The sequence below is a fragment of the Flavobacterium solisilvae genome (assembly GCF_012911605.1).
GTDB classification, from domain to species: Bacteria; Bacteroidota; Bacteroidia; order Flavobacteriales; family Flavobacteriaceae; genus Flavobacterium; species Flavobacterium solisilvae.
This window is the reverse complement of record NZ_JAAMPT010000197.1, coordinates 1-52910: the sequence shown is the minus strand read 5'-3', so window position 1 is coordinate 52910 and position 52910 is coordinate 1. Positions and strand designations below refer to the sequence as shown.

The window sequence follows — 52910 nt, the reverse complement described above, 5'->3', positions numbered from 1 at the left end:
GCGGAGAAAGAGGGATTTGACTACCTATTTCAACGTATTATATAACAGCTCGTTACAATTGAATTTTTATTTGGGTAACCGATTTTACCCCCTTTTTAATCGTAAAAATTACATTTCATTTGTGAGTTATAAATATACTCATTTGCAATGATATAGCAAATTAAAATTCAATAAACATTACTAAAAATTGAACAAGTTGTTCAAGTATTTGGCTATGCTTTTTTTGATTAAAATTCTTCTATAGTTTTTTAATTTAACCAAAAATCAAGTGAGTTACTTGTTCATATTTTATGCCACTATATGTACAGAACTCTTCAATCGTTAGAAACTCATTTTCGAGTTTATTGAGGCCATTTTTAATCTTTTGCATCAATCTAGTACTTTGACGATAACTCTTGCCTGTTATGCGTTGTATGTCCTTTGGATAGATGCAAACCCTCTGTATTTCATTTTTCATACTTCATTCATACCTTTGATTAGGCTTTGACTAACTTCTGACGTGCAGAAATTCTTTCCGCAATTTAGTTATTATTTTTCATACTTCTTTACTGGTTTTTTATGTTGATTTAGGACACTTATGTCGTTTTAGGACATATGGTACAATATTGATTTTTACTTTACTAAACGCTTTATAAACTTTGTCCTTATCATTCAGGATTTAGTTGCAACGATTAACGAAATGAAAGTGAGTTGTGAAAATGAGTATTAATCAAAAAATGTAAAGATTATGGCTAGACAGAAAGGCATAATTAAATTAAAAGGTACTATCGAGGATATTACTTTTTATAAAACTCAAGATGGCCATTTGGCAAGAGAAAAAGGCGGAATTGACGCTAGTAGAATTGCAAATGATCCTGCGTTTCAAAGAACTCGTGAGAATGGTTCTGAGTTTGGTAGAGCAGGAAAAGCTGGGAAGCTTTTGCGCACTGCTTTGAGACCACTGCTATTGAATTCTGCGGATAGTAGAATGGTAAGTCGTTTAACCCAAGCGATGGTTAAAGTTATCCAAGCTGACTTAGTGAGTGATAGAGGTTTGCGCAACGTTATTGATGGAGAAGCCGAATTGTTATTTGGTTTTGAATTCAATATTCGTGGTAAACTAGGCACTAGCTTGTATGCACCATTTGTGGCAACAATCGATCGAGTTGCAGGAGAAATCACAGTTGATATTGCTTCGTTTATTCCTTCGAATATGATTGCTGCACCAAGTGGAACTACTCACTTTAAGATTATCTCTGGCGGAGCCGAGGTAGATTTTGAAGCTGAAACGTATGTAGTTGCTACTTCTGAAACGGCAATTTTGCCATGGGATGCAACCCCAACAGCGGTTATTAACCAAGTGAATGCGGTTACAGCTGCTAGTACAAAACCTTTGTTTTTGGCTTTGGGAGTTGAATTTTATCAACAAATTAATGGAACAATGTACCCGTTGAAAAATGGTGCTTTTAATCCATTATCTGTTGCTAAGGTTGACAGTGGTGTGTAATGGTCTTATTGCTCACTAGAACTTATTTCCCTGATGGAACAAATGGTAAACTCGAATGCGATGGCAAATTAATTTGTAACACAATTGAGTTGCCTTGGAAGATGAACGAAACGAAGGTTTCCTGCATTCCGGAAGGGAAGTATTTTATTAGAAAGCGATACAGTCGGAAGTTTAAATGGCATTTGGAAGTGATTGATGTGAAAGATAGAAATTTTATTCTATTTCATCCTGCCAATAATGCACTAAAAGAACTAAATGGTTGTATTGCTCCAGTTACAAAACTTTCTGGACCAGGTTTAGGTCTGATGTCAAGAAAGGCATTTATCAAGTTGAAAAACTCGGTATATCGTGCTTTAGATAGCGCAGAAAAAGTTTTATTAATTATTAAATCTTAAAAGATGAAAAATTTATTAGGAGCTACTGCTTCAACAAATCGTATTTTTAGAAGTATTAAAATGTTAATGCTTGTTTTATTAATGACTATTGGTTTCACAAGTTGTGATGATCAATCTAATTCAGATACTTTGCCAAAAAGTGAGTTTAATTTAAAGTCAGATTTTGATGAAAGCTTTTCAAGATGTACTTGCGGATTAAGTACTGATGGAGAAATTGGAGGTTGCAAAGGAATTAAAGGTGAATGCGCAACTCAATCCCGCGATAGTATTGGTGGTGGGAAAAGTTCGAGCGGAACACTTCAAAGAAGCTCTAGTGAAACCAATGGAATTGGTGGAAGAAAAGACACCTCTACTGGAAATTATTCTTCCAAAGAGATTGGTGGCTCTAAAGACATTATAATCATAAAAAGGGAAAGCCATCGAGATAGTTCTGATATTGGTGGTGGAGGAAAAGGTTCTACTACGACATTGTTTAATCGTTACCCTAAAAAAATGAGCCATGAGTTTAATTAAAAGAGCAAAAGCACCAATACCGAAATTTTTTAAAGTGCTTCGAAATGTTGGTTTGGCATTGGCTGCTGTTGGCGGAACTATTTTAGCAGCTCCAATAGCGTTACCAGTTGTAGTCACTACAATTGGTGGTTATTTGGCAGTTGCTGGAGGAGTTTTGTCGGCTGCAAGTCAGCTAACTACAACTGATGACAGCAAATAATCCCACATTGATGGGAACTGCTGGAGGTACGTTTTTAAGTATTGTTCCTAATCTTTCTTCTGATGATATAGCAAAAACGGTTGTCTTGGCTACTGTTGGAGCAATTGTCAGTTTTACGATTTCATTACTGCTTAAAAGCATAAATAAGAAGCACAAAAAATAAAGTTTAACTCTAGTTGTGGTGACCTTTGGGTTAAACAAATGAAAGCCCAAACCTGATGGAATGGGCTTTTTCATTTAAAAAATAACTTGTATGATACAAAATAAAATAGATTATATAAAAAGAGGTGCTTTTGATGAATTATATACGCCTAAAGAAGCTGTAGAATGTATTCTTCCTTATATTCCAGATGGGGTTAAAATAATTTGGGAATGTACCGCAATTGAGAATAGCGAAATTGTCAATGTTTTAAAAGCTAATGGTTTTGAAGTCATAAGATCACACTTAAACGATGGTTTAGATTTTTTTGAATACGAACCTCAACAGTATGATTTGATTATTACAAATCCGCCTTATTCTTTGAAAGATCAATTCTTGAAACGTGCTTTTGAATTGGATAAACCTTTTATGATGCTGTTGCCTATAACAACATTAGAAGGTAGAAAGCGAAGCGAAATGTTCCAAAAAAACAGAGTTCAAGTTTTGATACCAAGTAAGCGATTTAATTTTATCAAAGAAAAAAAAGGAAGTTGGTTTCAAACATCCTGGTTTACATGGAAACTTCATCTGAAGAATGACTTAAACTTTATTAATGTGTAGCAAAATGCCCAGTCAATATTGACTAGGCATTTATTTTTTAAACCTCTTCAAATAAATTGAGTGTTACTTCTAATACCACAACTTCTGAATTAAAGTTGTAGAGTTCTTGCCATTTGGCACAATCAATTGCTTTGGCTCTGGTGTCGAATATCCCAAAACATACTCTTGATGCTTTGGATTTCCATTTGTCTGTTTGGTACAAAATAAATAGTTTCATGATTATCGATTTAAAATAAGACTTCATTTTTTATGATAGCGATGCAGAATTACTCGCTTCAAATCGTTGATAAGATTGATATTTTGATGAAATTGTTTCTCCTTTAGCTCTAAAAGACGAAGTGTTTCAACATCTTTTTTATGTTGCTCAAAATCTTGGAGCATTTCCTCAGCTTTCGCGGAAAATTCTCTGATGAAATCACCCATTCTTAGAAATGGAATAACTGAACCACAAAGGTTTCTGTGCCAAAACTTGGACTGCCAAAGACTGTAGGTTATCCAGAAAATATTTTCGCAATCTTCTTCGTTTTGAAAAATCACGACAAAGCTGTTTGTAAATGGCGTTTTTTGTGGTTTTCCGCTGTTCAACCCTTTGTTAAGTATGAATAAGCATGGTTTGGCGTAAAGAGTGTCTTTTCGGTGCGTTTTAATGATGAAATTTGGCATACTTTCGGATTTAAAAATTAGTCTTTCTTCTAATTCTCATTGGTGTTTCTGATGAATGCAGGTGTGCCTCACTACGCTCCGCCCATTAAAATTTTTCAAAAGAAAAAAAGAAAAAAAAGAAAGTCGTCCATCAAGTGGAGGTTTCAAGAAAAACAAGTTTTTTAGAAAAAATACTACCCGATATATCATCGGAAGAGTGGGCGTGAAGTTGGAAGTGAATGTTGTTGCGAAACGGTTTGGGTGGAGATTTTTTCTAAAACCCGTAGGGCTTGAACTTGTTTTTCTTGAAACCGGAACTTAACTTTACTTTCTTTTATTTATTTTTTTATTTTTCCTCGAAAACGGAAATGTTCCATTGAAAACTGATTTTGGAAAGTTCTTTAGAAAGATAACTGTTCTTGGAAAGGGTATAAATTTTCAAAACAGAAAACAGAAATAAAATTCCATACCAATTATTTTTTTGTTTTGAAAATTTATACTCTTTCGTTTGAAGTTTTTATTGTTTTTAATGGTCAAACGTAATGGTCTTTTTTCTTGGAATTGTACTTTGTGACCATTTCATACTATTTGATTTTTTTGGGTATAGAAAATGGTTTTTACCATAGGCAAATCGATATAATATCTAAACCATTTTCTATACTTAAAAAAAACAATGCAACTGCTTACCTAGTGCGATGAGGCAGTAGCGCAAGTAAGGGTATCATTTTTTATTTGCTTATTGGGATGTTTCTGATTGCTTTAGTGGAAAAGCTGATGCCAAAGACTTAAAAGAAAGATAATACTTCAAACTTTAAATAAACATTTTAGTAACGGTATGGCATCAGTTTTTTCGCTGAAGCAATTACTGCTGGTTTTCTGGCAAATAAAAAATGATACTCTTACTGGGAATTTTGGTTTTGTGGGTAATAAAATGGCTTTTACACTAGGCAAATTTACTTAAATCAAAAGCCATTTTATTACTTACAAAAGCAATGAAAACACTACCTATTTAACCACAAAGTTGATAAAGACAGTAATGGCAAACGTTCATAGAATAAACTTTAACTGTAAACTTTCCTATGAAATAATGAATGTTGTTTAAGACAGTGGTGAAGGACGGTGTTTTTTGTAGCTCATCTTATTGTTGAATATATCAAACCAATGTTCTAGCTACAAAAAATGTTGTCCTGGAGCCACTGGCAAGCGCGTTGGCTGTGCGGCTGTTTTACATAGTTGATATTATAGCTTCATTGCAAAAACCAAAAAAACAATAACAACGCTTTGTGATGAACTATAATACTCAATTATGTAACACAGCTTGGGAAAAAAAATTACTGGCGCAAGTCACGAAGTGTACGTGTTTTTTCTAAAAACTGTGCCAGTAATTTTTTTTGGAGCGTTGGCTAAGGAGTGGCAACTGAAAACCTAAAACGTCAATTTACCACTAAACGAAAAAGTACGTTCTCGTTATTTATAAATGAAATTAGTGAAATGAAGCAAACAAAGAATTGATGCTAGGAATACTTGGACTAGGAGCAATTTTTGTGCAGCTGAATGAGATAATGGTAAAAAATGATTGCTGATTTATAAAACATTTTCTCTAAGTAATACTTATTTTATATTTTTTTAAAACCACAAAACTGAAAATTTTGTATTGTATCAAATGGTGTAGTATGATTTTCTGTAAAACATTTTACAGCTTCAAAATTTTCACTAAAAGTATGTTTCATAGTATTTTCAGAATATTGTTTTATTTCTAAACCACTGCATTTGAGTGGACCTTTTTCTGAAAAAGTTCCCAATAGAAAATTTCCATTTTCAGTTATAGAATTATTAACTAAAGTAACATATTTATCAATATTTTCTTGTTCTGTCAAAAAATGAAAAACAGCTCTATCGTGCCAAAAATCAAATTTAATATCTGTACTGAATTGCGTAATGTCGGAAACAATCCAATGCACTTTATTTGCTTTTTCTCCTAATCGTTTTTTTGCTCTTTCTAAAGCAAATTCAGAGATATCTAAAACCCAAATATTTTTATATCCATTTTCTAATAAAGCATCCACTAAATTGCTGTCGCCACCACCAACATCAATTATATTGGCGTCTATAGATAGGTTCAGATTTTCTAAATAATCTATTGATGTTTTTGGATATTTTTGTGTCCAACTTACTTCGCTAGGATTTTTAGTTGCAAAAACATTTTCCCAATGTGATTTATTATTTCCCATTATTACTATTTTTCACAAAGATAATGATTAATGAAAGTTTTTCTATTTTTAGTAATTCAAATTCAATCCAAATCCAAATCCCATATCACTATCGTAATGCGTTCTTAGACTTACATTTCTTTTTAAAATATAACGAGCATCGAGCATGAATTCTGTATCTGTATTAACCATAAAACCCATTCTTAATCGTTTAGAAATTGGAATGTCTTCACGCATTAATTGTAATCTTACGTTTCCATCTTGAAAAACTTCGGCTTGTGCAATTACTAACATTGGTAGTGTGTAATTAACTCCTGCACTTAAAACGGCTCTTTTATCTTTGGTGTTTTCTTGTCCAAAAATATTTTTTTCGATTTCTCCGTTCATTTTTCTGTAACGCCAATCGAAACCAATGAAAGGCATTAACCACTGCATTTTTCCTATGTATCTTCCTAAGTGGAATTCTGCTTCATAGCCGTGCATATCATTATACCCTAATCGCCATTCTGCTCCTAAACTCCAACGTGTATTTTGGATCATCGCCATTCCATCATTTCCATTGGTAGCAAAATCATTTTCAGCCATAATGTGAAAAGCTCTATCATCGGCAAATAATTTTCTTTGTGCTAATTTGGGATTTGGAATAAGTGGATTTGGAGCTTGGTTTTCGTAGGTAAAAACTCTTCCCATACCTGCCATCATGTGGTATAAAATATGACAATGAAAAAACCAATCGCCTTCAACATTTGCATTGAATTCAATAATATTTGTTTCCATTGGCATTAGATCCATTACATTTTTTAAAGGCGCAAACTCTTCTTGACCATTAATAATTCTGAAATCATGACCATGCAAGTGCATTGGATGACGCATCATGGAACCATTGTAAAGCGTAATTCTAATATTTTCTCCTTTTTTTATAAGTATTTTATCGGTTTCAGAAACTACTTTATTGTCTAAACTCCAAACGTATCGGTTCATATTTCCTGTAAGCTCAAAACGAAGTTCTTTTACTGGTGCATCTTTGGGTAATGTCGTTTTATCAGTTGCTTTTAGCATTGCATAGTTGAGTGTTGTAATACTAGATAGCTTATTGGCATTGTATTGATTTTGATTATGGTTGGAATGGTCATTTTTCATTTCCATACTACTCTCATTTTCTTTGTTTTTTGCATTTGTAGCACCAGTTATTTCTGGATACATTACTACATTCATATCCATTTGGTTTAAGGACATACTCATTCCCATATCGTCCAAGTCGCCGTTCATTTTCATCATGCCATTCATCATTTTCATACCTTCAAAATATTTTAATTTAGGTAAAGGAGCAATTAATTGTTTGATGCCATTGCCAATGTATAATGAAGTTGATTTAGTTCTATCTTCTGGAGTTGCTAAAAATTCGTAGGAAGTATTATCGGCAGGAATTGTAACAATAACATCATAGGTTTCTGATACCGCAATTAATAATCGATCTACTTCAACTGGTTCAACATCGTTACCATCACTGGCAACTACAGTAATCTTTCCTCCAGCATAAGTTAGCCAAAAATAAGATGAAGCACCGCCATTAGCTATTCGCAATCGAACTTTATCACCGCCTTTGAATTGTGATAATTGATTTTCATTTTTACCATTAATAAGAAACTTTTCATAATACACATCGCTCACATCCATTGCGTTCATGCGCTTCCACTCGTTGGCAATTTTTGTTTTGAAATGACCTTGCTTTATAGCTTCTGCATAACTTTGGGTAGTACCTTTTTTGATGGCGAACCAATCGGTTGCATTGTGTAACATTCTATGAACGTTTTCTGGTTTTAAATCAGTCCATTCACTTAAAATAACTGGAACAGTTGGTAAATCATCAATTCCTTTTCGGAATGTTTTATCATTTTGTTTTTTATTCATGATGAACATTCCATACATTCCGATTTGTTCTTGTAAGCCAGAATGACTATGATACCAATGTGTTCCGTTTTGTATGATTGGAAAAGTGTATTTATGAGTAGTACCAGGTTTGATTGGCATTTGTGTTAAATTAGGTACACCATCTTCTTTATTAGGCAAAAATAGTCCGTGCCAATGTAACGATGTGCTTTCTTTTAATTCGTTGTGTACATAAATTTCGGCAATATCACCTTCGGTAAACGTTAGTGTTGGCATTGGAATTTGACCATTAACTGCTATGGCTCTTTTTTCTTTACCAGAATAATTGACAATAGTATCGCGAACATACAAATCGTAACGCACTATGTTTTGCGCAACAAGTAAATGAGTAATAAAAAACAGAAAAACGATAATTAATACTTTAGTTTTCATAATTTTAATTTTTTAATATTATTTCCCAATCCGCTATTCTTTTATTTAGTGTCTCGATTGTAGTTTTCATTTTTTCCTTATCAGCCAAAGTAATTGCTCTTTTTGCTGCTGCTATTGCATTAGTGTAATCTTTTAATTCGGATGCTATTTTTTGTCTCAAATTTGGGTAATAGAAGTTTTCAGGGTTTAATTTTTCTGCTTCTAAAAGCCAAATTATTGCCTGTTTATAATCTCTATTTGTGCTGTAATAATAATTAGCTGCCTGAAACAATAAATTGGCATCCTGGGTTTTTCCTTTTATGATATGTTGTTCTATCAATGCTACTATTGTATCATCTTCTTGGCTTTTTATTGGTATTTTAACCATCGTATTTTCCCAAAGTATTTTCAGAAATGCTTCACCCTTACTGTTGATGTCATTTAAATCGATTGTAAATGTTTCATAGAAGTTAGAGCTTTTTTCGACAGGAACTTTGAAACGCATCACATCCTTTTTTTCATCATAGCCGGTTTCGCCATGTAAAGTAGTATCTGTGTTGATAATTATAGTCCACTCATTGATTGAAGGAATTGTGAATATTGAGTAACTACCTGTTTTTAATACATTGTTGCCAAATGAAATATCTTCGGAAGTAGTTATTACAGTACAATCACTTGCCCCTGTTCGCCAAAGTTTATCAAATGGTACTAACTCCCCAAATATTTTTCGTCCTCTGACTAAAGGTCTGCTATATGAAATTTTTATTTTTGCGCTACCCACTTCTTGCTCATACGATGCTGCAGGGCTAGCTGCAGTTACTCTAATTTGAACTTTGTCTTGTGCTGACAGTATTACAGATTGCAAAAGCATAAAGCTTAATAGGATGTTTTTTTTCATTTATTTTAATTTTTAAATATGTTGGAATATTAATCTAATTCTTTAAGCTTAGCTTTCATTTTGTTAGCTTCCGCATGCTGCCCTGTACTATTTTTAGCAGCACTTTTCACCTGATTGAATAGGTGGACATTTTACAGTGCCATAGCTGCAATAAACACAACAATCACCTTGTTTAGGTTTCACTATTTTTTTACAGTTTTCGCATTCATAGAAGAATTGACAAGCATCAGTAGGCATCATTTCTTCTTTTTTGTGACCGCAATGTGGACATGTTATTTTTGATTTCAGTTCTACTGATTTACCGTTGTACATCGTGCAAGTATTACAGCCATAGTGAAGTTTGTTTCTATGATAATTGACTATTGTAGCGATAAGAAGCCCGAACATACCAGTATATAAAAAATAGGACTGATAATCATTATTACAAAAGTAATAGCTGTAAAAAATGATTATTGTACTTGGAATAGCTATCAACAAAGGATATAGGCATCTATGCAGGCGATAGGAAAGAAAAAAGCCAACTAAAGATAATAGGACCATCCCTTGAAAAATCCACATTGTCCAACCTCCAAAAAGTTCAAAACTACCTAAACCTAAAGCAGATGCTACAAATGCAAAAAGAGGGAAACAGCAAGGCGAAAGCAATGCTGTAAAGAACATCCCGATTGTTCCTAATTTATCTATGTTATTTTTTAGTTTCATTCGTGTTATCGTTAATTATTATAGTTTTAAACCTCTTAGTCTCAAGGCATTGATAATAACAGATACGGAGCTGAAAGACATTGCCAAAGCTGCAATCATAGGAGATAGTAAAATTCCGAAAACCGGATATAACACACCAGCTGCAATTGGGACACCAAGTACATTATAGAAAAAGGCAAAAAATAGATTTTGTTTAATATTTCTCATAACAGCATGGCTTAAATTCTTGGCTTTTACGATACCCTGTAAATCGCCTTTGACCAGAGTTATTTTGGCACTTTCAATAGCGACATCTGTTCCTGTTCCCATTGCTATTCCAATGTTGGCTTGTGCCAATGCCGGCGCATCATTTATACCATCGCCAGCCATGGCTACAATTTTGCCTTCTGCCTGCAATTTTTTAATTTCTTTGAGTTTGTCTTCGGGTAAGCATCCAGCTTTATAGGTTTTTAATCCCAATTCATCAGCAACTGCTTTAGCTGTATTGACATTGTCACCAGTCATCATGATTACTTCGACACCCTGGCTCATTAATTCTTTTATGGCTTCTTTGCTAGAAGTTTTAATAGCATCTGTTATAGATACAAAACCAACAGCTATGTTATCAACGGCAATGTAAGAGACTGTTTTTCCTAATTTTTGTTCAATAATGATTTTGTTCTCTAAATCGTCAGAAACTGTTGCTTTAACTTGTTCCATTAGTTTTTTATTACCTAATGCTACTTTTTTACCAGCAACTGTTCCTGTAACTCCTTTTCCGGCAACGGCTTCAAAATCTTTTACTTCGATTAAAGAAATGGATTTTGTTTTGGCATAAATTACCACAGCTTGTGCCAATGGATGTTCACTATATTGGTTTAAGGAAGCAATGCTTTGCAATAAGTCACTATCGTTGTTATTGGATGCATAAATTTTTTCGACAGATGGTTTTCCTTCGGTGATGGTTCCTGTTTTATCGGTAATTAAAACATTAACCTTATTCATGTTCTCTAAAGCCTCAGCATTCTTTATCAAAACGCCTGATTGTGCTCCTTTGCCAACACCAACCATTACTGACATGGGAGTTGCCAGACCCAGAGCACAAGGACAGGCTATAATTAATACAGCAATAGCATTTATAAAGCCATACACCAATGCTGGTTCGGGACCAAATTTTGCCCAAACAAAAAAGGTTATTGCCGATATAATGACCACAATTGGCACAAAGTACTTGGAGATACTATCTGCTAATTTCTGAATTGGAGCTCGTGAACGACTGGCATCATTTACCATTTGCACGATTTGAGATAGCAAGGTTTCGGAACCTACTTTTTCGGCTATCATCACAAATGATTTGTTTCCGTTTATTGTTCCGGAAATTACGTTATCGCCTTTCTTTTTATCAACCGGTATTGGCTCACCAGTAATCATGGCTTCATCTATACTGCTTTCCCCATCGGTTATTTTACCGTCAACAGGAATTTTATCTCCGGGTTTTACTCTCAATAAATCGCCTTTTTTGATGTCGTGGATTGATATTACTTTATCACCGCCATCAATAACCAAAGTAGCTTCAGTTGGCGCAAGTTTTAATAATTCTTTGATAGCTCCGCTGGTTTGGCTGTGTGCCCTTGCTTCGAGTAATTGTCCTAACAAAACTAAAGTCAGAATAACTGTTGTTGCTTCAAAGTATAATAATACAGTTCCGTGTTCTGTTTTGAATTCACTTGGAAAAATATCAGGAAAAAACATTCCGACTAAACTAAATAGAAAAGCCACTCCTGTACCGATTCCGATAAGGGTAAACATATTCAAATTCCAAGTGATTATTGATTTCCAGGCGCGAACAAAAAATACCCAACAGGCATAAAAAACAACAGGAAGAGATAAAATAAGCTGTACCCAGTTCCATTTGTCCGCATCCATTAGTTGCAATAAAGGATTATTGTGTGCCATTTCAATCATGGCAATGGCGAAAATGGGAACTGTAAACACAACTGCTATTTTCATTTTCTTAACCAAATCTTTATAAGTCCTTTGGTCTTCGCTTTCGCTTGGTTCCATTGGTACTAAATCCATACCGCATATAGGACAGGAACCCGGAGTTTCACTAATTACTTCGGGATGCATTGGACAAGTATATAGTGTCTTGTTTACGGTTAGTTCAGGTGCTTTGACTAGATCCATTCCACACACAGGACAATCGCCCGCTTTGTCATAGACTTTTTCGCCTTCGCAATGCATTGGGCAATAATATTTACCAGCGGCGTTGGTTGGTATAACAGCCTCTTTTTTATAATTATGCTCATGAGTAGAACAACATGACTTTGCAGCGGATTCATTAGTTGTAGTATCTTCTGTAGTTTTATCATTGCTCATTTCTATGGTGTATTTTCCAACAGTCGTCAGTGCTTCCTGCAACTTTGATGTTGGAATGTGTTTGTCCATAGTAATTATGGCCACTGGTGGGCTTAATGAAACTTTTGCTTCAATACCATCAATAGTATTCAATGCTTTCTCGACTTTAGAGCGACAACCATCGCAAGTCATTCCGGTAATGCTGTAAGTATGTATCATTTTTTATATTATTTTAATACAAATTTCTATCATAACTGCTTTTTGTATTTGCAAAATTTTGGGTTTGATTTGCAAGATTTATAAGTCTTCGATTTGCTTTCGTTTAATGGTTTTTATATTCTTAAAGTGTGTTGGTGAAAAGCCGGTTACTTTTTTGAATTGATTACTTAAATGTGAAACGCTACTATAGTTTAAAGAGTAAGCTATTTGGCTTAGGGATAATTCATCATAGATGATCAACTCTTTTACTTTCTCAATTTTCAGATTAATGAAGTATTTTTCAATTGTTGTGTTTTCTACTTCGGAAAAGAGATTGCTTAGGGTATTATAATCTTGATGAAGATGTTGGAACAGAAACTCTGACAGGTTCGTTTTTAAATCATTATTTTTATTTTGGACCAAATCAATAATCAATGTTTTAATCTTATCGATTGTTTTACTTTTCCTGTCATCTATTAAATCGAAGCCAATTGCTTGAAGGCTTTTTAGTAATTGCCTCTTTAAATTTTCTGGAATGTCATTTTTCAATTCAACTTCTCCCAACTCAACAGAAATAGGATTAATTCCTATACTTTCGAATACAGAATTAACTACCATTTTGCAACGGCTACATACCATATTTTTGATATAGAGTTTCATTTTTTAATTTTTTGAATTCAACGTTTTATTTATCCAAGCAATTATAGCTTCTTTTTCTTGTTTTGTAAGTTTAGCATCGTGATGTAACAAAGTATATGAACTCAAAGGCATATCGCCCGATTTTACTTCTTTGCTTATAGCTTCTAACTTACTTTGTTGTTTTCTGTTTGAATACGAAGCGAACTCATTGAAATTAAGTTGTTCTTTTCCGTTTTTGATATGATCTTCGACAAACATCCTAGCAGGTTGAATATAATCGTACCACAAATATTTGGTATTGTTACTGTGACAGTCATAACACGCTTTTTGTAATGAATTAAGAACTGTTGGCGGCACTTTGTAGTTGTTTGCAAAGTTTTTCCCAATATCGAACGAATTACTTATATTCTGTTTTGGTTGGTAGAATTGAATGGCTATAAACACTAAAAAGAATACTAATGCAATCTTCTTGAATTTACGTTTCATTTTAAAGCGTTTTTTTCAAACTACCACAAGTAAGCATTTGAGAACCATAGAATGGATTTTTAATTTCTTTGGTTTCGCTAATCCATATAGCACCTTTACTATCATTGTACATTGGACAATAATCTTGATACAGCTTTTGATCAGTTCCAAACATTTTAATTAAATCATTAATGTCTTTGCTAAGAATTGCAAAATGTTCTCTCTGATGGTCAATTTTACCTGCATTTTTACCTATGTGTTCCGCGTGTTCTTTTGCATCATCAACAATGTCTATATACTCTTTTTTCTGACTTGGTGTTAAAGCATTTGTATTGGTTGATGCCATAACTTTGAATAATGAATTTCCAGCAATTGCCGCAGTTTTAGCATCATCTTTTGTTAGTGCATTTTTAATTTTTAAATAGTTTGTAACTATTTCTTTTATTGAAAATGGTGATTTAGCAATTTCTGCTTCAACCACTTTTTTTTCAGCTTCATTAGTTTTCAGTTTTGTAGTGTCTTTATGTTCGTGAAGACCGTCATTATGGTTGTGTTCTGACTTAGCTTGAGCAACAGGTTCTGTTAATTCCATTCCACATTTAGAACAATTTTCGCCTTTTTTACCAGTTACTTCTGGGTGCATCGAACAAGCAAATAGCTCGTTAGAATTTGTAGAAGTTTCTGTTTTAGAACTTTCTTTTTCGTTGTTTTTATTATTGCAAGAAATTAAAGTGATTGCTAAAATAGCAGTTATAATAAGTGTTTTCATAGTTTATGTTTTTAAAATTATTTTTTACTTTTTAAATCAAAAAATGTATAATACAGATTGAAATAAAATCCATTTGGAGCTGAACGAACCATTGAACTCATTAACTCTTGTCGGTAGGCAAAATCTAGTCGCGCTTGACTGTTGAAAATGAATTGTATTGCAGGAACTACATCTAAATAGGATTTACCATTCTCATTGATGGTTTGTCCGACAAATTCAACCATTAGATTGATGTTGGTTTGTTTGAAACTAGTGTATTTTTTTGGGTACATTAATTTTCCAAAAGATAATGTGTAATTGGTAGCATTGTCGCCAATGTTATCCGGAAAAGGATAATTTGGTTGGTTGTCCAGTGCTTTTTCAAAGCTAACCGATGAACTAATCGCTATTTTTTTTACCAATTTTGTAGCTATTATTCCTGTTTCAAAACCAGTATTGTGCCCTTGAATTTCTATTTGTTCTTGATGGATGTCGGCACGATTGAAACTGTATCTTCCGTAAGCTGCCAAACGAAAATGACTATTCAAATCATCTTCGGAGTAAAATCTGTACTTTGCCATAAAACCACCGCCTTCTGCATACAATGCATTAGTTCTTGTGCTGATAAACGCAGAACCTCTAACCATTAAATTTTTATTAATACCATACGTTATCTCTGGCATTAAATGATAATTGTAACCTGGTTCAAATTCCTCTTTGAATGCAGATTGCATCACATTCACTGCCAAAGAATTTGCAGGAACATTACTAGCTGGATCGGTTACTACAAATAATTCTTGACTGAAAATAGTTTGGCAACTGATGCCTACAAACAATAAAATTACCTTTCTCATTAGTTTATCATTTTAATGTGAAAATCTTCTTCGTTGTTTGAAGCGTAGGTTTCGACATTCTTATATGATTTGGATAATTTTTTAAATTCCTTTTCGGTTACGTAACCTTTGTCCACCACTTGAAATTGAATTTCTAAAGCATTACTTTTTTTGTCATTAACCAAAATATACGAGGATTTAGTAATGGTTTCTGGTTTTGCTGTAAGTAACAATGAACCAATAAAAAAACCTGCTTTTTCGACTTTCTCTTTAAATACTTTGGGACTTAAATCATTACCTTCTTTGAGTGTTACTGTAAACGTATTGGTATTTAGATCGGTTTCTACAGCAACCACTTCTTCCATACTTTTTAGCTGTTTATTTATGGCGTTGGAACACATAGAACACGTTAAACCTGTAGCTCTGATTTCAGCTTTTACGATTTGTGCATTACTTTTTATGGAAAACATCAAAATCATTGATGTAATAATTAGATACATTTTTTTCATTTTATGATTTTATTAATTTCATTATTTCTTCCTCTGACGGATTTTTAGCCATTAGAATACCTTCGGGATTGAATAGGTATTTAGATGGTAACTCTTCAACACCAAATTGTAATGCTGTATTAGCATCAAATCCATTTGGGTCTATGAGTTGCGTAAATTTGATTTTATCTTTTTCTATCGCTTTTAACCATTTATTGGCATCGGTATCGATTGATATTCCGATAATTTCTACTTTGCTTGAGCTTATTTCGTTGTGAAGTTTCACTAACTTTTTGTTACCCAATCGGCAAGGCGCACACCAAGAAGCCCAAAAATCGACAAGTACATATTTACCTTTAAAGGATGTGATATCAATCACATTATTGGTATTACTTTTTAATGTAATTGATGGTATAGCATCGCCGATTTTAATTTGAGCTTTGGAGTTTGTAACTGTAGCGATTAAAAGAAACAGTATTACAATTTTTTTCATCTTACTTATTTGATGGTTTCTACCGTTTTACCACAACTTAACATCATAGAACCGTAATACGGATTTTTGATTGCATTTTCTTTACTCAACCAATTGGCACCTTTACCATCGCTGTACATTGGACAAAATTGATAGTAAACAGCCGTTTCGTATTTGGAAACCTTAATTAGTGTATAAATATCTTTGGATAGTGTAGTGAAATGATCGCGCTGGTGTTTTACATCTTTTGTATCTGAGATATGAGTTGCATCTTCTTTAATAAGATTTACAACTTTCATCCAAACCATGTGCACGTCCATTTCGAGTTTGTCCATTTTGACATTGTTTACAGCTGCCAAAAGTTCTTTTGAAGCTAAAGCTGTTTTGGTTCCGTCAGAGGTGATTAAAGCATCTTTCAATAAAAAATAAGTATCAAATACTGATTTTAACTGATTTTCATTTTGAATTACTGTTTTAGTATCTGAATTATTATTGTGATTAGAATGGCTTTCGTTGCTAGCAGTAGCGGTTTCTTCTTTTACAGGAACTTTTGCCACTCTATCATATTGACAACAACCGTGAAGATTATTATAGACATCATCAGGAGCGAGAAATTTATCACTATCGTACCCAACAAGTGCAATTCTTTTTAATATTTCGTCTTGGTTTGTCTTTTTTGCATCGTAAGTTAGCGTAGCCATTTGAGTATCTTTATTCCAATCTACAGAGGCGATTTTTTTAATCGTTCCTGCTTTTTCGATTTTAGTTTCGCACATACCGCAGTTTCCATAAACTTTAACTTTTTCTGTTTTTGAATTTTTTATTTGTGCATTGATAGCAGTAGATAGCAACATTACAGCCGCTACCATTATTTTTATAAATGAATTTTTCATTTTAAATAAGGTATTAGTAATCAAAGTGATTTACCTTGATTGATTGATAAAATAAATTTGAGATAATTACAGTTATAAGATAAATGATACTGCAACATGAAAATGGTGTAGTAAAATGTTTCTAAAACTGTTGTGAATTGGATAGCAAAACGCTATGAATTTGACACACTTATGGCTGTCAAAATTTGGATTTAGCTTATTTTAGGAATTAGCCAAATGAAATAAAACCCATCAGAGATTGATGGTGTTGTGTATGAAAATTTAACTTTCTCGATTGAAGAATAGCTAAACATGTAATTTTTAAAATTAATTTCAGATAAAAAGCTTACTGAAGAAGTTGGACACGTTGAAGAACAACCACATTTTGAGTGACCGCAATTGCCTTTACATCCTTTGTGGTCTTTATCTTTTGAATTTTCATCACCGCAGCAACTCTTTTTTTCTGCGTTATTGGATGAAATTTCTTTTTTGCACGAACTCTTTTCTGAACCTTTACCACAAGCCATAGCAGTATTAGGGATGAGGAACATGCCTAATAAAACTACAAGTATCATGTGGTATTTGTTCATATATCTATTAAAACAGTACAAATTTAGCTAAAAATTATTGCATTATGTTAAAATTGATGTTAAAATCTCATTCTCTGAATTCTAACTGCGTTTAAAATAGCTAACAAAGCTACTCCTACATCGGCAAAAACGGCTTCCCACATTGTGGCTAAACCACCTGCTCCAAGCACTAAAACTATTGCTTTTACAGCAAATGCTAAAGTGATATTTTGCCAAACAATTTTTTTAGTTTGTTTACCAATGTTAATAGCCATTGGGATTTTTGAAGGCATATCGTCTTGAATAACTACATCAGCAGTTTCTATTGTGGCATCGCTTCCTAAACCGCCCATTGCAATTCCTACGTTGCTTAATGCTACTACTGGTGCATCGTTTACACCATCGCCAACAAAAGCAACCGTTTCATTTTTAGCAATGATTTCTTTAACTTTGTTTACTTTATCTTCGGGCAGTAAATCGCCATAAGCATTTGTTATATCGAGTGATTTTGCAACAAACTGAACTACAGTATTTTTATCACCACTTAACATTGTGGTTTTAATATTCAACGCTTTAAGTTTATCGATTGTGATTTGAGCATCCTCTTTTATGCTATCGGCAATGGTTATATATCCTACAAACTTTTTATCGTAAGCTACTGCGATTAATGTATAAACAATACTTGTAGGATCAATATCATATTTAATAGAAAATTTATCCATTAGTTTGAAATTACCAACTAATAATTCTTTTCCTTTGACAAGGGATTTTAAACCATGCCCTGAAATTTCTTCAACCTCTTTTAGTTCAATTGTACTATCAATTTTTCCAACAAACTGATGAATGGCTGTTGCGACTGGATGTGTGCTTTGACTTTCTAAAGCATTTACCATTTGCAGTATTTCGTTTTGATTAAAATTGGAATTAAAAACAACTTCTTGCACTTTAAAAACACCTTCTGTCATTGTGCCTGTTTTGTCCATTACTACATTTTGAATAGAAGCCATTACATCAAGAAAATTGCTTCCCTTGAATAAAATTCCGTTCTTGGAAGCAGCTCCAATTCCGCCAAAATATCCTAACGGAATACTGATGACTAACGCACAAGGACATGAGATAACTAAAAAGACTAAAGCACGATACAACCAATCTCTAAATTGATAATCCGCTACAAAAAGCATTGGAACTACACAAATTAAGATGGCTAAAAGCACCACAATTGGTGTGTAAATCTTGGCAAATTTGCGTATGAATAATTCAGTTGGTGCTTTTTTTGCTGTTGCATCTTGCACCATTTCAAGTATTTTTGACAGTTTACTATCGGTATAAGCGGTTGTAACTTTTACTTGACAAACCGAATTTAGGTTTATCATTCCTGCTAAAACGGTTTCTCCTTTTGCTTTGGTATCGGGTTTGCTTTCTCCGGTAAGTGCTGCTGTATTGAATGAAGCTGTATCGGAAAGTAATTCGCCATCTAAACCTAATTTTTCTCCTGCTTTGAGTTGGATAATATCGCCAATTTTAGCGGTTGCTGCTTTGATTGTTTTGGCTACATTGTTTTCTAAAATAGTAACTTCATCTGGTCGTTGGTCGAGTAACGCTTTTATATTTGCTTTGGCTCGTTGAACTGCAAGTGTTTGAAAGACTTCGCCAACGGCATAAAACAGCATCACGGCAACACCCTCTGGAAATTCTGCGATGGCAAATGCTCCAATAGTTGCAATACTCATTAACAAAAATTCTGAAAATATCTCTCCTTTCTTTATAGCAACAAAAGCTTCTTTGATTACAGGAAAACCAACTGGTGCATAAGCAACAACATACCATATAATTCGTACCCAACCTGTAAACCACGATTGTGGAAAGTAATTATCGAAACCAATGGCAACCATTAACAAAACAAAACTTATGATTGCTGGTAGGAACATTTGAAACGTTGACTTTTCTTCGTTGGAATGGTTGTGGTCGTGTCCGTCATCATCAGAATGATTATCGGGTTTTTTATTTATTTTTTCTTCTAATGTGCAACAAAGTTGTTTTCCTTGTGCATCGTATTTGTGTTGATGTTTCATAATTCAATTATTAAGAATTTGAATTTATTATTTTTTGTATGTCTTTCGGAATTTCCATTGGTTTTAAAGGTGGCACGTTTGCACCACCAGTATTACCAACAGGAATATGTCCAACAAATGATTTTACACCACCTATCAATAATCTTGGTATTTGACCAATTACCTCATTTGTACTTTTAATCTTAATACCAAATTGTAACATTTTCCAATGTACAAATGTATGCTCGCATGGATATTTTTGAGCTATTATATGTGCACGTTCCAAATGATGCCAAGCATTTTGAAAATCATTTAGTTGTAAATTATCCTTAACTAATTCTAACTCTTTTTGATAAAAAGGAATTAGCTTATTTGGCATTATCGTATTAAATTTCATGACTAAGCTTTACAACAACCATCTAAACTTTCATACGCTTTTGGATCTGCTTTTACTTCATCTGCATCATAACCTAATTTAGAGATACCTTCTTTAATTGTTTGTAAAGTAGTTTTCTTTGAATTGTAATAGATTGTAAAAGTCATTGCTTTATCATCTAACTCATACATTTTTATTCCTTTTATTTTAAGCATTTCTGTTTTGAATTTTAAACCACACGTTTCACATTCTTTACAATGGTCGCAATGAAAGAAAGTTTTTATGACTGCTTTTTGAGTAGTTTTTTGTGCTGAAACTAGATTTGTTGAAAAAAATACTATTGCTAAAAAAGCGATTGATTTTAAAATTGAATTTTTCATGTTATTTATTTTAAATTATTATTTATTAATGTTCGTGTTCGCCACCACCTTTTGATGTTGCCAGCAAGTAGAAAGCTCCTTTAATTACTATTTTTGCATTGGCAGGAATTTCTTCAACTAATTTTATTTCAGTATATCCTAAATCGGTTGTTCCTGGTATTACTTCGATGGCTTTAAAGTGAATTTCGTTGTGTTCTTCCTCTTCGCCTTCAGCGTGCTCATTATGTGCTTCGCCCTCTTTGTGATTGTGTTCTTCTTCTTTTACTTTTGGAGTTTCTTCTTGGTGTTCTTCTTGAATGTAAATGTAATATTTGTCTCCATTTCTAACAATAGCATCTTTTGGCAAAGCTTGAACTGTTTGATTAGTAATGTTGATATTAGCCGCTACATACATTCCGGAAATTAAATCTTTAGCATCGCTTGGATTGATTTTGGCGTGAACTGCAACGGTTTTACTTTCGTTAGAAAATGATTTATTGATACCGAATATTTTTCCTTTTATTGATTTATTGGATTGATTGGTAAGTACAAAATCGACTTCTTGACCAACGGAAATTTTACCTAAATCTTTTTCAAACACATTCAAATCTAAGTGCATTTGGCTGTTATCGACTACTTCAAAAAGAGTAACTCCGGTTTCTGCAAACGCTCCTTTGGTGATGCTAATTTTACCCACATAACCACTTATCGGCGAAACAATCGGAATTAAAGAAGTGCTGCCTTTTAAACTAACATTCAACGCTTGTAGTTTATTTTTTGCTGCTTGTGCTTTTGCTTTTTCAACTGCTAATTTTGACTTAACTTCTTGAAACGTTTTACGAGGATTTACATTTTCATCGCTCAATGTTTTTTGGCGGTTGTATTCTAATTGTAGGTATTCAATGTTTGCAATAGCCGAATTGTAATCTTCTTGCATTTCGGTTACTTCAAGGTTTTGGATGGTTGCTAATGTTTTCCCTTTTACCACATAAGTGCCTTCTAACACATAAATATCTTTTACGACACCACCAATTAAGGTTGATATATTTGCCATATTCTGAGGTGGAACAGCAGTATATCCGTTTGCTTTGATTACCGTATTGAGGTTTTTCATTACGATAGTTCCTGTTTCTATACCAATGGTTTTGAATTGCGCTTCTGTTAGTGCTACTTCGGTTTCCGATTTTTCTTCTTCGTGTGTTTCTTCGGTTTTCTTTTCGCCGCAAGAAGTAAAAAGTATTAAGACAAGAGTATTAAGTATTAAGAAAAACTTCGATTTTGATTTTATATTTTTCATATTATTGAATATTAATTATTGTTGAAAGATGGAAATTGCAATTGAATAGCACTTTGATTATAGGTATTAACAGCTTCTGCGTTTTGCTTTTTAATATCAATGGCTTGGTTTAAAAAACTGATGTAAGTCCAATAACTCATGTCGCCATTGGCATAACTTTTTTGTGCTGTTGTAATAATTTGCTCTGCGTATTGCAATCCTTCGTTTTGATAATACGCCACTGCTTTTTTCTGCTTTTCAAACTCGTTTTGTAGTTCCTCTTTTTGTAGTTTTAAAGTCAGTTTGCTTTTATCCAATTCTAATTGCGATTGCGAAATACTTATCTGCGAAGCTTTCGCTTTAGCGGTATTTGCTCCACCAAATAAAGGAATTTGTACACCAGCAGTAAATCCTTGAAAATACGATTTTGTTTCAATGGTTTGCCCGAAATAACCTAATCCTAGCCTCGGTGTACGCATTGCTTTGAATGTATTAGCTTCTTTTTGATAGACTGTAATTTGCTGTGTGTAATAGTCGTTTACCAATCCTTCCACTTTAGCATTATTCACATCAGTTGGGTTTGCATATTTCAGTGGCGTTGTAGCATCTGGAATTATATTTTCATCGGTTTGAATGAAGTATTGTAATTGCTTTTGATATACAACCAAATCATATTCTAATTGTGCTTTTTGGGTTTCGATTTCCTTTACTTTAGCTTTGGCACTTATGACTTCAATATTACCACTTTCGCCTGTTTGAAAACGAAGCTCTGCATTTTTTAGGAATTTGGAATAAATGTCGAACAATTCAGTATTCAGTTTTTGAATGGAAACACCGTATAAATATTGATAATACGCAAGTGTTACCGCTTTTTCGATTTCATATTCGGTTAATGCTTTTCGCTTTTCAGCCAATTTTGCTAATTCTTCTTGTAATTGTCTATTGGCTTTTGTGATTTTACCAATAGGAAAGTACTGTTGAATGGAAACATTATGGTCGTAATCAACATTGTTGAATTGTCCGCCTTGGTATTGTACTTGCAAAGGATCTACTTGAAATGCAGTTTTTTTGAGGACGGTTTGTTTTTCAATTTCCTTGTCGGCAATTTTTAAATCGATGTTATTTGCTTTTGCTTTTTCAATGGCTTTTTCTAGCGTTATGGTTTGGCTATTTTGAGCAAATGAAAAGCTACTTATTAATAAAACTATTAGTGTTACAATTGGATTTGACATTTTTTTTCTTCTTTTAATTCCCTTTTCAAAGAGTAAATACAAAATTGGTAAAACGATTAAGGTTAGTAATGTAGCCGAAACCAATCCGCCAATTACTACAGTTGCTAATGGTTTTTGAACTTCGGCTCCGCCACTTGTTGACAATGCCATTGGTAAAAACCCAAGTGAAGCTACCGCAGCAGTCATTAATACTGGTCGCAATCTTGTTTTTGTTCCGATTAAGACACGTTGCATTGGGTCGGTTATTCCTTCCGTTTTAAGTTGGTTAAAATAAGATATTAGCACAATTCCGTTTAAAACAGCAATTCCGAATAAAGCAATAAAACCAATTCCTGCCGAAATACTAAACGGCATTCCGCGTAACCATAGAGCAAAAACACCACCAATTGCTGATAATGGAATGGCTGTGAAAATCAGTAATGATTGCTTCATACTGTTGAAGGTAAAAAACAATAAAACCAAAATAAGTCCTAAAGCAATTGGTAAAGCTACCGAAAGGCGTTTATTGGCTTCCACTAGATTTTCAAATTGTCCACCATACGTAACATAATATCCTGCTGGAAGTTTGAAATTGGTGTCTAACTTTTGTTGAATTTCCTCAACAACACTTTTTATATCACGACCACGAACATTTAGACCAACTGTAATTCTTCGCTTTCCATCTTGACGAGATACTTGTACAGGCCCTTGTTCGTAACTGATGGTTGCTACTTGGGAAAGGGGTACTTGTTGACCGTTTGGCAATGGAATAAATAAATTACTCACATCGGTTATATCACTTCTATTAGCCTCATTCATACGAACCACTACATCAAATCGTTTGCTCTCTTCATAGATTTTACCGGCGCTTTCTCCGGCAAATGAGGAACGAATTATTTGATTGATATCGACAATATTCAAACCGTATAAGGCTATTTTATTGTAATCGTATTTGACTGTGATTTGCGGCAGACCTACAACTTTATCAGCTTTTAAGTCACCAACACCTTCAATTTTACTAACTTTTGAAATCAATTCTTTGGCTTTTGTATCTAAAATCTCTAAATCATCACCAAAAATCTTAATGGCTATATCGCTTCGGCTTCCTGTCATTAACTCGTTAAAGCGCATTTGAATAGGCTGTGATATTTCGATATTCGCTCCTGGAATAACTTCCATTTCTTCTTTCATCAAATTGGCTAAATCTTCCCAATTATATGCAGAAGTCCATTCGCTTTTGTCTTTCAGTACAATAATAAAATCGCCACTCTCAATTGGCATTGGATCGGTTGGAATTTCTCCACTTCCGATTTTTGTTACAATGGTTTTTATTTCAGGGAATTTTGCTTTTAGGATTTTCTCATATTTAGTAGTTGTTTCTACCATTTGTGTTAATGAGCTTCCGGTCATAATGGTAACATTAATGGCTAAATCACCTTCTTCAATGGTTGGAATAAATTCGCCTCCCATATTTTGAAAAGTTATAAGTGCCAAAGCAAACAACCCTAATGAAATAGCCAAAACTGTTTTTTTTAATCGTAATGCTTTTTCTAAAAATGGTGCATATATTTTCTCGAACCATGCCATCATTCTATCGCTAAAGTTTGGCTTATGCTCTGTGTTCTTGGATAAAAACATTGCACTCATCATTGGAACATACGTCAGTGATAAAACAAATGCTGCGATTACTGCAAAGCCTACCGTCATTGCCATAGGTTTGAACATTTTACCTTCAGTACCAACTAATGCTAAAATTGGTAGGTATACAATTAAGATTATGATTTCTCCAAAAGCTGCACTGTTACGGATTTTAGAAGCTGATTTATATACTTCACTGTCCATTTCAGTTTGGGTTAAATTATTTTGTCGTTTGAGTTTTTGCAAATGGTGCATTGTGGCTTCAACAATGATTACAGCACCATCGACAATAATTCCGAAGTCGATTGCTCCTAAACTCATTAAGTTACCACTTACGCCAAAATAATTCATTAGAATTACCGCAAAAAGCATAGATAATGGAATTACAGAAGCAACTATTAAACCTGCACGAAGATTACCAAGAAATAAAATCAAGACAAAAATTACTATTAATGCGCCTTCGAGTAGGTTTTTAGTAACTGTTCCGATTGCATTATCAACTAATTTTCCTCTATCAATAAAAGCTTCAGCAACAACACCTTCGGGAAGTGTTTTATTGATTTGCTCCATTTTCTCTTTTACTCTTTCGTTTACCGCTTTTGAATTTTCACCTTTTAGCATCAATGCCATACCACAAACGATTTCCCCTTTACCATCTTTTGTGGAAGCTCCATAACGCAATGCAATGCCTTCTCTAACGGTTGCCACATCCCTGACTAAAACCGGTGCCCCGTTTCTGTTTTTAATGACAACTTTTTCTAAATCTTTATTTCCTGTTGCCATACCGACACCGCGGATGAAATAGGCATATTGGTCTTTTTCGATGTAAGCTCCTCCTGTATTTTGATTGTTTTTTTCGAGTGCTTCAAAAATTTCAGTAATGGTTACTCCAAGACTGTTAAGCGTATTTGGGTTTACTGCGATTTCATATTGTTTCAATTTCCCACCCCAAGTACTCACTTCGGCAACGCCTTCAACACCTTGAAGCTGAGGAACAATAATCCAATCCTGAATGGTTCTTAACTTGATGGCGTCGTATTTATCTTCATACCCTTTTTTGGCAAAGACATCGTATTGGTAAATTTCCCCAAGACCTGTTGAAATTGGACCTAACTCTGGTGTACCTGCATAAGCTGGTATATTTTCTTCGGCTTGCTTTAAACGTTGGAAAATTTGCTCTCTTGCCCAATAGATATCGACATCGTCTTTAAAAACTACGGTAACTACCGAAAGTCCGAAACGAGAAATACTTCGTAATTCAATAACTTTTGGAATTGTCTTTACAGATTGTTCTAATGGATAAGTGATTAATTGTTCTACTTCCTGACTTGCTAAAGTTGGTGCAGTAGTTATTATTTGTACTTGATTGTTGGTTACATCAGGTAACGCATCAAGCGGTAATTGTTTTATAGAGTAGCTACCAAAAGCTATTAGAACCAAAGTAAATAAAAGTATTATAAACTTGTTCTTTATACTGAACTGTATGATTTTGTCTAACATTGAAAATATTATAATGAATTAGAAAATTAGCAAAACTACTTTTGCTATTATTTGTGAAAAGGTCACAACTTTCTAACCCGAAATTACTCGGGCATCGTTATACTATTTGAGGTGGTTGCCAGATACTTCCGTAGAAATTGGAAGTAAATTGTGAAGCGTAAGATGGTAATTGGGTTGTAATAGTCTTTGAAACTACTGTAAAATTGTAGTTCAACATTTTAAAATAGCTTACTATTTGTGAACCACAGCAATTACAACTGCAAAAAGGCGAACACAAATCGTTTTCTTTATCGTGATTGTGGGACTTTTCATCATGATTAGCTGAAATCTCAACAACTTTGTGAGCTGCACTGTTTACTTCCATGTCTGCACATGGTAAACAAGAAAGTGCTACCAGATAGATTGATAATATGTAGTTTAAGAGTTTCACGAGTGTAAAAGTATTAATTTTATTAATATATAATTCAAAACAAATGGATTAATTATTTTATTTATATTTTTTTACTGTTAATGTCATCCAAGTAATACTGCAAATCATACAGATAAATTAACTCAATGTTTTCTTCACTTGGCATTTGTTCTAATTCGACAAAATTGATATTTTCAGAAAGTGCTTTTTCGCCAATGATGTCTTGAATAATTACATAGACCACTTCTAGAAGGTTTTTATTATTGCAATGAACGGTGTAGTTTTTTAAGTACACAATCATGTCTATTTTTTTGCAATTTTCGTATTGTAAAGGTTCAAATTTTATTTCACTGGCTTTTAGATTAATGTCTTTGAATACATACGGTTTGTCTAATCCGGCTTCCATTTTCTCGATATTTTCTGATGGTTGTATGAAAGCTATAAAGTTCCAATGATTGAGTTTTGGTGCATTATCTACCAAATTTGTGACTGCTTCAAAATAATCGGGATTACCGTTTGCTGAAATTATGAGTTGTATTGTTTTGTTGTTTCTTTTTGGAAATACTAGTATGCAATCTAATCCTTCGGAATAGTAATGTAGGCTTTTGTCGAGCCAGAAAAGAAAGAGCTTTTGGATTTTTGGTTTTTCGTTTTGTAGGTTTCTTAGGGTTTGTTCGTTGTACTGGATCCAGTTCCAGAAAAGGGTTATGTTTTTCATGATTATTAGGTTTTAAGTTTTTTTTTACCGCAAAGTCGCAAAGTTGTCGCAAGGTTCGCTAAGGTTTATTTTGATTGTGTTACTACTTTATTTTTTTAGACACATAGAAGTATAGATTTTAATAGAATTTTGAAGACGCTTTGCTTTGAGATAGATTTCATAGTTGGTTGTTCTAGTTATAAATTAGTTGTTTTACCTCTTATCGGAGGTTGTTTTATCATAAGCAATAAGATTGAGCATCTCACGCATTCGGCTTCGGACACGGTTGCCGTATTGTGTTTCTATTTCGGATGCGGATAGGTTAGTTGTGATGTGGGTTTGTATTCGTTTTGCGATATACACATCGTATCTGCTTAACAGAATTTCTGCCATGACGTTACATTCGTTTCCGTAGTATTTTAGGTTGCTTTCTGTTCCTAAATCGTCAAAGCATATTGTTTTTGGTTCGAATTCATAGAGTTTTCCCTTACTGTATTTGTGTATGATTTGGTAGCCGTCTTGAATGAATTCGAAGCTTATATCTCGGCATGGTTTTACGAAAAATTTGTGTTCGGTTGGTGTTAGGTATTTCATGATGTTCATTATTGAGGTTTTGCCACAGCCGATTGGTCCAGAAAGTAGAATTCCTTTGTTGAGGTTTATGTTGTATTGAAAACAGGTTACCTCATCTTTGAGAAAATACGCGATTAATTTGTAGATGATTGGATAATCGGTTTCTAGTATTTTGAAATGGGTTCCGTATAGCTCGATGCCTTTTTGCTCTATCCATGCGATTATTTCTTGGTAGTTGTAATGGGTTTTTATTTCGTTTTCCATAGCTAAAAGTTTAACCGCAAAGTCCGCGAAGATTTGCGCAAGGTTCGCAAAGAACCTGAAACAAGTTCAGGTTAAAGTGGCTCTGAATAGTCTTTTTCGGTTGTGGTGTTGAGTTGTTTTGGACGGTTTGGTTCTGCATTTGTGATGAATTTTGGTGCGTTTAATATCCAGTTTTGTGCTGTGGCTTGCCAATCGACCATTGGTGTTTTGCCGCCGACTAGCCAACCGATGCTTGAGAAATAGTTGAAGAATTTTTGGGCTTCGAGTTCCGGGAAGTTGTTTTTTTGGAAATAGGATTTGACATTTTCGATTGTTGGCTTCTCGACTGCGCTCGAAGTGACAATAAACTCTTTCTTTTTTTCACGCAACTTTTTTTCTTTGTCTTCTTCGGCTTCGGTTGATAAGATTGCTTCGTTCCTCGCAATGACATCTTCTTCAATTTTTTTTGATTGCTCGCCCAAGTTTAAGCTGTTTGAATTGTTTAAATCGTTTGAATTGTTTGTATTGTTTATATAAGGTACTACGACTTGTTCATTAACCTGTTCACTACTTGTTTCATCACTAGTACACGACTTGTTCACGACTTGTTCAATGACTGGTTTAAAATTTGAACTGGCACTTTTGGGTAAAGGCTTTAAATCATCGGAGAAATTGAATAAAAAAACATGGCTGCCTTTGAATGGATTGTATGATGGTTCGTATTTAATATAACCCTGCGAATGCAAAGCTTTGAGACATTTGTGATAGGTTGCCTTTGAGCTGATTTTGCTTATTCGCATTATTTCATCACGAGAAATACTAATTGGATTTCTGAACCGATTGCAATTCCAGAATTGGAACAATGACATGTATAAACTTACATGTGTTGGATTGAGCAACTTGTCTTTTGCTACTCTGTCGAAAAATCCTGTTAGGTGTTTTATGTAGTTCATGGTTTAGTGATGAGTGATTAGTGAAGAGTAATTAGTGAATAGTTTAACCGCAAAGACCACAAGGAAGGCGCAAAGCACGCAAAGTCCTTCGATAAGCCCAGGATGACATTCTTAGTGACAAGAAGCATTTGAATGATAAAGTACCTCGTCTGCGCTCGGTATGACAAGAGAATTACTTAGAATTAAATAATGTGCGTTCGGAACTTACTTTGTTTTGATCGAGTAGTTTTTCAATATCCTTGTATGGATAATAGATTATTCCGCCGATCTTGGTGTAGGATAAGGTTTTGTTAATGCGTAAGGTTTGGAGTGTTCCTGGAGAAATATTGAGTAGCTTTCTAACTTCTGAGGATTTAAGCCATTGTTTGGTTTGCTCTGTTTTGTTTTGAAAGATTTCTCTAATGTCGTCTAGTAGTAACGTGCGGAAATCATTTAGGTCTTGTTTAGTGAGGATTTCAATTGCCATAATTTATGTTTTACATTGTTATGGCACAAAATTGTATGATTTGGGAATGTTTCTTTCACAAGTCAATCACAAGTTGTGAAAGAAAAAGAGGCAATTAATTTCTAATTGCTTGTGTTTGCTGACTTTTTCAATTTGTAAATGAAGTATGTAGGCGAAATTCCGTTTCGTTCTTTGAAGGCACGTGTGAAGTTTTGAGTGGAACCAAAACCTGCTTCTTCACCCAAAGCTTTGTGGGTGTAGTTCCGGTATTTAGTTTCTTTTTTTAGAATTTCGATTATGTAATTTATTTTCAAATCGGTTATGTAGTCAATAGTTCCTTTTCCTCTGTGTTTGGCAATAATCTTTGTAACATATTTTGTATTGGTATTTAGGAATACAGCCATTTTTGAAAGCGTCATGTCTTTTTCTAAATATTTTTTACTCTGCTCGAATTTCTCCAACTTCTTTAAAATAGCAGTTTCAATATCTGGGCTTATTTCTTGACTATTTTGTTTGTCGGTGTTTTCAGAACTAATGGGTTCAGTAGTGTCGTTCTTTATTATTTCCTCAAAAGTCGATGGTTCAATACAGGTTTCAGTAATTGCAGGCTTAGAAGTATCACGTTTCATTATTTCATCGAAAAGCCGTTTGTTTTTGAAGTGCTTGTATATTAAAAATGCAATAATAGAAATCAGTATGCTGATGATACCAAAAGCTACAAAAGTTCTAAATGTCATTGCATTTTCAATCTCCTGTTTGGATTTTAATAATTCTTTAGTGTCGTATTCTTTGACTACTTTTTTTAGTAGGTATTTGTAATTTTGCCCAAGAATATTATCAACTTTTAATAATTGATCAATGTAGTAAAGTTGGGATTTTGTATTTCCTTTTCGTTTGTAATAATCGATAAGCTTTTCATAGCCTTCGCGCAAGTCTGGACGGATGTATTTTTCTTTTTTGAATATATCCTCTACTTTTTTAAAATAGATTATCGCTTTATCCTTTTGATTTAAAGCCCAAAATGATTTTCCGATGTAGAAATATGCCACTGATGCGTTTGCAAAATCTTTCTTGCTTTGTATTGTTGGTAGAACTGAAGTTAATTTAGAAATAGCTTCCTTGTATTTTTTTAAACCACAAAGATTTACACCTTCAGAATGGATGAAATACGGTTGCATTTCGAGGTTGTTCAATCTTTTCCCTTCGTCAATTCCGGTTTGGTTCGTTATTGTGCACCATGCATAATTTCCAATTCGATTGTAACATAAACCTAATGAGTGTAATGAGTTGAGGTATGCTCTGTCGTTTTCTTCCTTGAAATAATCAATACATTCTCTGAATAAACTGATGGCTTCATCATAAAAACCAAGATAGGATTTTGTTTGTGCAATGCCGTATTTTAGTTTATAGATAAGATATTGATTTTCAGTTTGAGCAATATACTTATCAGCCATAAGATAATTGTCCAACGCTTTCATTTGTTCTTTCCTATCGTAATGCACTATGCCTTTGGTCATGTATGCTGAACCAATTAATTCAATATCATTTAATTTCTTGGCAACTATAAGCATGCTATCCGCATATGATAGGCGAAATTGTTTACTAACAAGGTTAATTTGTGCCTTGTAAGCATTAGTTAATTGAAAATCATTATTCTCAGATTTAGCTTTTTCTAACCATGCATTAGCATACAATCTTGATTTTATACTATCAACTTTATAGTTAACCGTGGATTGACTTAAATAATCATAGGTTTTAGAGGAAAGGCTATCTGAATTTTTGCCATAGTTATTTTGTGCATTTATACAATGCGAGATTAGTAGTACTAGAAATAGTAAGCGTTTTTTTGTAATCATTATAAGGATTTGGAACTTAAACAATTAAAAACTGCAAAAGAATATAGGTAATGTGGATTTTTTAGCGAATAAATGTAATTAAAATAATTAAAAATGACGATAGATGAAGTGACAAATTGAGAATGGACTTTATGAAATGTAATGTATTGAAGTGTTGTGTTTTACTATTTGTTTTTGAGTGTTTCATTCCCGAATGGCACATTTTACATTCGGGAATGGTGTAGATGTTGACTTGTGAGATGGGAAATGGGCAGTTAGTTTTGCCTTGAATTCAAACGGTTTTGTTATGAGCAAAACCAAATCCTAGTTCAATTATCCCGGGCTAAATGAACTGATGAAAAAAAAGTAATCAGTAACATTCTAACACATTAAATCACATGAAAAATATACACTCATGCACACTAATTATTGCCTTTTTTGTTATGATGAGTACAGGACTTGTATCTTGTAGCTCTGATAATGACACTACGAATTCTGAAAATGCCAATACACTTTCCGCCAAACTTATTACGACTTTGCCTGGAAATTATGCCAATCCTTATGACGAAGTAGGATGGCTATACAACGAATTGTTTGACACGTATTACACCAACGCAAATTTAGGAGGTTCTGTCTCTCAAATTATAACTAAAGTGCAAAGTATAGCCGATGCTAGTTCAAGCTTTAATTCGATTAAAGGTTCTCACTATCATAACGTTTCAAACACTAGAGTATCGTATTTCCTTGAACATCCAACTACTTGTGTCAATGATGTTATCTCCGCTTCGAGTATGTCAACGACAGGCAAATCAAATTTAACTAATTTTATCAATTCATTTATTATTTTTCTTGAGAATGAAAATGATTGTGATGTGATTTATGATAAGGTTGTTGCCTACGAGAGTGGCGTACTGCTTAACGCTGCACTAACTGAAACCGATAAGCGCATTATTTTGACCACTACCTCTATAACAAGACATTCAGCTTTTAGAGCAAGAAAAAAACCAAAGAAAAATACTGATCCTGATTGGGATATCTTCATAGGCAATATTATTGCATCCACAGAAGGTGCTGAATTTGGTTCGGCTGAAGCTGCTACGATGTCACTTGTGACTGGGATTGCGCAGAATGATTGAGAAGAAAGAAGCAAGAAGAAAGAAGCAAGAAGAAAGAATATAGAGAAAAGAATATAGACTGTTTGCGTATAGTTCTGCAGGCTTTTCGCAATTAAAATATGGGTTGTCAATTATTGGCAGCCCATATTAGTTTTCATCTGCATCGTCCATGCGCAGGATTAGTTTTTCTTTTAGAGTGTTTAGGAATTTGGTTCTTTCTGATTTTCTAGTGCGGATTTCTAAAAAGGCGCGGTTGAATTGTCCTAAATCGATGTTGAATGTTGTTTCAAAAAAAGTGGCAACTTCTTTTAGTTCAGATGTACCGTGATTGAAAACGCCTTCGGTGTGGAGTGCATAAATTAATTCAATTAGTCCGACTTTTGAACCTGTCCATTTTTGAGTTTTGGTGTTAGCGTTTGCGACACTGGTTTCTTCTTTTTGTTCTAATTTTGCAATCTCATTTTCGATGTAGCTTTTTAGCTTTTCGTTTGCTAGAATTTTGGCTACTTTGTAATCGTGTGATGTTGAAAACCGATTGTCTGCTTGGAAGTAAAAGCTATCCAATGTGTGTCTCAAATCGTGTTTTCCTCGTAGAAAATATTTATGATCCAAACTTTTATTATCTGTTCTGTAATATTTGTAGAATTCTTTATTCTCATTATAAAATGCTTGTAGCTTTATGAGTTCGAGATTGAAGTGTTTTCGGATTGCTTTTTTGGAACCGAATGGTTTGTTGGTTTCGATGTTGTAGATTTCGTTGTAGTAAATTAGTTTGGCCGCAAATTGCGGTTTGGTATCGCGAAAGAAACTAATTTCTTCTGATTTATTTGTAAACGTATGTTTTAGGAATTTTGTTTTTAGATTTTCAAAAATTGGAATAAGCACTTTGATTGCCAGTTCTGCATATTGAACAGGATTGTCTGTTTTGGAGTGAATGTTTTGTAGTTGTTTGTCTAGTTCAGATAATAGATGTTCGGAAAACAATTTCATACGCTACTGTTTTAGTTTGATTGAAAGCAAATCTATTGGAGTAGTGGTATTGTTGCAAGTGGTGATGTGGGTAATTCCCGAATTGAATAGGTATGATTCCCGAATTGAGCAATCTTTTTTAAATAGGTTATATAGAAAATACCTGAAGCCCACCGGGCTTCCTCCTCTTAATATCAAATCGAATGGAATAGGTGTAATTCCCGAATTGAATATTGTTATTTAACTTCGCTTTGCTCGTTTTTTTGGAACACAGATAACACAGATTTAACGGATTTACACAGATTTTTTCTCGCTTTGCTCGTGGTTTTTTTTACCATGTAAGGAATTTAAGGTCATTTAAGAACTCGCTTTGCTCGTTGATTTGGGACGCGGATGAAACGGATTCACTTCGTGAAAACGCGGATTGCCACGGATTTTATTTTAATTGTGTTATTATATATACTTCGCTTTGCTCAGATTTTTTTGGAACACAGATTATGCAGATTTAACGGATTTTCGCAAATTTTGTTATTATCGCTTAGGTTGTTAATTTGGGACGTGGATGGAACGGATTCACTTCGAGAAAACGCAGATTTTCGCGGATTTTATTTAGAGTTAGTGGATTGAAATTTGAAATGAATAGTATAAAATTCCCGAATTGAATAGAGTTTGTTTACAATTCTGCGGTGATTGTAGGTTCTATTCGCCGCAATAATGCGGTGATAATTTAAAATCTTTACTATGAACCAAATTCTATTTTCTATTGCATTGTATCTCGTATTTATTTTTCTGTTTTTTAGAGAAATGAAACTGGATCATAAACGGTATCTTGAAGCTGACCGATTGGGTGATGAACATATTTTGAGAGAAATTGATCTGTTTTTGAAAGAAAAAATGTTGTAACAATTGAATATTCATTCTATATTCAATAACTCATAATTTGAACGCTTTTTCCATAAGTTCTTGTTCGGCTCTAGGAATTCCTATTTCTTTAGCAATATTCTTCCAATTATTTGTTACTTGAAGTACTTCTTGTAAAATGGTTTCCATTTGCGTAGTGCTTAAACGGAAATATTCGCCTACACTTTTTGCTAGTTCAAAATCTAAGTCGTTGTTGTCGGTGTCAATGTTTAAAGCCAAACCGTCTTTATCGATAGAAGGATTAAGGTCATAAGCTGGTGATAAAATCCAGCCTTCTTTTGTTAGGATAAATCCATGGTTTCTTAAATGATCATCGGTATTGGAAATGGCTATGTTAAAGATTATTCTACGCCATAACTGGTGTAAGTTGGCTTCGATGTTTGCGCCATTTGTACTAATGAATTCTGCTATGTCTAGGTAGCTTGCTTGATTGTCTCGTATGGTGTCTTCGTTGTTCCCAGTCATTGTCATAGCAGATGCAAAGTGAATTCTTTCTCCATTTTCGCGGTCAAAGCGTTTTGTAAAAAAGGTGTTGTGACTTCCCATGATTTTATCAATGCGGCATGGTGCCATTTCAATTCCTGCATTCATGGCTAATTGATACGCTAGAAATTCCCAAGCTGCTTTATCGATAGTATCTGTTTTGGAAGGAAATTTTGCAATCCAAAGACTTTTGTCAGTATCTAAAACGTTGGCTTTTGGTCTTGCGCCACCTAATGATGAACCTGGTGCAATAAGAACTGCTAACCATTTACTGATTTCATCGTTGTCGGCATCGTTTTCAAAACTATTGGCAGCGTTTTGTAATTCGCGAATGGACGACCATGGTGGTGTTGATGCTGCTTTATTGTTGTCTAGAAAATCTCCGTTTGGGTCTATCTTGAATCGCAGTGCACCCATGCGACTTTCATCGTAAACACCTAATAGAAAATCTATATCGTAGAGTGTTGGTGTTTTTTCTTTATTTTCTTTAGCCCATTGTGCTGCTCTCCGCTTCATTAATGTTCGTCCCCAAGTATCAGGCATGCTGTCTAGGAATATGCCAAAGTTTTCTTTATTGTTTGGGTATTGTGGACCGCCATACAATTGTATGTCTGGGTCGAGTAAAAATTTTTGTTCTGATTTGAGCCAATTGATATCGTACTCAAAGCTGAATGCCTTTTTACCTTTGGCTTGTTGCGCTGATAGGATGCCAATGATTTTGGGTTCGGTCATTGTTTGCCAGTGGGCATAAACGTATATATCGGTTTTATTGGTAGACATTTTAGATTGTTGGATTGTTAGAAGGTTAGGTTTTTGGATTGGATTGCTTCGATTCCTCGTAATGAAAATGTTATTTTAGTAATTCTAGGTCTTGAAGTTTTCTTCCTAGTTCGTCGTCTGAGGCGAGTTTTAGGAAGTCCTCTTGTAACCCTAATACTCTAAGTACATTGAAATAAGCACCAATAGCAACGCTTGGATTACCTTTTTCTATTTGATAGAGTGTAGTCCTAACAATATCGGCTCTTTCCGCTACTTGAACAGCGGTAAGCTTTCTTCTTTTCCTAGCCAGTTTTATATTCTCTCCCATCTGTTCGAGTGTTATTTGGTGCTTTGGAAAAACGGTTTGTTTCTTTGTGCTCATTTTACTAAATGTTCATTATTATGAACAAAAGTAGTATTTATGTTCATAATAACAAACATTTTGTTTTATTTTTTTGAATTTGGATAGTATGCTTTGTAAAGAAAATTGAGGCAATTAGCTTGTAAAAATAGGTTCTAAAAGCTTTTTTGCTTTTATAGTTCCGTATTCTTGCAGTGACTTTTTTAGTTTTTTATTTCTAGAAAATTTGGCGCCTCTATTTCATATTGCGATATGACCTTATATTGCTATCACTATGTCAATATTTGTATTTAAATAGATAAAATAAGAAGTGTATTTCATTTGCGATTTACTACACATTGCGTAGTGTTGTGCGAATAGTTTATTAAATTAATGCACCTAGTAAATAACATTTTAATTTTTAAAGATGTCTATTTTTGTCAAGTAAACGGAGCAAAATACTTGACAAAAAGTATCAATTTTATCTGTGGTGCAGCGCTGATAGGTAAATTAAAATGATTAAATTAATTCAGTATTCCGTGTTATAAGTATATTAGGAATATTTTGGATTGTGTTTTTAATTCTCCTTGTTTTACTATTGATAACTGATTTTATAGAATAGTAAATAAAAACAACAGCCATTAAGCTAATTAAACACGGTAGAAGCTTTTTCCATTCGAAGCCAGAATTTATCCAATTGATAACAGCAAAGCAAAAAGATACTATTGCTGTTATTAGTAAAGCTGATAGAAATACTACAGTGGCTATGAAGAATTTAAAATCAAATTTAATCGCAGCTAGTGGATTGATGGTCATTAATTTTTGAACAATTGGTAGAAAAAAGATAAAAATTGTGAAGAATAATTTTTGTTTCATGGCGTTTTAAAAATGAATTTTAGTTTTTATATCTATTGAAAATGTTACTTAATTTATTCTTCCCATACTACACTTAGTACAGTGTTATATTTTTTTGTGACAACACAATATTCGAAAAATTTATATTTATTTTCATTTTCCCAGTCCTTTATATCAAACCAAGTTGACTTCCAAATTGGACGTTTAGATTGAACGCTAGAATATATCTTCCCTTTATCAAAGAATTCAGCAGCAATAGAATCTTCTGGTGGTGCTAACTTTGTCCTATCAATTATGAAATAAGGATAATCTTCGGGTCTTTTCCAATATTTTACAATATTATTGTGCATATAAAATATACAAATGGGATGATTACCCAGTTCAAAGTATCTAAATATTACTGAAGTGACACTAGTTTTAAAATATTGTGACAGACTTCTCATAAGATCGGGTGAAAAGGGTTTGCCTTTAATTTTTTCAACAAAAAGAATTGAAGGCATTAATAATTCCGATGCAAATTCATTGGCTTCACTTTCTTGTTTTCCTGCCTTTGCTTGTGATTCTTTATTACTAAACCAGCTTGTTGTACTTTCATTATCATTATGAAGTTCTATGTTTTTATGAAGTATAAAATGACCTATTTCGTGCGCAAGTGTAAATCGCTTTTTCTCTTCAAATTCAATTTCACTATTGAGTTCAATTAGTGTTTTTGTTTTTCCAAAAATAATTCTACCATCACAATTCTCTAAAGGCTTTTCTATTAAAGTAATTCCAAGTCCATTTGCAAACAAATCGAGCTGAAAATCAATCAAACTGTCAAGACCACAGGATTCTAAAAGTTCTTGGGCAGCATTTGCACTTTTACTTAATCTTATCATCTTCATCACTCTTTTCAAGCTCTTCTAAAATACTTAGCAGATTATGCCCTTTAATAATTTCTTTAATTTCTGTTTCTCCAAGACGGTCTAAGTTTCGGAATTGAAAAGACAATTCATTACTTGCAATTAAATTTTTAATCACAGCAATTGGTCTTTCTAGTCCTTTTTCAATTCCATCTTTTAGTGTCATTGCAACTTGAAGAAGTTTATCATCATGAACTTTATTAGATTTTGCTTTAGCAAGAAATAATATCTTTTTGACATGCTTTGAAGCAATACTGTTCATCTTCTCTAAATCGATTCCTTCATCAGTAAGGACATCGTTTATATATGCACTATCACTTTCCTTAATGGAATTTAATAATGCTTCATCGATATTTTTTATATATAATTTTTTCATGTCCAACTACTTTCTAATTGTTTTCTTAAAGGATTTATTTTCCTGTCGAGCCTCTTCCTGATAATAGTCACATTTTCAGGCGGAATTTTTAATTCTTCCGCTATTTCACGTCGAGCCATCCCTTTTGCAATACATTCAAATACAAGTAATTCATCAATATCAGCCCCCGATTTTTCTAAATGTGAAATACAGTGGTTATATAATTCTATAGATTCCATACTTGCAAAATCTATAACTGAACTTGTATCATCAATTTCAATATTCTCAGTCTTGACAAAGTTTCCATAAACAATATTGGAGATTTCACTGTCAAGTGCACTATAAAATTGTTTCTTGAAATCAGGAAATTTATTTTTATACCAGTTCCTTCCGCCATCATTAAGAAAGGAACTGAATAAATTTGAAACAATATCTTCCGCCATATTTCCTTTGAATCCTTTATCTGGATCGTAAACAATCTGAAATTGAAATAATAAACGTTTAATTGTATACGCAACAAGTTTCTTAAAGAACTCATCCGTAATCAAAGAGGTTATAGCTGCACTAATTTCTTCAGCTGATGCTTTACTATTTATTCCATCGTCTTCCATGTACATTATATAATGCTGTTATTTTAAAAAAAAATTCCATCGAGTGGAAATTTATGATTTTTATTCAGCATATAGAAGTAGAAAGCATAAAAAAATAAGAATTAATTTAAAAAAATAGAACATGGAAGAGAAATTTGTACAAAAATCGATTAACCTAAGCGAGGTTAGAAGTACAGGAAAAATGAAGGTGGAAACCGCTTCGCGAATTCCATTACTTCCTATTCCTGAAGAGCTAATCCAAAAATATGCAGCACATCCACAATGTATAAATGAAAACAAATTACTTCCAGTTTTGAGCAATCAAAAAATGAATAGTTATTTAAAGGAAATAGCTGATGTTTGTGGTATTCAAAAAGATTTAACCTTTCACATTGCTCGACACACTTTTGCAACGACAGTAACACTTACAAATGGCGTTTCTATTGAGAGCGTAAGTAAAATGCTAGGACACACCAATATCAAAACAACTCAACATTATGCTAAAATATTGGATAAAAAAGTAAGTGATGATATGCAGATTTTAAGAGATAAGTTTAAGCTTGATTTACCAATATATCAAGCTAAATAATCAAATAAGTAGATAGTGATTGTTTTAGTTTCTGAAAATCGATTTTTTATAGCCAAACAACAAAAACAGAAATCCTTTTACCTTCTCTGCCATTGTAAGCCTTAGAATTGAGAAAGCTTTTGTTATTTGGGCTTCGACAGTTTTAATAGACACGTTAAGATATTCTGCTATTTCAATATTAGTCAAGCCTTCTTGTTTACTTAGAATGAAAACTTCTTTACATCTTGGAGGAAGATTTTGAATTTCTTTTTTTACAACCGTAATTACTTCATTTATAGTTTCTGAATTATCTTCAGAAACAACTTCATTTAAAGCATCAAAATATGATTTTTCAAGGGAAATAAGATATTGATTTTTACGATATTGATCAATGAATTCATTGTAAACGGACTTGTATAAAAAACTTTTGATAGAATGATTTGATTTTAATTGACTTCTTTGCTCCCATGTTCTCAAAAAAACATTTTGAACAATATCTTCAGCATTATAAATGTTTTTTACGAGACTATTTGCATAAACACACAACCTATTATGATAACTGTCAATTAAGTAGGTAAATGCATTTTTATCATCACCCTTAAGACATTCAATTAAGATTTCGTTATCATTATAATCGCCACGTTTCATATAACAAATTAAATAAATTTTTAATTAAAATTGACCAAATATTAAAAAAACATTAAATCCTATGACACTTGCATTTATCCTGATTAATAATTTGAGGATAAATCGCTATTAAACTGATTAACACATTAAAAATCACTTCTGAATTGTTATAATTAGACTTAATATTCATCAAAATTAAAAAAAGTTTAAGAAATTGTTAGGGTTTTGCTTTTCAGCTTCGTAATAACATAAAGAATGAAAAATGACACAGGGAAAATCAGAAAAGTTAATAGTAAAATTTATAACAAACCAAGCAAGTCAGGAAGAAATTGAACTTCTTACTCAATGGCTTGAAGACACCAATAATCAAAAAGTCTTTAAGGATTTTGTAAAAATCAATTATGCAGTTGATTGTATCAACAATGCTTTTGATACTGATATTGCTAAAAAAGAATTATTGCAAAAAATCAAACATGAAAAAAGGATTTTTTCTATACGAAAAGTGCAATCTTACTTTAAATATGCAGCCATACTAATTATGTTAATTGGAGTATCATATTTTTTCCAAAAAGAAAATTTATTCAATCAAAAAGACAATGTATTAATCCCCAAAGAAGAATTAATTACGTTGCAATTGGCTGACGGAAGTGTTCAAATAATTAATACCTCAAAGTCTAAAAACATTACTGATAAATTTGGGAAAGTAATAGGAAAACAAGACCGAAATAAAATTAGTTACTCTGATAAAGTAGGTTCTGATAATTTAGTTTATAACATTTTAAAAATTCCCTTTGGAAAACGTTTTGAAATTGAATTGTCAGACGGAACAATCATACATCTTAACTCTGGAACTTCATTAAAGTATCCCATACAATTTTCAAAAAATCATAATCGTCAAGTTTTTTTAATTGGTGAAGCCTTTTTTGAAGTAGCAAAAGATAAAGCGCATCCGTTTATTGTAAATGCTCAAAAATTGAATATTGAAGTTTTAGGAACTACATTTAATGTAAGTTCATACTCCGATGATAGTGTAACAGACGTAGTTCTTGTTGAAGGTAAAGTACAGCTTTATAAAGATAAAAAAACAGCAAATAATATAGTCCAATTAACACCCGGAATTAAAGGGTCAAATGTTGAGAAACAACAAAACATCACTACCGAAAAAGTAAATACAAGCAGTTATACAGCATGGGTGCAAGGCAACTTAGTATTCAAAAATACACGGTTTGACGCTATAGTAAAAAAACTAGAACGACATTATAATGTAACATTTATAAATAAAAATAAAACACTTGGAAAAGAAGTTTTCAACGCAAGTTTTAGAGATGAACCTATTGATGTTGTGCTTAAATATTTCAGTGATAGTTATGCGATTGACTATAAAATAAAAGATAATAAAATTATAATTCAATAAAAACTATAAAAAAACACCGCCTATGTAATAACAAAAGAAAACCATCATCAAAAAAGCAATTTATCCTTTATAAAAAAACCGGAAAATGCGTCAACATTTCCCGGCACATAAAAGTGATAAGTGTATTAAACTAACCACATTTAAAAACATTTAAAAGTATGAAAAAACTCTTGAACCCAACCAGGTTTGATAAACCTTTTTTTAAATTCGATTTAAAAATGAAACTAACATTATTATTTTTACTAACCTCTTTATTCGTAATGCATGCCAACGATGCTTATTCACAGAAAACAAAACTTTCTTTGAACGTGAATGACATGGAGATATCGGAAGTTATTGAGAAAATTGAAACCGCAACTGATTTTAGATTTGTTTACAACGTTAAATCTGTGGATTTAAACCGTATCATTAGTATTAAAGTAAAAAATGAGAAAATCGATTCGGTGTTAAAAGCTATTTTTAAAAATACAAATACTAGTTATAAAATAACAGGCACGCATATTATTTTAAAAGCTAAAAGTGAGCAAGCGTCCACTCAAGACATCCCTCTTCAAGAAAACAGATTAATTAATATTACTGGCAGAGTAACTGATACAAATGGGAATCCATTAATTGGTGCCACAGTAACAGATAAAGTAACTGGAATAGGAGTAATAACAGATGTAAACGGACAATATACAATTAATGCATCTCCTGCTGACATACTTATATTCTCATTTATAGGGTTTAAAACTGAAGAAATCACAGTTGGTTCACAATCAACAATAAACTTACAAATGAAAGAAGATACAGCTACACTTCAAGAAGTCACTATCAACGCTGGGTATTATACTGTAAAGGATAAAGAACGTACTGGAAGTATTTCTAAAATATCCAGTAAAGACATAGAAAAACAGCCTGTAACTAATGTGCTTGCGGCAATGCAAGGACGAATGGCTGGTGTGGATATTGTGCAGGATAGTGGAAGTCCGGGTGGTGCTTTTAGTATTAAGATTAGAGGCACGAATAGTTTGCGTGCAGATGGTAATCAACCGCTTTATATTATTGATGGTGTGCCGTATTCGTCGGAAACGATAGGTTCTATTGCTACTAGTGGAACGGCACCGAGTTTGACCAGTCCATTGAATTCTATTAATCCATCGGATATTGAGAGTATTGAAGTGCTTAAAGATGCTGATGCTACGGCGATTTATGGTAGTCGTGGTGCTAATGGTGTGGTGCTGATCACTACAAAAAAAGGAAAAGCAGGTAAAACCACTTTTACCGTAAATGGTTCTACGAGTGTTGGAAGTGTTACGCGAACTCCGAAATTGATGAACTCGCAACAGTATTTAGCAATGCGTCAACAGGCATTTGCGAATGATGGCATTAGTGTTTATCCCGATTTTGCTTATGATGTGAATGGCACTTGGGATGCTAACCGCTATACGGATTGGCAAAAGGAGTTTATTGGAGGTACTGCTGAGGTAAACAATTTGCAAGCTTCGGTTTCTGGCGGAAGTGCTAAAACACAGTATTTATTGAGTGGGAATTATAGAACGGAAACGACTGTTTTTCCTGGCGATTTTAAGTATAATAAAGGTGCTGCGCATTTTAACATGAATCATACTTCGGACGATGACAAATTTAAGTTGGTGTTTTCGGCAAATTATACTGCGCAAAAGAATAATCAACCTGCTACTGATTTGACTGCTGTTTCGAGAACATTGGCACCCAATGCACCTGCGCTTTATGATGCTGATGGGAACTTGAATTGGGAGAATAGCACTTGGGATAATCCGTTGGCAACCATGTTGTCGGAATTTGATTCGAATATAAAAGACTTGACTGCGAATACAGTTTTGTCTTATCAAATTTTAAAGAATTTACAAGCGAAATCGAGTTTTTGTTATTCGGATTTGAAGAATACGGAAAGCAGAACCCAGCCGCATACGATGTATAATCCGGCTTATGGATTAGGAAGTGAGTTTTCGGGATTGAGTGTTAGTCAGACTGATAGAAGTACTTGGATTGTTGAACCTCAATTGAATTGGAATACCACTCTTGGAAAAGGAAAAGTAGAAGCTTTGGTTGGAAGTACTTTTCAGCAACAGAAAACCAATCGATTGTTTATGAATGGATTTGGATTTTCGAGTAATAGTTTGATATATGATTTGGCTTCGGCATCGATTAAAACTATTGATTTGAGTGATGAAACGATTTATAAGTATCAAGCCTTTTTTGCCCGAATCAACTATAATTGGAATGAGCGTTATATACTAAATGTTACTGGTCGCCGTGATGGTTCGAGCCGCTTTGGACCCGGTAAGCAGTTTGCTACTTTTGGCGCTGTTGGTGCGGCTTGGATTTTCTCGAATGAGAATTTCTTGAAAGATAATTCGGTGTTGAGTTTTGGGAAATTGCGCACGAGTTATGGAACTACTGGTAATGATCAGATTGGCGATTATCAGTTTCTTGATACTTACGCATCGTCGGGTAATACGTATCAAGGATTGATTGGATTGCAACCGATACGTTTGTTTAACCCCGAGTTTGGATGGGAAACGAACAGGAAATTTGAAGTGGCTTTGGAAACTGGTTTTTTGAAAGACCGATTGTTTTTGACAACTGCGTATTATTTTAATCGTTCGTCTAATCAGCTGGTTGGTATTCCGTTACCCGGAACTACCGGATTTGGTTCGCTGAATGCCAATCTTGATGCTACGGTTGAAAATAGCGGTTTGGAGTTTACACTGCGAACTGTCAACTTTCAGCGCAAGGATTTTGAATGGACAACTAATTTTAATATTTCGGTTAGTAGAAACAAATTGGTTTCTTATCCCGGTTTGGAAAGCTCTACGAATGCTAACCGCTATATAGTTGGTCAACCGATAAATATCATCAAAGTTTATAATTACACAGGCATAAACCCAACTACTGGTGTTTATGAGTTTGAAGATGTGAATGGAGATGGTGTGATTACTTCGCTTGGCGACAGAGCAGAAATTGTTGATTTAAGTCCCGATTTCTTTGGTGGTTTGCAAAACAATTTTAAATATAAAAACCTGCAATTGGATTTTCTGTTTCAGTTTGTGAAGCAAGAAACGTTTGGAGTGACACCCGGTGTTCCCGGAACGGCGGTTAATCAGTTGGCAAGTGTTAGCAATTCGGATGGACAACAGCCGCTTACTAGTGGTGTTAATGGCGATATTATCAATGCGTATTATCGTTATGCATTGAGTACAGGTAACATAGAAGATGCTTCGTATGTTCGCTTGAAAAACATATCGTTGACGTATGATTTGCCTTTAAAAAAGAGCAAAGGTGTTCGATGTCAATTGTATTTACAAGGTCAGAACTTGTTGACTTTTACCAATTATTCTAACGGCGATCCCGAATTTAAGTTTAGTAATTATTTGCCACCGTTGAAAGTGTATTCGGCTGGTGTAAAACTGACTTTATAATCTTAATTTATATGACTATGAAAAATTTTAAAATAACATTATTGGGTTTAATGCTTCTATTGAATTTAGTAGGATGTGATAGTTTTGTGGATGTTGAAACACCCAATTCGCAACTGACTGGTGTAACCGTTTTTGAAGATAGAACTACAGCCAATGCGGCGATGATTGATATTTATTCAAAGCTACGCGATACAGGATTAATAGCAGGAAATGCTAATGGTTCTGGCGTAAGTTTGGGATTGTATGCTGATGAACTGACTTATTATGGTGCGACTGATGATAACACATCGTTTATTTTTAACAATACGATGCTTGCGACTACATCGATGGCATCGCAGATGTGGAATGAAAGTTATCAGCAGATTTATTGCGCTAATGCCGTTATTTATGGTTGCCAAAATTCGACTGGACTTTCGAGTGCGGATAAAAATCAGTTTATTGGAGAAGCCCTATTTGTTAGAGCTTTAGTGCATTCTTATTTAGTGAACTTGTATGGCGATGTGCCGTATATTACTACTACTGATTATGAGGTAAACCGCTTGGTTAGTAGAATGCCAACTACAGAAGTTTACAACAACATTATTGCCGATTTGCAACAAGCGATTGCTTTATTGCCCGAAGCTTATTTTGCATCTGACCGTGTTCGACCTAATCGTTCGACTGCATCGGCTTTATTGGCACGTGTGTATTTGTATAACGGCAATTGGGCAGAAGCTTCGAATGCTGCTTCGGCTGTTTTGAATACTGCTGAATATGTTTGGGAAACGGATATTGACAAGATATTCTTGAAGGATTGCACTGCTACGATTTGGCAATTTTCGCCAAAATTGGAAGGCAATAATACTGATGAAGGTTCTGTTTTTGTATTTCAAACAGGACCACCGCCGTTTGTTGGATTGCGTGCAGAATTGTATAATTCGTTTGCCAATGATGACCTTAGAAAAAGTCATTGGATTGCGACTGAAACGGATGGTTCTGACACTTGGTATCATGCCAATAAATACAAACAAAATACGAATACTGGAACTTCTGTGGAGTATTCGATAGTGTTCCGATTGGCGGAGCAATATTTAATTCGTGCAGAAGCCAGAGCACGACAAGGCGAATTGACTAATGCCAAACAAGATTTGGATATGGTTAGAAGTTTGGCAGGATTACCGAATACGACAGCTAACACAGAAGCTGAAATTATAGCTGCTGTACAAGAGGAAAGACGCTTCGAATTGTTTACAGAGCATGGACATCGCTTTTTTGATTTGAAGCGAACTGGAGCTTTGAATACCGCTTTGCCGATTGTAAAATTGGGTTGGAATAGTACCGATGTTCATTGGCCAATACCGGAAACGGAATTATTGGCTAATCCGAACTTAACTCAAAATCCCGGCTATTAATGAAGTTTACTTATTTACCAACGTTTTATGGTGTGATCGCCATACTATTAGTTGGGTTAGTTCCCTGTCCTGTAATGGGACAGGTGCTAACTAAGAAGCACGTAACCGAAGCCGATTATGGTTTGTGGCATACTATGGGAAGTGAGCAATTGTCTGATAAAGGCAATTGGGTTAGTTATCGGTTTTCGTATGAAAATGATATGGATACTACGTTTGTGGTACATACTAAAACTGATAGGAAGTTTGTGTTTCTCAATTTGCAACATGGTCAATTTATTGGGGAAACAAGCTTTGCTTTTATCAAAAAGGAAGGATTAGTATTGTTTGATTTGAAAAACGGAACAGAGAAATTATATGCGAATGTTAGTAGGTATGACTATTCGGCTGATGGACAGTATTTGGTTACTTTGGAAGATGCTCGTGCACTAGTTATAAGAAAGAATGAAACAGTTACTGAGCGAATTGAAAATGTAACGGCTTATGAATGGAATTTGGACAAAACAAAGTTGGTCTATGCAACTTCTGAAAATGGTAAAGGTTCGATAGGTTCTTTGAGTTTAAAAAATACCTTTAGTAATCAGGTAATTTTGAAACCAAACGCGCAAACTTTTGAAGTTTTGAAGTGGCAACAAAATGGTAATTCTATTGCTTTTTATGGAGTTGATAAAGGTAATGAGGTTGTGTGTTATTATGATTTTGTGGCCGCCAAATTATATACGGTGAAATCTTCGGATGCTATTTTTCCGTCTCAAATGAAAATTTCTCCCGATCAAAATATTGCACTGAAGGTTTCTCGTGATGGCAAAAAGGTATTTTTTGGAATAACGAATGTTGTGGCAAGAGACACTACTGGATATTCTAGCGGTGTTGAGGTTTGGCATGCCAAAGACCAGTTGCTTTATCGTGAACGAAAATTGAGAGCAAGTGTACCTTATTCGCAATTTTTAGCCGTTTGGTTTCCAAAAGAAAGACTTGTGAAAGCAATAAGTTCAGAGCAACAAAATTGGTTTGCTTTGAATGGTACTCAAGATTATGCACTTGTGGCGGATAAATATCAGTATAAACCAAAATATAAATTATATGCTGATATGGATTATTACTTGATGAATATTAGAACCGGAGTAAAAGAATTGGTAATTAAAGAACAGAGTGGATATGATAGTCAGATTGATTTTTCACCAGATCGAAAGTATATAAGCTATTACAAAAATAGTAATTGGTGGGTTTATGATATTGTGAAAAAATCACATTCCAACCTTACTCAAGGATTGAATGTTAGTTGGGATAACTGGGTTGATGATCCAGGAGCAGAATTGCGTGTTTGGGGTCAAACGGATTGGACAAAAGATGGCAAATTTGTATTGTGTTATGATTACCATGATATATGGGCGATTTCACTAGATGGAAAACAACGTAAACGACTGACTAATGGTAAAGAAAAGAACTTGCGATTTCGATTTGATACCTCTGCTGTATCAAATAGTCAAGAGTTTAATTATTCGGAAACAGGAACTTTTATATATGATTTATCGAAAGAAGTTGTTTTAACTTCTTATAATTTGCAAAGTGGTGCGCATGGATTTTTTAATTTAAAACCTAATCAAGAAGCAAAGTCACTTATTGTTGATGATGCTATGGTTACAAAATTTAAAAAATCAAAAAAAGGCACTGCTTTTATTAGTGTGAAGCAACGATTTGATTTACCACCAACATTAGTATTTGACAATAATGGTTTGCAAAAAGTAATTGTACATAGTAATGAGCATCAAAAGAACTATCATTGGGGAAAAACGGAAATGATACATTATACTGATAGTAAAGGCACGCCTTTGAATGGTATTTTATATTATCCTGCGAATTATGATGCTAGCAAAAAATATCCGATGGTTGTGTTTATTTATGAAACTTTTTCAAAATATAGACATGATTATATTACACCAAGTTTGCATAATGGGTTTGGGTTTAATATTGTCAATCTGACTGCTGATGGTTACGCTGTTCTGTTACCCGATATTTCATTTGAAAAAGGAAACTCGTGTATTTCGGCAGTTGACTGTGTAACAGCAGCAACTAAAAAGGTAATTGAAATGGGAGTTGCTGATGCTAAAAGAATTGGTCTAACTGGACAATCCTTTGGCGGATATGAAACCAATTTTATTATTACTCAAACGGATCTGTTTGCTACAGCTATAAGTGGTTCGGCTGTATCTGATAATTTACAGCATTATTTCACCATTAATACCAATGACCATGAAATTGATGGTTGGCGTTATGAAAATCAACAGTATCGTATGGGATTTTCATTTTATGATAATCAAGAAGCTTATCATAGAAATTCACCTTTGCTTAATGCTAGTACAATAACTACTCCGCTATTGACTTGGGCTGGTAAAATAGATGAAACAGTACAACCACGACAAGCTGAAACTTTTTACGCAGCTTTACGACGATTAAAGAAAGAACATGTTATGTTGGTTTATGATAATGAAGGACATATTTTTCGAGATCCAAAAAACCAAGAAGATTTGTTGAGAAAGATGAATGATTGGTTTGGACATTATTTGAAAGGTGAGCCAAAGCGAGCGTGGATGAAATCGGACATAGAGCAATGATACTAAAAGTATGCAGTTTTCTACAGTTGAAAACTGCATACTTAAATTTTACTTACTTAAAGAACTTTAAATAAGTTTACGCTACAAGCGTTTGCAGCATTTTTGTGCCAAACACGTCTTGCTGGTGTTTCACTAGACATACAGTTTTGACCTGTATTGTTTGTTGTACAATCTACTGAAACTTGAAGACAACTTGCAGCAGTTGGATTTTGGATGTAACCAATAATCGCAACTGTTTTTTTAGCATCTTTTACTTTAGCATCGTTTGTGCTAACTGCTCCGGCACTTGCCAATGTGAATGCCAAAACTGGCAAGATCACTTTTAAAATAGTTTTCATGGTAATAGAAATTTAATTATTTTTTTTGACTTACTCTTTTTTACAGGTTTTCAGTCTCGTTCCTGCTACTGATCAGAATAGATTTTTATGTTGTCATTTGTTGTTAAAATGTTTTTTACTTAATTGGTATTTATGTAATCGATGTCCGATTATTGCGTAGAGATAGTTGTCTATTACAAACATTTCTTTCAATTTGGTTTTGTTTATGTCGTAGATGTAAATACTTGACAAGTAGGTGTTTTTCTTGATGTTGTACACATCAACAATCGAAGCTTGTTTCCACATTTCTTTGGGTTCGTAACGTCCGATTAATTTTGAGTTTACAAATAGTAAATTATTAGAAACTGCCGTTAATTGATTTACCGTTGTTGGAAGTGAAGCAATTTTTCGTTGTCCAGTTTCTTTGATGTGAGCTATTTTGAGTTTGGCTTTGGTAGTGGTGTCGATGGTATTTCCGCGATGAACTAGGTTAAGGTTGGTATCAGCAATTATGAATTGATTTCGGTAGTAATAGTTGTAGATGAATTTTTGAGATTGTTTGTCAAAATGCATCATACCATCAGTATCAAAAAAGCCATCTATTTGTTTTTGTAGAAGTTGAGGTGCATATTGGACTTGTAAACTGTCTTTGAAAGTAAAAGTCCCTAAAATGTTATAAAGCGTTTTGAGTTGCTGTGCTCGAAATACGATTTTATCTGGAGCAATGATTTCAGCTTTTGAAAAATAGTAGTTGTTGTCATACATTACAAGTTTTGCTTTCCAATCGGATATTTTGCCTTTGTAGATTACTGGTACTGTGCCATCCATAAGATAAAAATAGGGTGGTGCAATTCGGACTTGTACTGAAACGAAAGGAAAGTTTTCGCGCTCCAATTGTATTTTATATTGATGTTTGGTTTTTAAAATGGTATCGAAAGCTAGTATGTGTAATGGTGCTTGGCTGTCTCCGAAATACATGGTTTTACCATCGGTTCCTGCAAAGTATTTGAAATTATTGGTTAGTTCGGCTTCGGCTGTTTGGGTTGCAGCACCTTGGATAAATCTTCGGATGAATGGGTTTTCGCGGTGCATGGTGTGTTCTGAATAGAAATATAAAATTACAATCACAGCTGAACCGATAATTGCGATAATTGCCAGTTTTAGAACTGTTTTGGATTTATTTGTTGCTGTAAGTACTGAGGCTATTGCCGCTAGAATTGTAAAAGACATATTGAAAATCAGGTGTTCTTTCCAACCCATTTCTTCCAGTATTCCACCACAGGAACAAGGCACAAATGAGGAATAATTAAGGATAACTATTATGTAAGCTGTGAACATTAGCATTAATCCAAATGAAGCTAACAAAGCAAAATATCTTGATTTTGGTATTGCAAGTAGTATAGCGATTAGCAATTCAACTATTAATACAGAATAAGAAACAAATCCAGTGTATGCACTTAGCAATGGCGATTGTCCCAATTGGGCTTGGAAGTTTTGGAATTCTAATAATTTGCTTAGAGCAGAGTATACAAAAAGTATAATCAATAGGAAGCTTATTATTTCTACAAGAATTGTTTTAAGATTGGTGACCTTTATTTTCATGGTTTAATAGAATTGGTAGTGTAAAATTCTATTAATGAAACCATTATCTTATTTCATTTCGGGAATATCGGTTTGCAAAATAGGGAATGACTTTATTGATTGTCGTTTTCTTTTTCTCTTTTTACTTCACTTGGTGGAAAATTGTAGCGTTTTTTAAATGCTTTGTAGAAGTTGGGATAATCATTGAAGCCACACATCAACGCAATCTCTTTTAATGGAATTGCTGTTTTTTGGATAAGGAATTGTGCTTTTTTAAGTCGTTCATCATTGTAGAATTGATAGATACTTGTTTTTACATTATTCCGGAAGCTGTCTTTTAAAGTGAACTCATTGGTGCCAAACATCTTCGAAAGTTCTTTAGTGGTTGGCAAAGGTTCTTCTAAATGATTTAGTATGTAGTCGAGGACTTTCTGTATTAGTTCTGAATCGGATTGTTTGGTAGTATTTTGATTTGTACTGTAATCATAAGGTTGATTTTTAAATTCGTATTTCGAAATTACTTCTTGCATTTTCTCTGCTACTTCATTCAGCATCATTGCCAATTGGTCCAACTCATCGCCACTGCCATTTAGCTCTACCCGAAACGCTAGATTTCCGGTTGCCATTTCTAAAAGCATTTTGTATAAGCTTTTAATTCGCTGTTGGTTTTGTTGGTTATCCATGAAGGTATATGTGTGAATGATTGCCAGAAAGGAAGGTGGGGAATGTTGACAAAACTATAGCATCGAAGTTTATAAATCAAGAAGTATAGTGTTCCATTCGGGAATTAAACACCATGTTTTGGATGTTTTTTTAATGAAAAAAGCATTGCTGGTAGTGCAATGCTTTTAAAATTTAAGAATATTGTTTTATGAACTTTTTGCAATTAGTTGAGGTGCTAATTTTTGCTTGAGAATAGCCATATCATCACTCACTTTTCTATCCACTACTTTTGCGTAGTGTTGCGTGGTTCTGATGTTAGTGTGACCAAGCATTTTGCTAACGCTTTCAATGGGAACGCCATTTGTAAGTGTTATAGAGGTCGCAAATGAATGTCGAGCAAGATGGAAAGTTAATTCTGTTTTAATGCCGCAAACATCGCCAATTTCTTTTAGATAGCTGTTCATTTTTTGATTGCTTAGAACAGGAAGGATTGTTTCTTCATTTATGCACTTTGGATGCGATGCATACTTTGCCATGATTTGTTCTGGAATAGGAAGTAAAGGAATTTTTGAACTGGTATCGGTTTTTTGTCTGTTCTTGAAAATCCATTTGTTGCCATCAATACCAATTCCAATATGATCGGAAGTTAATTGTTTTACATCGATGTAAGCAAGACCTGTAAAACAACAGAAAATGAAAATATCTCTAACTTGTATCAATCGCTCACAATGAAACTTCTTATTGTAAATTGTTTCGATCTCGCTCTCAGTCAAAAAATCTCTTTCAACTTCCTTTATTTTTCCTTTATACTTCACAAATGGACTTTCAACAATCCATCTGTTATCCAAGCAGATTTGAATTATCTTTTTGAAATTCTTGATGTATTTTACCGTTGTATTGTTACTGCATTTTCGCACAGTTCTCAAATAAAAATCGTAATCGGTTACAAAAGCTAAATCAATATCTTTGATATTAATATCTGAAATATTGAACTTCCATTTCATGAACTCTTTAGTATGGCTCAGTGAAGTTTTATATCGCTCCAATGTTCCTGGAGAATACTCTTCAGTTTTTACTAAAGCTTCAATTTGATCATTGTGATTTTGAAAGATGGGTACTAGTGTTCGCTGTTTTTCAGTTTTGCCAGTCAATACATTATTAAAGACCTCGGCAGTTATGTCTTTATCAACTGCGATTAGTTTCTTTTCAATACTAGAATTTTTTGCAATTAGTGAATCAAGATGGCTATTTATTGTTCTAGCTTCTTCCGAAGTGCCTTTCATTCTGCCTGCTTCTGTAGACCATTTAGTGGGATCAATGTACTTTCCGGTACTCTTGTCGAGGCGTTTCCCGTTGATTGTGGTTCTGTGATAAATTGGAACTAGTCCGTGTACATTGGCTTTTGCTCTTTTTAGATAAAAAAGATTTGTGATTGTTGCTTCCATTTTGGTGACCTTTTAATTAGTAATAATTTAGTTAAAAAGTCAAATCGGTACAAGATGTTCATTTTCTGAACTGGCTGTAAATAGTGAGGTTGGCGAACAGATAGGGGCACAATTTTCACTGATTGCCTTGTGCCCCGAATTGTGCCCCTTTAGTATTGCGAATTAATGAATGTTTTGATATGGGATTAAAACAAAAAACCCCGAAAATCATAAGATTTAAGGGGTTTTGAAGTACTTTAAAAAGTATTTTGCGGAGAAAGAGGGATT

General features: G+C 33.8%; 49 protein-coding genes and 2 pseudogenes. 13 read left to right on the top strand and 38 right to left on the bottom strand.

All coding sequences use genetic code 11. From position 1 onward, the window contains the following. Positions 1–727: 727 nt before the first annotated feature. The 6 genes from G6042_RS03245 to G6042_RS03220 all read left to right on the top strand — a co-directional run bounded on the left by G6042_RS03245 (position 728) and on the right by G6042_RS03220 (position 3353). Entirely contained in the window at positions 728–1486 is a 759-nt protein-coding gene (locus G6042_RS03245; protein WP_169522876.1) for a hypothetical protein, read from the top strand. Then, on the top strand, positions 1486–1881 hold the full coding sequence (locus G6042_RS03240) for a DUF5675 family protein (protein WP_169522874.1): 396 nt from the start codon (positions 1486–1488) through the stop codon (positions 1879–1881). Before G6042_RS03245 ends, G6042_RS03240 begins: the two co-directional genes overlap by 1 nt. Positions 1882–1884: 3 nt before the next feature. After that, complete coding sequence (locus tag G6042_RS03235) at positions 1885–2394, top strand: hypothetical protein (protein WP_026704784.1); 510 nt, start codon at positions 1885–1887, stop codon at positions 2392–2394. Then, positions 2381–2593 carry a hypothetical protein gene (locus tag G6042_RS03230; protein WP_026704785.1) on the top strand — a complete coding sequence of 71 codons (213 nt, stop codon included), beginning with the start codon at positions 2381–2383 and terminating at the stop codon, positions 2591–2593. Before G6042_RS03235 ends, G6042_RS03230 begins: the two co-directional genes overlap by 14 nt. Then, complete coding sequence (locus G6042_RS03225) at positions 2580–2756, top strand: hypothetical protein (protein ID WP_169522873.1); 177 nt, start codon at positions 2580–2582, stop codon at positions 2754–2756. The genes G6042_RS03230 and G6042_RS03225 overlap by 14 nt, the downstream gene beginning before the upstream one ends. Positions 2757–2846: 90 nt before the next feature. Further along, on the top strand, positions 2847–3353 hold the full coding sequence (locus G6042_RS03220) for a class I SAM-dependent methyltransferase (protein WP_169522871.1): 507 nt from the start codon (positions 2847–2849) through the stop codon (positions 3351–3353). A 37-nt stretch (positions 3354–3390) separates the two neighbouring features. On the opposite strand, the gene G6042_RS03215 is transcribed toward G6042_RS03220, so the two are convergent. From G6042_RS03215 to G6042_RS03090, 27 genes and pseudogenes are all read right to left on the bottom strand, one after another. Then, the gene (locus G6042_RS03215) at positions 3391–3570 is read right to left on the bottom strand and encodes a hypothetical protein (protein WP_026704787.1); all 180 of its coding nucleotides are present in this window, start codon (positions 3568–3570) and stop codon (positions 3391–3393) included. A 23-nt stretch (positions 3571–3593) separates the two neighbouring features. Further along, positions 3594–4016, bottom strand: a complete 423-nt coding sequence (locus tag G6042_RS03210; protein ID WP_169522869.1) for a DUF6943 family protein — start codon at positions 4014–4016, stop codon at positions 3594–3596. 1595 nt (positions 4017–5611) lie between these two features. Next, positions 5612–6226: a class I SAM-dependent methyltransferase gene (locus tag G6042_RS03205; RefSeq protein ID WP_169522867.1), complete on the bottom strand. Its 615-nt coding sequence runs from the start codon at positions 6224–6226 to the stop codon at positions 5612–5614. Positions 6227–6274: 48 nt separating this feature from the next. After that, positions 6275–8527 (bottom strand): multicopper oxidase domain-containing protein, encoded by a 2253-nt coding sequence (locus tag G6042_RS03200; RefSeq protein ID WP_169522866.1) that lies wholly within the window; start codon positions 8525–8527, stop codon positions 6275–6277. 4 nt (positions 8528–8531) lie between these two features. After that, a complete protein-coding gene (locus tag G6042_RS03195; protein ID WP_169522864.1) occupies positions 8532–9404 on the bottom strand; it encodes a DUF2911 domain-containing protein in 873 nt (290 codons plus the stop codon). 93 nt (positions 9405–9497) lie between these two features. Next, a complete protein-coding gene (locus G6042_RS14245; protein WP_229658308.1) occupies positions 9498–9716 on the bottom strand; it encodes a GDCCVxC domain-containing (seleno)protein in 219 nt (72 codons plus the stop codon). Between the two features lie 51 nt (positions 9717–9767). Beyond that, positions 9768–10106, bottom strand: a pseudogene (locus G6042_RS14240) (MerC domain-containing protein); the annotation flags it as partial. Between the two features lie 18 nt (positions 10107–10124). After that, positions 10125–12662 carry a heavy metal translocating P-type ATPase gene (locus G6042_RS03185; protein ID WP_169522862.1) on the bottom strand — a complete coding sequence of 846 codons (2538 nt, stop codon included), beginning with the start codon at positions 12660–12662 and terminating at the stop codon, positions 10125–10127. Positions 12663–12740: 78 nt separating this feature from the next. Continuing rightward, positions 12741–13301, bottom strand: a complete 561-nt coding sequence (locus G6042_RS03180) for a helix-turn-helix domain-containing protein (protein WP_169522860.1) — start codon at positions 13299–13301, stop codon at positions 12741–12743. 3 nt (positions 13302–13304) lie between these two features. Further along, complete coding sequence (locus G6042_RS03175; protein ID WP_169522859.1) at positions 13305–13766, bottom strand: heme-binding domain-containing protein; 462 nt, start codon at positions 13764–13766, stop codon at positions 13305–13307. Between the two features lies 1 nt (position 13767). Next, positions 13768–14514, bottom strand: a complete 747-nt coding sequence (locus G6042_RS03170) for a DUF3347 domain-containing protein (protein WP_169522857.1) — start codon at positions 14512–14514, stop codon at positions 13768–13770. 17 nt (positions 14515–14531) lie between these two features. Further along, positions 14532–15347 carry a hypothetical protein gene (locus tag G6042_RS03165; RefSeq protein WP_169522856.1) on the bottom strand — a complete coding sequence of 272 codons (816 nt, stop codon included), beginning with the start codon at positions 15345–15347 and terminating at the stop codon, positions 14532–14534. Continuing rightward, entirely contained in the window at positions 15347–15835 is a 489-nt protein-coding gene (locus G6042_RS03160) for a heavy-metal-associated domain-containing protein (RefSeq protein WP_169522854.1), read from the bottom strand. The genes G6042_RS03165 and G6042_RS03160 overlap by 1 nt, the downstream gene beginning before the upstream one ends. 1 nt (position 15836) lies before the next feature. Beyond that, entirely contained in the window at positions 15837–16307 is a 471-nt protein-coding gene (locus tag G6042_RS03155) for a TlpA family protein disulfide reductase (RefSeq protein ID WP_169522853.1), read from the bottom strand. Between the two features lie 5 nt (positions 16308–16312). Beyond that, on the bottom strand, positions 16313–17179 hold the full coding sequence (locus tag G6042_RS03150) for a DUF3347 domain-containing protein (protein ID WP_169522852.1): 867 nt from the start codon (positions 17177–17179) through the stop codon (positions 16313–16315). 191 nt (positions 17180–17370) lie between these two features. Beyond that, positions 17371–17733: a hypothetical protein gene (locus G6042_RS03145; protein ID WP_169522850.1), complete on the bottom strand. Its 363-nt coding sequence runs from the start codon at positions 17731–17733 to the stop codon at positions 17371–17373. A 74-nt stretch (positions 17734–17807) separates the two neighbouring features. Then, a complete protein-coding gene (locus tag G6042_RS03140) occupies positions 17808–19799 on the bottom strand; it encodes a heavy metal translocating P-type ATPase (RefSeq protein ID WP_169522849.1) in 1992 nt (663 codons plus the stop codon). Positions 19800–19809: 10 nt separating this feature from the next. Continuing rightward, positions 19810–20175 carry a DUF3703 domain-containing protein gene (locus tag G6042_RS03135; protein ID WP_073364524.1) on the bottom strand — a complete coding sequence of 122 codons (366 nt, stop codon included), beginning with the start codon at positions 20173–20175 and terminating at the stop codon, positions 19810–19812. Positions 20176–20177: 2 nt separating this feature from the next. Continuing rightward, the gene (locus tag G6042_RS03130) at positions 20178–20534 is read right to left on the bottom strand and encodes a hypothetical protein (RefSeq protein ID WP_073364527.1); all 357 of its coding nucleotides are present in this window, start codon (positions 20532–20534) and stop codon (positions 20178–20180) included. Between the two features lie 25 nt (positions 20535–20559). After that, positions 20560–21810 carry an efflux RND transporter periplasmic adaptor subunit gene (locus tag G6042_RS03125; RefSeq protein ID WP_169522847.1) on the bottom strand — a complete coding sequence of 417 codons (1251 nt, stop codon included), beginning with the start codon at positions 21808–21810 and terminating at the stop codon, positions 20560–20562. 11 nt (positions 21811–21821) lie between these two features. Beyond that, positions 21822–26138 carry a CusA/CzcA family heavy metal efflux RND transporter gene (locus G6042_RS03120; RefSeq protein ID WP_169522846.1) on the bottom strand — a complete coding sequence of 1439 codons (4317 nt, stop codon included), beginning with the start codon at positions 26136–26138 and terminating at the stop codon, positions 21822–21824. A 97-nt stretch (positions 26139–26235) separates the two neighbouring features. Continuing rightward, positions 26236–26568 carry a DUF6660 family protein gene (locus tag G6042_RS03115; protein ID WP_169522844.1) on the bottom strand — a complete coding sequence of 111 codons (333 nt, stop codon included), beginning with the start codon at positions 26566–26568 and terminating at the stop codon, positions 26236–26238. A gap of 61 nt (positions 26569–26629) precedes the next feature. Further along, positions 26630–27265, bottom strand: a complete 636-nt coding sequence (locus tag G6042_RS03110) for a hypothetical protein (RefSeq protein ID WP_169522842.1) — start codon at positions 27263–27265, stop codon at positions 26630–26632. 192 nt (positions 27266–27457) lie between these two features. Continuing rightward, positions 27458–28081 (bottom strand): P-loop NTPase family protein, encoded by a 624-nt coding sequence (locus tag G6042_RS03105; RefSeq protein WP_169522841.1) that lies wholly within the window; start codon positions 28079–28081, stop codon positions 27458–27460. Between the two features lie 71 nt (positions 28082–28152). After that, on the bottom strand, positions 28153–29013 hold the full coding sequence (locus G6042_RS03100) for a transcriptional regulator (RefSeq protein ID WP_169522839.1): 861 nt from the start codon (positions 29011–29013) through the stop codon (positions 28153–28155). Positions 29014–29185: 172 nt separating this feature from the next. Then, positions 29186–29479: a helix-turn-helix domain-containing protein gene (locus tag G6042_RS03095; RefSeq protein WP_026704825.1), complete on the bottom strand. Its 294-nt coding sequence runs from the start codon at positions 29477–29479 to the stop codon at positions 29186–29188. A 101-nt stretch (positions 29480–29580) separates the two neighbouring features. Further along, positions 29581–31314: an AraC family transcriptional regulator gene (locus tag G6042_RS03090; RefSeq protein WP_169522838.1), complete on the bottom strand. Its 1734-nt coding sequence runs from the start codon at positions 31312–31314 to the stop codon at positions 29581–29583. A 377-nt stretch (positions 31315–31691) separates the two neighbouring features. Between G6042_RS03090 and G6042_RS03085 the strand changes: the two genes are divergently transcribed. After that, the gene (locus tag G6042_RS03085; protein WP_169522836.1) at positions 31692–32429 is read left to right on the top strand and encodes a hypothetical protein; all 738 of its coding nucleotides are present in this window, start codon (positions 31692–31694) and stop codon (positions 32427–32429) included. Between the two features lie 126 nt (positions 32430–32555). On the opposite strand, the gene G6042_RS03080 is transcribed toward G6042_RS03085, so the two are convergent. Continuing rightward, a complete protein-coding gene (locus tag G6042_RS03080; protein WP_169522835.1) occupies positions 32556–33398 on the bottom strand; it encodes an RteC domain-containing protein in 843 nt (280 codons plus the stop codon). A 720-nt stretch (positions 33399–34118) separates the two neighbouring features. Here G6042_RS03080 and G6042_RS03075 point away from each other — a divergent pair. Further along, the gene (locus G6042_RS03075) at positions 34119–34280 is read left to right on the top strand and encodes a hypothetical protein (protein ID WP_169522834.1); all 162 of its coding nucleotides are present in this window, start codon (positions 34119–34121) and stop codon (positions 34278–34280) included. A 30-nt stretch (positions 34281–34310) separates the two neighbouring features. Here G6042_RS03075 and G6042_RS03070 read toward each other — a convergent pair whose 3' ends face one another. The 5 genes from G6042_RS03070 to G6042_RS03050 form a co-directional block, all read right to left on the bottom strand. After that, positions 34311–35561 carry a type II toxin-antitoxin system HipA family toxin gene (locus G6042_RS03070; RefSeq protein ID WP_169522833.1) on the bottom strand — a complete coding sequence of 417 codons (1251 nt, stop codon included), beginning with the start codon at positions 35559–35561 and terminating at the stop codon, positions 34311–34313. 70 nt (positions 35562–35631) lie between these two features. Then, the gene (locus tag G6042_RS03065; protein ID WP_169522831.1) at positions 35632–35922 is read right to left on the bottom strand and encodes a helix-turn-helix domain-containing protein; all 291 of its coding nucleotides are present in this window, start codon (positions 35920–35922) and stop codon (positions 35632–35634) included. A gap of 887 nt (positions 35923–36809) precedes the next feature. Continuing rightward, complete coding sequence (locus tag G6042_RS03060) at positions 36810–37613, bottom strand: ImmA/IrrE family metallo-endopeptidase (RefSeq protein ID WP_169522830.1); 804 nt, start codon at positions 37611–37613, stop codon at positions 36810–36812. Continuing rightward, positions 37597–38013 (bottom strand): hypothetical protein, encoded by a 417-nt coding sequence (locus G6042_RS03055; RefSeq protein WP_169522828.1) that lies wholly within the window; start codon positions 38011–38013, stop codon positions 37597–37599. The genes G6042_RS03060 and G6042_RS03055 overlap by 17 nt, the downstream gene beginning before the upstream one ends. Then, positions 38010–38603, bottom strand: a complete 594-nt coding sequence (locus G6042_RS03050) for a LuxR C-terminal-related transcriptional regulator (RefSeq protein ID WP_169522826.1) — start codon at positions 38601–38603, stop codon at positions 38010–38012. Before G6042_RS03050 ends, G6042_RS03055 begins: the two co-directional genes overlap by 4 nt. A gap of 178 nt (positions 38604–38781) precedes the next feature. On the opposite strand from G6042_RS03050, the pseudogene G6042_RS03045 reads away from it, so the two are divergent. Then, a pseudogene (locus tag G6042_RS03045) lies at positions 38782–39171 on the top strand (site-specific integrase); the annotation flags it as partial. Positions 39172–39195: 24 nt separating this feature from the next. On the opposite strand, the gene G6042_RS03040 reads toward G6042_RS03045, so the two are convergent. Further along, on the bottom strand, positions 39196–39798 hold the full coding sequence (locus G6042_RS03040; RefSeq protein ID WP_169522824.1) for an RNA polymerase sigma factor: 603 nt from the start codon (positions 39796–39798) through the stop codon (positions 39196–39198). A 241-nt stretch (positions 39799–40039) separates the two neighbouring features. Here G6042_RS03040 and G6042_RS03035 point away from each other — a divergent pair, with 241 nt between their 5' ends. The 4 genes from G6042_RS03035 (at position 40040) to G6042_RS03020 (ending at position 48637) form a co-directional block, all read left to right on the top strand. Then, a complete protein-coding gene (locus G6042_RS03035) occupies positions 40040–41191 on the top strand; it encodes a FecR family protein (RefSeq protein WP_169522822.1) in 1152 nt (383 codons plus the stop codon). 218 nt (positions 41192–41409) lie between these two features. Then, positions 41410–44634: a TonB-dependent receptor gene (locus G6042_RS03030; protein WP_235933182.1), complete on the top strand. Its 3225-nt coding sequence runs from the start codon at positions 41410–41412 to the stop codon at positions 44632–44634. 17 nt (positions 44635–44651) lie between these two features. Beyond that, positions 44652–46025: a RagB/SusD family nutrient uptake outer membrane protein gene (locus G6042_RS03025; protein ID WP_235933180.1), complete on the top strand. Its 1374-nt coding sequence runs from the start codon at positions 44652–44654 to the stop codon at positions 46023–46025. Continuing rightward, on the top strand, positions 46025–48637 hold the full coding sequence (locus tag G6042_RS03020; RefSeq protein ID WP_169522821.1) for a S9 family peptidase: 2613 nt from the start codon (positions 46025–46027) through the stop codon (positions 48635–48637). Before G6042_RS03025 ends, G6042_RS03020 begins: the two co-directional genes overlap by 1 nt. Before the next feature lie 56 nt (positions 48638–48693). Here the strand turns inward: G6042_RS03020 and G6042_RS03015 are convergent, their stop codons facing one another. The 4 genes from G6042_RS03015 to G6042_RS03000 form a co-directional block, all read right to left on the bottom strand. Next, positions 48694–48975, bottom strand: coding sequence for a DUF6520 family protein (locus tag G6042_RS03015; RefSeq protein WP_169522819.1), 282 nt, complete (start codon positions 48973–48975; stop codon positions 48694–48696). Between the two features lie 93 nt (positions 48976–49068). Next, complete coding sequence (locus tag G6042_RS03010; RefSeq protein WP_169522818.1) at positions 49069–50556, bottom strand: MauE/DoxX family redox-associated membrane protein; 1488 nt, start codon at positions 50554–50556, stop codon at positions 49069–49071. 92 nt (positions 50557–50648) lie between these two features. Continuing rightward, positions 50649–51218, bottom strand: a complete 570-nt coding sequence (locus G6042_RS03005; RefSeq protein WP_169522816.1) for a helix-turn-helix domain-containing protein — start codon at positions 51216–51218, stop codon at positions 50649–50651. Positions 51219–51404: 186 nt separating this feature from the next. Continuing rightward, positions 51405–52643: a site-specific integrase gene (locus G6042_RS03000; protein ID WP_169522815.1), complete on the bottom strand. Its 1239-nt coding sequence runs from the start codon at positions 52641–52643 to the stop codon at positions 51405–51407. Between the last annotated feature and the right edge of the window lie 267 nt (positions 52644–52910).

What these genes read in the sequence shown, in the direction of transcription:
- G6042_RS03020 (WP_169522821.1), top strand. Translation starts at nt 46,025, where the DNA reads ATGAAGTTTACTTATTTACCAACGTTTTATGGTGTGATCGCCATACTA.
- G6042_RS03025 (WP_235933180.1), top strand. Translation starts at nt 44,652, where the DNA reads ATGAAAAATTTTAAAATAACATTATTGGGTTTAATGCTTCTATTGAAT.
- G6042_RS03215 (WP_026704787.1), bottom strand. Translation starts at nt 3,570, where the DNA reads ATGAAACTATTTATTTTGTACCAAACAGACAAATGGAAATCCAAAGCA.
- G6042_RS03060 (WP_169522830.1), bottom strand. Translation starts at nt 37,613, where the DNA reads ATGATAAGATTAAGTAAAAGTGCAAATGCTGCCCAAGAACTTTTAGAA.
- G6042_RS14245 (WP_229658308.1), bottom strand. Translation starts at nt 9,716, where the DNA reads ATGTACAACGGTAAATCAGTAGAACTGAAATCAAAAATAACATGTCCA.
- G6042_RS03105 (WP_169522841.1), bottom strand. Translation starts at nt 28,081, where the DNA reads ATGGAAAACGAAATAAAAACCCATTACAACTACCAAGAAATAATCGCA.
- G6042_RS03015 (WP_169522819.1), bottom strand. Translation starts at nt 48,975, where the DNA reads ATGAAAACTATTTTAAAAGTGATCTTGCCAGTTTTGGCATTCACATTG.
- G6042_RS03125 (WP_169522847.1), bottom strand. Translation starts at nt 21,810, where the DNA reads ATGAAAAATATAAAATCAAAATCGAAGTTTTTCTTAATACTTAATACT.
- G6042_RS03235 (WP_026704784.1), top strand. Translation starts at nt 1,885, where the DNA reads ATGAAAAATTTATTAGGAGCTACTGCTTCAACAAATCGTATTTTTAGA.
- G6042_RS03075 (WP_169522834.1), top strand. Translation starts at nt 34,119, where the DNA reads ATGAACCAAATTCTATTTTCTATTGCATTGTATCTCGTATTTATTTTT.
- G6042_RS03100 (WP_169522839.1), bottom strand. Translation starts at nt 29,013, where the DNA reads ATGAACTACATAAAACACCTAACAGGATTTTTCGACAGAGTAGCAAAA.
- G6042_RS03070 (WP_169522833.1), bottom strand. Translation starts at nt 35,561, where the DNA reads ATGTCTACCAATAAAACCGATATATACGTTTATGCCCACTGGCAAACA.
- G6042_RS03055 (WP_169522828.1), bottom strand. Translation starts at nt 38,013, where the DNA reads ATGAAAAAATTATATATAAAAAATATCGATGAAGCATTATTAAATTCC.
- G6042_RS03065 (WP_169522831.1), bottom strand. Translation starts at nt 35,922, where the DNA reads ATGAGCACAAAGAAACAAACCGTTTTTCCAAAGCACCAAATAACACTC.
- G6042_RS03135 (WP_073364524.1), bottom strand. Translation starts at nt 20,175, where the DNA reads ATGAAATTTAATACGATAATGCCAAATAAGCTAATTCCTTTTTATCAA.
- G6042_RS03170 (WP_169522857.1), bottom strand. Translation starts at nt 14,514, where the DNA reads ATGAAAACACTTATTATAACTGCTATTTTAGCAATCACTTTAATTTCT.
- G6042_RS03010 (WP_169522818.1), bottom strand. Translation starts at nt 50,556, where the DNA reads ATGAAAATAAAGGTCACCAATCTTAAAACAATTCTTGTAGAAATAATA.
- G6042_RS03145 (WP_169522850.1), bottom strand. Translation starts at nt 17,733, where the DNA reads ATGATACTTGTAGTTTTATTAGGCATGTTCCTCATCCCTAATACTGCT.
- G6042_RS03175 (WP_169522859.1), bottom strand. Translation starts at nt 13,766, where the DNA reads ATGAAACGTAAATTCAAGAAGATTGCATTAGTATTCTTTTTAGTGTTT.
- G6042_RS03220 (WP_169522871.1), top strand. Translation starts at nt 2,847, where the DNA reads ATGATACAAAATAAAATAGATTATATAAAAAGAGGTGCTTTTGATGAA.
- G6042_RS03225 (WP_169522873.1), top strand. Translation starts at nt 2,580, where the DNA reads ATGACAGCAAATAATCCCACATTGATGGGAACTGCTGGAGGTACGTTT.
- G6042_RS03080 (WP_169522835.1), bottom strand. Translation starts at nt 33,398, where the DNA reads ATGAAATTGTTTTCCGAACATCTATTATCTGAACTAGACAAACAACTA.
- G6042_RS03040 (WP_169522824.1), bottom strand. Translation starts at nt 39,798, where the DNA reads ATGAAACGTGGCGATTATAATGATAACGAAATCTTAATTGAATGTCTT.
- G6042_RS03150 (WP_169522852.1), bottom strand. Translation starts at nt 17,179, where the DNA reads ATGAAAAATTCATTTATAAAAATAATGGTAGCGGCTGTAATGTTGCTA.
- G6042_RS03185 (WP_169522862.1), bottom strand. Translation starts at nt 12,662, where the DNA reads ATGATACATACTTACAGCATTACCGGAATGACTTGCGATGGTTGTCGC.
- G6042_RS03165 (WP_169522856.1), bottom strand. Translation starts at nt 15,347, where the DNA reads ATGAGAAAGGTAATTTTATTGTTTGTAGGCATCAGTTGCCAAACTATT.
- G6042_RS03245 (WP_169522876.1), top strand. Translation starts at nt 728, where the DNA reads ATGGCTAGACAGAAAGGCATAATTAAATTAAAAGGTACTATCGAGGAT.
- G6042_RS03155 (WP_169522853.1), bottom strand. Translation starts at nt 16,307, where the DNA reads ATGAAAAAAATTGTAATACTGTTTCTTTTAATCGCTACAGTTACAAAC.
- G6042_RS03210 (WP_169522869.1), bottom strand. Translation starts at nt 4,016, where the DNA reads ATGCCAAATTTCATCATTAAAACGCACCGAAAAGACACTCTTTACGCC.
- G6042_RS03130 (WP_073364527.1), bottom strand. Translation starts at nt 20,534, where the DNA reads ATGAAAAATTCAATTTTAAAATCAATCGCTTTTTTAGCAATAGTATTT.
- G6042_RS03140 (WP_169522849.1), bottom strand. Translation starts at nt 19,799, where the DNA reads ATGAAACATCAACACAAATACGATGCACAAGGAAAACAACTTTGTTGC.
- G6042_RS03205 (WP_169522867.1), bottom strand. Translation starts at nt 6,226, where the DNA reads ATGGGAAATAATAAATCACATTGGGAAAATGTTTTTGCAACTAAAAAT.
- G6042_RS03095 (WP_026704825.1), bottom strand. Translation starts at nt 29,479, where the DNA reads ATGGCAATTGAAATCCTCACTAAACAAGACCTAAATGATTTCCGCACG.
- G6042_RS03050 (WP_169522826.1), bottom strand. Translation starts at nt 38,603, where the DNA reads ATGGAAGACGATGGAATAAATAGTAAAGCATCAGCTGAAGAAATTAGT.
- G6042_RS03035 (WP_169522822.1), top strand. Translation starts at nt 40,040, where the DNA reads ATGACACAGGGAAAATCAGAAAAGTTAATAGTAAAATTTATAACAAAC.
- G6042_RS03240 (WP_169522874.1), top strand. Translation starts at nt 1,486, where the DNA reads ATGGTCTTATTGCTCACTAGAACTTATTTCCCTGATGGAACAAATGGT.
- G6042_RS03195 (WP_169522864.1), bottom strand. Translation starts at nt 9,404, where the DNA reads ATGAAAAAAAACATCCTATTAAGCTTTATGCTTTTGCAATCTGTAATA.
- G6042_RS03230 (WP_026704785.1), top strand. Translation starts at nt 2,381, where the DNA reads ATGAGTTTAATTAAAAGAGCAAAAGCACCAATACCGAAATTTTTTAAA.
- G6042_RS03090 (WP_169522838.1), bottom strand. Translation starts at nt 31,314, where the DNA reads ATGATTACAAAAAAACGCTTACTATTTCTAGTACTACTAATCTCGCAT.
- G6042_RS03180 (WP_169522860.1), bottom strand. Translation starts at nt 13,301, where the DNA reads ATGAAACTCTATATCAAAAATATGGTATGTAGCCGTTGCAAAATGGTA.
- G6042_RS03160 (WP_169522854.1), bottom strand. Translation starts at nt 15,835, where the DNA reads ATGAAAAAAATGTATCTAATTATTACATCAATGATTTTGATGTTTTCC.
- G6042_RS03110 (WP_169522842.1), bottom strand. Translation starts at nt 27,265, where the DNA reads ATGAAAAACATAACCCTTTTCTGGAACTGGATCCAGTACAACGAACAA.
- G6042_RS03005 (WP_169522816.1), bottom strand. Translation starts at nt 51,218, where the DNA reads ATGGATAACCAACAAAACCAACAGCGAATTAAAAGCTTATACAAAATG.
- G6042_RS03085 (WP_169522836.1), top strand. Translation starts at nt 31,692, where the DNA reads ATGAAAAATATACACTCATGCACACTAATTATTGCCTTTTTTGTTATG.
- G6042_RS03000 (WP_169522815.1), bottom strand. Translation starts at nt 52,643, where the DNA reads ATGGAAGCAACAATCACAAATCTTTTTTATCTAAAAAGAGCAAAAGCC.
- G6042_RS03120 (WP_169522846.1), bottom strand. Translation starts at nt 26,138, where the DNA reads ATGTTAGACAAAATCATACAGTTCAGTATAAAGAACAAGTTTATAATA.
- G6042_RS03200 (WP_169522866.1), bottom strand. Translation starts at nt 8,527, where the DNA reads ATGAAAACTAAAGTATTAATTATCGTTTTTCTGTTTTTTATTACTCAT.
- G6042_RS03030 (WP_235933182.1), top strand. Translation starts at nt 41,410, where the DNA reads ATGAAACTAACATTATTATTTTTACTAACCTCTTTATTCGTAATGCAT.